Annotated in this window: 56 protein-coding genes (2 of these 56 running past the window's edge); 31 read left to right on the forward strand and 25 right to left on the reverse strand. The window is 60.8% G+C overall.

Annotated elements, in window-relative coordinates; genetic code table 11:
- The 9 genes from ACZYR5_RS20700 to ACZYR5_RS20740 form a co-directional block, all read left to right on the forward strand.
- A protein-coding gene (locus ACZYR5_RS20700; RefSeq protein ID WP_489091304.1) for a type VI secretion system Vgr family protein crosses the window boundary here: on the forward strand, positions 1–1,617 show its 3' portion. 765 nt of this gene lie to the left of the window's left edge; only the last 1,617 of its 2,382 coding nucleotides appear in the window; its start codon lies beyond the left edge, outside the window; its stop codon occupies positions 1,615–1,617.
- A 10-nt stretch (positions 1,618–1,627) separates the two neighbouring features.
- A complete protein-coding gene (gene tla1, locus ACZYR5_RS20705; protein WP_489091305.1) occupies positions 1,628–2,380 on the forward strand; it encodes a toxin Tle1 chaperone Tla1 in 753 nt (250 codons plus the stop codon).
- A gap of 68 nt (positions 2,381–2,448) precedes the next feature.
- The gene (locus ACZYR5_RS20710) at positions 2,449–2,736 is read left to right on the forward strand and encodes a hypothetical protein (protein ID WP_489091306.1); all 288 of its coding nucleotides are present in this window, start codon (positions 2,449–2,451) and stop codon (positions 2,734–2,736) included.
- An 82-nt stretch (positions 2,737–2,818) separates the two neighbouring features.
- Positions 2,819–3,343: a Tli1a family immunity protein gene (tli1a, locus tag ACZYR5_RS20715; RefSeq protein WP_489091307.1), complete on the forward strand. Its 525-nt coding sequence runs from the start codon at positions 2,819–2,821 to the stop codon at positions 3,341–3,343.
- Positions 3,331–5,664 carry a T6SS phospholipase effector Tle1-like catalytic domain-containing protein gene (locus tag ACZYR5_RS20720; RefSeq protein ID WP_489091308.1) on the forward strand — a complete coding sequence of 778 codons (2,334 nt, stop codon included), beginning with the start codon at positions 3,331–3,333 and terminating at the stop codon, positions 5,662–5,664. The genes tli1a and ACZYR5_RS20720 overlap by 13 nt, the downstream gene beginning before the upstream one ends.
- A complete protein-coding gene (locus tag ACZYR5_RS20725) occupies positions 5,664–5,927 on the forward strand; it encodes a PAAR domain-containing protein (RefSeq protein WP_489091309.1) in 264 nt (87 codons plus the stop codon). Before ACZYR5_RS20720 ends, ACZYR5_RS20725 begins: the two co-directional genes overlap by 1 nt.
- Positions 5,924–7,060 carry a hypothetical protein gene (locus ACZYR5_RS20730; RefSeq protein WP_489091310.1) on the forward strand — a complete coding sequence of 379 codons (1,137 nt, stop codon included), beginning with the start codon at positions 5,924–5,926 and terminating at the stop codon, positions 7,058–7,060. Before ACZYR5_RS20725 ends, ACZYR5_RS20730 begins: the two co-directional genes overlap by 4 nt.
- The gene (locus tag ACZYR5_RS20735; RefSeq protein WP_489091311.1) at positions 7,047–10,418 is read left to right on the forward strand and encodes an ImcF-related family protein; all 3,372 of its coding nucleotides are present in this window, start codon (positions 7,047–7,049) and stop codon (positions 10,416–10,418) included. The genes ACZYR5_RS20730 and ACZYR5_RS20735 overlap by 14 nt, the downstream gene beginning before the upstream one ends.
- A gap of 155 nt (positions 10,419–10,573) precedes the next feature.
- Positions 10,574–11,326: a hypothetical protein gene (locus ACZYR5_RS20740; RefSeq protein ID WP_489091312.1), complete on the forward strand. Its 753-nt coding sequence runs from the start codon at positions 10,574–10,576 to the stop codon at positions 11,324–11,326.
- A 9-nt stretch (positions 11,327–11,335) separates the two neighbouring features.
- On the opposite strand, the gene ACZYR5_RS20745 is transcribed toward ACZYR5_RS20740, so the two are convergent.
- The 3 genes from ACZYR5_RS20745 to ACZYR5_RS20755 form a co-directional block, all read right to left on the reverse strand.
- Entirely contained in the window at positions 11,336–12,631 is a 1,296-nt protein-coding gene (locus tag ACZYR5_RS20745) for an OprD family porin (protein WP_489091313.1), read from the reverse strand.
- Positions 12,632–12,743: 112 nt separating this feature from the next.
- A complete protein-coding gene (locus ACZYR5_RS20750; RefSeq protein ID WP_489091314.1) occupies positions 12,744–13,196 on the reverse strand; it encodes a type II 3-dehydroquinate dehydratase in 453 nt (150 codons plus the stop codon).
- A gap of 15 nt (positions 13,197–13,211) precedes the next feature.
- Positions 13,212–14,567 carry an MFS transporter gene (locus ACZYR5_RS20755; RefSeq protein WP_489091315.1) on the reverse strand — a complete coding sequence of 452 codons (1,356 nt, stop codon included), beginning with the start codon at positions 14,565–14,567 and terminating at the stop codon, positions 13,212–13,214.
- A 159-nt stretch (positions 14,568–14,726) separates the two neighbouring features.
- On the opposite strand from ACZYR5_RS20755, the gene ACZYR5_RS20760 reads away from it, so the two are divergent.
- Positions 14,727–15,611, forward strand: coding sequence for a LysR family transcriptional regulator (locus ACZYR5_RS20760; protein ID WP_489091316.1), 885 nt, complete (start codon positions 14,727–14,729; stop codon positions 15,609–15,611).
- Between the two features lie 45 nt (positions 15,612–15,656).
- On the opposite strand, the gene ACZYR5_RS20765 is transcribed toward ACZYR5_RS20760, so the two are convergent.
- Together ACZYR5_RS20765 and ACZYR5_RS20770 are read right to left on the reverse strand one after the other, a co-directional pair.
- The gene (locus tag ACZYR5_RS20765; protein ID WP_489091317.1) at positions 15,657–15,863 is read right to left on the reverse strand and encodes a hypothetical protein; all 207 of its coding nucleotides are present in this window, start codon (positions 15,861–15,863) and stop codon (positions 15,657–15,659) included.
- A 176-nt stretch (positions 15,864–16,039) separates the two neighbouring features.
- Entirely contained in the window at positions 16,040–16,162 is a 123-nt protein-coding gene (locus ACZYR5_RS20770; RefSeq protein WP_489091318.1) for a hypothetical protein, read from the reverse strand.
- 431 nt (positions 16,163–16,593) lie between these two features.
- Here ACZYR5_RS20770 and ACZYR5_RS20775 point away from each other — a divergent pair, with 431 nt between their 5' ends.
- Positions 16,594–16,911: a hypothetical protein gene (locus ACZYR5_RS20775; protein ID WP_489091573.1), complete on the forward strand. Its 318-nt coding sequence runs from the start codon at positions 16,594–16,596 to the stop codon at positions 16,909–16,911.
- 48 nt (positions 16,912–16,959) lie between these two features.
- Here ACZYR5_RS20775 and ACZYR5_RS20780 read toward each other — a convergent pair whose 3' ends face one another.
- Positions 16,960–17,418: a PA2171 family ribosome-binding persister protein gene (locus tag ACZYR5_RS20780; protein ID WP_489091319.1), complete on the reverse strand. Its 459-nt coding sequence runs from the start codon at positions 17,416–17,418 to the stop codon at positions 16,960–16,962.
- 285 nt (positions 17,419–17,703) lie between these two features.
- Between ACZYR5_RS20780 and ACZYR5_RS20785 the strand changes: the two genes are divergently transcribed.
- The 3 genes from ACZYR5_RS20785 to ACZYR5_RS20795 all read left to right on the forward strand — a co-directional run bounded on the left by ACZYR5_RS20785 (position 17,704) and on the right by ACZYR5_RS20795 (position 19,984).
- Positions 17,704–18,762, forward strand: a complete 1,059-nt coding sequence (locus tag ACZYR5_RS20785; RefSeq protein ID WP_489091320.1) for a sterol desaturase family protein — start codon at positions 17,704–17,706, stop codon at positions 18,760–18,762.
- Positions 18,763–18,931: 169 nt separating this feature from the next.
- Positions 18,932–19,237: a hypothetical protein gene (locus tag ACZYR5_RS20790; protein ID WP_489091321.1), complete on the forward strand. Its 306-nt coding sequence runs from the start codon at positions 18,932–18,934 to the stop codon at positions 19,235–19,237.
- 522 nt (positions 19,238–19,759) lie between these two features.
- Positions 19,760–19,984, forward strand: coding sequence for a hypothetical protein (locus tag ACZYR5_RS20795; protein ID WP_489091322.1), 225 nt, complete (start codon positions 19,760–19,762; stop codon positions 19,982–19,984).
- Between the two features lie 40 nt (positions 19,985–20,024).
- Here ACZYR5_RS20795 and ACZYR5_RS20800 read toward each other — a convergent pair whose 3' ends face one another.
- On the reverse strand, positions 20,025–20,789 hold the full coding sequence (locus ACZYR5_RS20800; RefSeq protein ID WP_489091574.1) for a carbonic anhydrase: 765 nt from the start codon (positions 20,787–20,789) through the stop codon (positions 20,025–20,027).
- A gap of 146 nt (positions 20,790–20,935) precedes the next feature.
- Between ACZYR5_RS20800 and ACZYR5_RS20805 the strand changes: the two genes are divergently transcribed.
- From ACZYR5_RS20805 to ACZYR5_RS20825, 5 genes are all read left to right on the forward strand, one after another.
- Positions 20,936–21,169, forward strand: a complete 234-nt coding sequence (locus tag ACZYR5_RS20805) for a hypothetical protein (protein ID WP_489091323.1) — start codon at positions 20,936–20,938, stop codon at positions 21,167–21,169.
- Between the two features lie 203 nt (positions 21,170–21,372).
- A complete protein-coding gene (locus tag ACZYR5_RS20810) occupies positions 21,373–24,204 on the forward strand; it encodes a xanthine dehydrogenase family protein molybdopterin-binding subunit (protein ID WP_489091324.1) in 2,832 nt (943 codons plus the stop codon).
- Positions 24,197–24,736 carry a (2Fe-2S)-binding protein gene (locus tag ACZYR5_RS20815; protein ID WP_489091325.1) on the forward strand — a complete coding sequence of 180 codons (540 nt, stop codon included), beginning with the start codon at positions 24,197–24,199 and terminating at the stop codon, positions 24,734–24,736. The genes ACZYR5_RS20810 and ACZYR5_RS20815 overlap by 8 nt, the downstream gene beginning before the upstream one ends.
- Before the next feature lie 2 nt (positions 24,737–24,738).
- Positions 24,739–25,986 carry a c-type cytochrome gene (locus tag ACZYR5_RS20820; RefSeq protein ID WP_489091326.1) on the forward strand — a complete coding sequence of 416 codons (1,248 nt, stop codon included), beginning with the start codon at positions 24,739–24,741 and terminating at the stop codon, positions 25,984–25,986.
- A 1-nt stretch (position 25,987) separates the two neighbouring features.
- Positions 25,988–26,959 carry an XdhC family protein gene (locus ACZYR5_RS20825; RefSeq protein WP_489091327.1) on the forward strand — a complete coding sequence of 324 codons (972 nt, stop codon included), beginning with the start codon at positions 25,988–25,990 and terminating at the stop codon, positions 26,957–26,959.
- A 49-nt stretch (positions 26,960–27,008) separates the two neighbouring features.
- On the opposite strand, the gene ACZYR5_RS20830 is transcribed toward ACZYR5_RS20825, so the two are convergent.
- From ACZYR5_RS20830 to ACZYR5_RS20860, 7 genes are all read right to left on the reverse strand, one after another.
- A complete protein-coding gene (locus ACZYR5_RS20830; protein ID WP_027618315.1) occupies positions 27,009–27,239 on the reverse strand; it encodes a hypothetical protein in 231 nt (76 codons plus the stop codon).
- A gap of 92 nt (positions 27,240–27,331) precedes the next feature.
- Complete coding sequence (locus ACZYR5_RS20835; protein ID WP_489091328.1) at positions 27,332–28,972, reverse strand: ABC-F family ATP-binding cassette domain-containing protein; 1,641 nt, start codon at positions 28,970–28,972, stop codon at positions 27,332–27,334.
- A 144-nt stretch (positions 28,973–29,116) separates the two neighbouring features.
- Positions 29,117–30,145, reverse strand: coding sequence for a DNA topoisomerase IB (locus ACZYR5_RS20840; protein ID WP_489091329.1), 1,029 nt, complete (start codon positions 30,143–30,145; stop codon positions 29,117–29,119).
- A 66-nt stretch (positions 30,146–30,211) separates the two neighbouring features.
- Entirely contained in the window at positions 30,212–31,300 is a 1,089-nt protein-coding gene (modC, locus tag ACZYR5_RS20845) for a molybdenum ABC transporter ATP-binding protein (protein WP_489091330.1), read from the reverse strand.
- A 3-nt stretch (positions 31,301–31,303) separates the two neighbouring features.
- Positions 31,304–31,984, reverse strand: coding sequence for a molybdate ABC transporter permease subunit (gene modB, locus ACZYR5_RS20850; protein ID WP_489091331.1), 681 nt, complete (start codon positions 31,982–31,984; stop codon positions 31,304–31,306).
- On the reverse strand, positions 31,985–32,743 hold the full coding sequence (gene modA / locus ACZYR5_RS20855; RefSeq protein WP_489091332.1) for a molybdate ABC transporter substrate-binding protein: 759 nt from the start codon (positions 32,741–32,743) through the stop codon (positions 31,985–31,987). It abuts the gene before it with no gap.
- A gap of 221 nt (positions 32,744–32,964) precedes the next feature.
- Positions 32,965–34,023 (reverse strand): NAD(P)H-dependent flavin oxidoreductase, encoded by a 1,059-nt coding sequence (locus tag ACZYR5_RS20860; protein ID WP_489091333.1) that lies wholly within the window; start codon positions 34,021–34,023, stop codon positions 32,965–32,967.
- Between the two features lie 179 nt (positions 34,024–34,202).
- On the opposite strand from ACZYR5_RS20860, the gene ACZYR5_RS20865 reads away from it, so the two are divergent.
- Positions 34,203–34,661, forward strand: coding sequence for a GyrI-like domain-containing protein (locus tag ACZYR5_RS20865; RefSeq protein ID WP_489091334.1), 459 nt, complete (start codon positions 34,203–34,205; stop codon positions 34,659–34,661).
- Here the strand turns inward: ACZYR5_RS20865 and ada are convergent.
- From ada to ACZYR5_RS20885, 4 genes are all read right to left on the reverse strand, one after another.
- Entirely contained in the window at positions 34,658–35,719 is a 1,062-nt protein-coding gene (gene ada, locus ACZYR5_RS20870; protein WP_489091335.1) for a bifunctional DNA-binding transcriptional regulator/O6-methylguanine-DNA methyltransferase Ada, read from the reverse strand. The genes ACZYR5_RS20865 and ada overlap by 4 nt on opposite strands.
- A gap of 84 nt (positions 35,720–35,803) precedes the next feature.
- Complete coding sequence (gene alkB / locus ACZYR5_RS20875) at positions 35,804–36,466, reverse strand: DNA oxidative demethylase AlkB (RefSeq protein ID WP_489091336.1); 663 nt, start codon at positions 36,464–36,466, stop codon at positions 35,804–35,806.
- Between the two features lie 9 nt (positions 36,467–36,475).
- The gene (locus tag ACZYR5_RS20880) at positions 36,476–36,652 is read right to left on the reverse strand and encodes a hypothetical protein (protein WP_489091337.1); all 177 of its coding nucleotides are present in this window, start codon (positions 36,650–36,652) and stop codon (positions 36,476–36,478) included.
- A 15-nt stretch (positions 36,653–36,667) separates the two neighbouring features.
- Positions 36,668–36,970 (reverse strand): DUF1883 domain-containing protein, encoded by a 303-nt coding sequence (locus ACZYR5_RS20885; protein ID WP_489091338.1) that lies wholly within the window; start codon positions 36,968–36,970, stop codon positions 36,668–36,670.
- Between the two features lie 197 nt (positions 36,971–37,167).
- Between ACZYR5_RS20885 and ACZYR5_RS20890 the strand changes: the two genes are divergently transcribed.
- The 4 genes from ACZYR5_RS20890 to ACZYR5_RS20905 all read left to right on the forward strand — a co-directional run bounded on the left by ACZYR5_RS20890 (position 37,168) and on the right by ACZYR5_RS20905 (position 39,645).
- Complete coding sequence (locus ACZYR5_RS20890; protein ID WP_489091339.1) at positions 37,168–37,518, forward strand: hypothetical protein; 351 nt, start codon at positions 37,168–37,170, stop codon at positions 37,516–37,518.
- Between the two features lie 159 nt (positions 37,519–37,677).
- A complete protein-coding gene (locus tag ACZYR5_RS20895; protein WP_489091340.1) occupies positions 37,678–38,325 on the forward strand; it encodes a c-type cytochrome in 648 nt (215 codons plus the stop codon).
- Positions 38,326–38,393: 68 nt separating this feature from the next.
- Entirely contained in the window at positions 38,394–39,242 is an 849-nt protein-coding gene (locus ACZYR5_RS20900) for a c-type cytochrome (protein WP_489091575.1), read from the forward strand.
- 172 nt (positions 39,243–39,414) lie between these two features.
- Positions 39,415–39,645: a hypothetical protein gene (locus ACZYR5_RS20905; RefSeq protein ID WP_489091341.1), complete on the forward strand. Its 231-nt coding sequence runs from the start codon at positions 39,415–39,417 to the stop codon at positions 39,643–39,645.
- A gap of 9 nt (positions 39,646–39,654) precedes the next feature.
- Here the strand turns inward: ACZYR5_RS20905 and ACZYR5_RS20910 are convergent, their stop codons facing one another.
- The gene (locus ACZYR5_RS20910; RefSeq protein ID WP_027618300.1) at positions 39,655–39,936 is read right to left on the reverse strand and encodes a putative periplasmic lipoprotein; all 282 of its coding nucleotides are present in this window, start codon (positions 39,934–39,936) and stop codon (positions 39,655–39,657) included.
- 137 nt (positions 39,937–40,073) lie between these two features.
- Positions 40,074–40,262: a hypothetical protein gene (locus tag ACZYR5_RS20915; RefSeq protein WP_027618299.1), complete on the reverse strand. Its 189-nt coding sequence runs from the start codon at positions 40,260–40,262 to the stop codon at positions 40,074–40,076.
- A gap of 212 nt (positions 40,263–40,474) precedes the next feature.
- Here ACZYR5_RS20915 and galU point away from each other — a divergent pair, with 212 nt between their 5' ends.
- Both galU and gorA read left to right on the forward strand, forming a co-directional pair.
- Positions 40,475–41,314: a UTP--glucose-1-phosphate uridylyltransferase GalU gene (galU, locus tag ACZYR5_RS20920; RefSeq protein WP_105755814.1), complete on the forward strand. Its 840-nt coding sequence runs from the start codon at positions 40,475–40,477 to the stop codon at positions 41,312–41,314.
- A 281-nt stretch (positions 41,315–41,595) separates the two neighbouring features.
- Positions 41,596–42,954 carry a glutathione-disulfide reductase gene (gene gorA / locus ACZYR5_RS20925; protein WP_489091342.1) on the forward strand — a complete coding sequence of 453 codons (1,359 nt, stop codon included), beginning with the start codon at positions 41,596–41,598 and terminating at the stop codon, positions 42,952–42,954.
- On the opposite strand, the gene ACZYR5_RS20930 is transcribed toward gorA, so the two are convergent.
- Entirely contained in the window at positions 42,951–43,973 is a 1,023-nt protein-coding gene (locus ACZYR5_RS20930; RefSeq protein WP_489091343.1) for a DNA-binding protein, read from the reverse strand. The genes gorA and ACZYR5_RS20930 overlap by 4 nt on opposite strands.
- Before the next feature lie 226 nt (positions 43,974–44,199).
- Between ACZYR5_RS20930 and ahpC the strand changes: the two genes are divergently transcribed.
- Positions 44,200–44,763 carry an alkyl hydroperoxide reductase subunit C gene (gene ahpC / locus ACZYR5_RS20935; RefSeq protein ID WP_489091344.1) on the forward strand — a complete coding sequence of 188 codons (564 nt, stop codon included), beginning with the start codon at positions 44,200–44,202 and terminating at the stop codon, positions 44,761–44,763.
- A 126-nt stretch (positions 44,764–44,889) separates the two neighbouring features.
- Entirely contained in the window at positions 44,890–46,452 is a 1,563-nt protein-coding gene (gene ahpF, locus ACZYR5_RS20940) for an alkyl hydroperoxide reductase subunit F (RefSeq protein WP_489091345.1), read from the forward strand.
- Between the two features lie 70 nt (positions 46,453–46,522).
- Here the strand turns inward: ahpF and gloA are convergent, their stop codons facing one another.
- Positions 46,523–47,044, reverse strand: coding sequence for a lactoylglutathione lyase (gene gloA, locus ACZYR5_RS20945; protein WP_489091346.1), 522 nt, complete (start codon positions 47,042–47,044; stop codon positions 46,523–46,525).
- 196 nt (positions 47,045–47,240) lie between these two features.
- On the opposite strand from gloA, the gene ACZYR5_RS20950 reads away from it, so the two are divergent.
- Entirely contained in the window at positions 47,241–47,765 is a 525-nt protein-coding gene (locus ACZYR5_RS20950) for a DUF4946 domain-containing protein (protein WP_489091347.1), read from the forward strand.
- Positions 47,766–47,956: 191 nt separating this feature from the next.
- Here ACZYR5_RS20950 and ACZYR5_RS20955 read toward each other — a convergent pair whose 3' ends face one another.
- Together ACZYR5_RS20955 and ACZYR5_RS20960 are read right to left on the reverse strand one after the other, a co-directional pair.
- Positions 47,957–48,319, reverse strand: a complete 363-nt coding sequence (locus ACZYR5_RS20955) for a histone-like nucleoid-structuring protein, MvaT/MvaU family (RefSeq protein WP_489091348.1) — start codon at positions 48,317–48,319, stop codon at positions 47,957–47,959.
- 247 nt (positions 48,320–48,566) lie between these two features.
- The gene (locus tag ACZYR5_RS20960; RefSeq protein ID WP_489091349.1) at positions 48,567–50,102 is read right to left on the reverse strand and encodes an EAL domain-containing protein; all 1,536 of its coding nucleotides are present in this window, start codon (positions 50,100–50,102) and stop codon (positions 48,567–48,569) included.
- Between the two features lie 417 nt (positions 50,103–50,519).
- On the opposite strand from ACZYR5_RS20960, the gene hppD reads away from it, so the two are divergent.
- Entirely contained in the window at positions 50,520–51,596 is a 1,077-nt protein-coding gene (gene hppD, locus ACZYR5_RS20965) for a 4-hydroxyphenylpyruvate dioxygenase (protein WP_489091350.1), read from the forward strand.
- 701 nt (positions 51,597–52,297) lie between these two features.
- Here the strand turns inward: hppD and rarD are convergent.
- Positions 52,298–53,182, reverse strand: a complete 885-nt coding sequence (rarD, locus tag ACZYR5_RS20970) for an EamA family transporter RarD (protein WP_489091351.1) — start codon at positions 53,180–53,182, stop codon at positions 52,298–52,300.
- Between the two features lie 218 nt (positions 53,183–53,400).
- On the opposite strand from rarD, the gene ACZYR5_RS20975 reads away from it, so the two are divergent.
- Positions 53,401–55,312, forward strand: partial view of an autotransporter outer membrane beta-barrel domain-containing protein gene (locus ACZYR5_RS20975; RefSeq protein WP_489091352.1) — the 5' portion only. The gene runs 416 nt beyond the window's last position; 1,912 of the gene's 2,328 nt are visible here — the first part of the coding sequence; it begins with the start codon at positions 53,401–53,403; the stop codon falls past the right edge of the window.

Here is a 55,312-nt window from a genome sequence, read left to right on the forward strand (position 1 = left end):
CTCGATGGCGATGTGAACCAGGTGCGCAACGACAAGACCACCTACGGCGAGGCCTTCAACTACGCCGAGCCCTACCGCGAACTCGGCAATACCCTCTACCAGTTCGAAAGTCTGGCCCGGGAAAGCGGTTACCACTTCGCCCGCCTGCGTCACGAACGCTACCTCAACCAGCGCACCCGCCTCGGCGGCACCAGCAACTGCCTGAGCCTGGCCCCCGGCCAAGTGCTGGAGACGTCCGAGCTCGCCCCGCAAGCCTTCAACAAACGCGTGGTGATCACCCACCTGCGCACCCACGCCGCCCGCAACAGCGCGTTTATCGCCCACTTCGACGCGATGCCCTACGACGCCTTCATCTGTTTCCGCCCCCCGATTCCGAGCAAACCGAAGATTGCCGGCACCATTCCCGCGCGCATCAGCAGCAACGTCGCCCGCGACACCTACGCGGAAATGGACCGTCACGGCTACTACCGGGTCAAATTCCTCTTCGACCGCGACACCTGGCCCCAGGGCCGCGAAAGCCGCTGGCTGCGCCTGGCCCGACCCTACGCCGGCGACACCTACGGCCTGCACCTGCCGCTGATCGACGGCACCGAAGTGGCGATCGCCTTCGAAGAGGGCGACCCGGATCGCCCGTACATCGCCCACGCCCTGCACGACAGCGAACGTCCCGATCTGGTTACCGACAGACGCCGGGATCACACCCGCAATGTCTTGCGTACGCCGGCGAACAACAAGCTACGCATGGAAGACAACCGCGGGCAGGAGCACGTCAAGCTCAGTACGGAGTATGGCGGCAAGAGCCAGCTGAATCTGGGGCATTTGGTGGATGCCAAGAAGCAGAAGCGCGGGGAGGGGGTTGAGCTCCGGACCGATGACTGGGGCGTCATTCGCGCAGGAAAAGGCGTGCTCATCAGCGCCGATAAACAGACCAAGGCCATCGGCGATGTGCTGAGCATGGCGCCGGCAACCGACGCGATCCAAAGCGCACGCCAGCAAATCGCCAACTGCCAGGAAGTCGCCCAGGCCCATCACAGTCAGCCGCCCGACATGGGCGGATTACAGCAACTGCAGACGGACGCCAAAGACCTGCACGGCGCGGCCATCCTGCTCAGCGCGCCCAAGGGCATCGGCGCGGTGACTCCGGCCAGCCTACTGTTGAAAAGCGGCGACGCGCTCTACGTGCAAAGCGCCGACGACATCAACCTCGCCGCCGCGCAACGCCTGTCGATCCACGCCAACCAGGGCATGTCGCTGTTGGCCCAGCAGGAGGGCATGCGCCTGGTATCGGGCAAGGGCCCGCTGCAAATCGAATCCCACGGCGACCTGCTGGACCTGATCGCCCAGCAGGACCTCACCCTGCAGTCGGCGCAGGGGCAGGTGCAGGTGACGGCGAAGAATGGGATCACGTTGGGGTGTGGCGGCGGATTCATTCGCATCACCCCCAGTGGCGCCATCGATATCCATAGCCCCGGCAAGCTCAATCTCAAGGGCCAGCACGTCTGGGAAATGCCCGCCGGGCAGAGTTTTGCGCTGCCGGAATTACCGAAGTCGGTGTGCAAGGAATGCCTGGAAGTGGCGCGGGCGCAGGCCGCCGGCGTGCTCAGGCGCGAAGGTTGATAAAGGAGCAATGCCAATGACCATCCCGACCCAGTGGCTACGACAGATCGAAGAGGTCTGTGCCATCGTCGATATCCAACATGTGGATCTGCTGCTCGATCAAACCGCATGGGACAACTGCGCCGTGCCGGCTCTGCGGCACATGCAACCCGAGGCTCCGTGGTTCTCCTTGTTCAGCGGCATGCCCGAGGAAAACCTGCTGGACCAGGCGCCGCTGCTGATGCGCCTCACGCTGACCCACTGGCAACACAAGGCCTGGCTGGAAGAACTGCTGGAACACTGTGCAACCGACGCCCGAATATTAGTGGTGATTTCGCCCCTTTCGTTCGAAGTATTGAGCCACGCCTTGCAAACCCTGTCGCAGGTGCAGTGGGGCGGACAAAGTTGTTTGTTGCGCTTTTACGACCCGCGCATCTTTCCAGTGTTAATGGGCTCGATCCTCAGCGATGAACAGCGTGCATGTTATCTGCAACTTGTCTCCTATTGGGGATGGCTTGATCGTGATCACCAGGCGCAGTGGTTGACCGGAACTTATCCGGCTGGGCAGGGCAATGGTTTGCCGACTGTGCAAGAACTTAACGATGAGCAGTGTGAGCTGATCGGATGTATTTCTAGCGCTCAGGAGCTACTGGAGAGTGACAGATTCGATGCGTTGGACGAGAACATCGAACGGCGATTTACGTTGTTGTATGAGTGGGTCGTACAAGCGAGTCGGGAAAATTACTTTGGTGATTTGAGTGAGTATATAAAGCGGATGTTGTGAGCGTTCTCGAGTGAGCCTCGGAGCGCTATTTGTCTCTGCGGTTCATTAAATAATAAAGGGAGATGAATATGCTTAAGCGTGTGATGATTTTTTTGCTTTTGGTTGGTTGTTTTAATTTGGTCGCTTGCGGGACGCTGAGTGAGCGAGTGGGTTTGTCTGAAGCACGTTACGGCGACGATAGATTTTATCCTGCCGTCAAATCTGACTGGCGCTTACTGACCTTGCAAACTAAAAAAGCTTACGACTATACCCCTGACATTTGTTATTTGACTATTATTTGTCCAGTTTTCGTGATTCTTAGCATTCCCGTGGATTTTGCTTTTGATACGCTGCTGCTATATGGCGATGCTTATTAGATTGCTTTGATCAATTGTTGTTTTTGAGAAGGTTACTTTTCGGTGGGGTTGTGTGTTTTTGATTGAGTGAAGGGAGTTGTTGATGAGTCTGAAGAATAGGAGTGGTCCGATATTTAAATGGTCGTTGGGGGGCGCGTTGTCAGCGTTGATTGGGTGTGGTACTGCGGATAATGGGATGGCGGGCGGGACTATTCAGGCAGTCAATCACACGGTTCATGCCATTAACTGGTTTTCTGTAAATGGATATAGAGCTCATGGTGGTGGTGGAAGCTCATGTTGCGTTGTGATGCCGGTTAAGTGGCGTCCCGGCTTGAAGGTAGATATTGAGTGGGAGGTTGACCCCGAACCCTTTGCAAAAATAAAGCGCAAATCCTCAGGTTTTGGGTTTGACGATGAGGCATGGGCAAAGCACGAGGCAAACTTTCAGCGCCATAGCAAGACAGTTGAAATTCCGGAATGGCAAGGGACTGAATCTTGCGGGTTGAAAGTGCATTTTTTAGTTTGCAACCAGATCAAAGTCACAACCTCTTGCTGGGGCTATGGATCGCCGCATAACCCTATCAAGGAACTTAGAAATATGGAGGAGCCATCTGTATGTCCGAAGTGAAAAGTAATTCTAACGATAAAGCTTGGGTGCCACCAGCATTTCCTGTCGCTGGACGATTGCCTAGAGAAGTTTCGACGGTTAGCATCAACTTTGAAAAGCAGGAGGCGGAACAGAGTCGCTTCAGGCAGGGTAAGAATTCTAGGGGGCAGACACAACGGCTTGATTGCTGTCACAGCTTGCACGTCAGTCTGTTTTTTGATGGGACCAACAACAATGAGCGTAACGATACTGATAAGCTTCATCCGAGTAATATCGCAAAGCTTTATCACGCATCGATTCAAGATGAAGCGGCCAAAGCTCGTGGTTATTTTTCCTATTACATGCCGGGAGTTGGCACTGCGTTTCCCGAGATTGGCGAGTTTGACTACAGCGAAGAAGGGTTGAGGTACGCCACGGGTGGCGAAGATCGTATTAATTGGGCATTGATCCAAGTAGCCAGCGCGTTGTCATTTTCACTAAACAATAAGATGGAAATCGATAGGCTCGTTGCTAAAGCAAAAGTCCAAGCCATGAGCACCTGGAAAGCACCCCTGATGAGCATGATGGGCGCCAGCAAACGCCGCAGCGTCATGATGGAACTGCTCAAACCCTTGCAAGCCCGCGTAGACCTCGCCAGACCCAGAGTGCTGGGCGTCAAACTGTTCGTCTACGGCTTCTCGCGCGGCGCCGCGCAAGCGCGCACTTTCGTCAACTGGCTAAGCCAATTATTCGAAACTCCTGCAGGCGCTGAAAGTCCTCAGCAGTCCTTGATCGGCTTGCCGATCAGTATCGAGTTCCTTGGCATTCTGGACACTGTGGCATCGGTAGGCATCGCCAACGTGGCGCCGTTTTTTGCCGGGCACATGGACTGGGCCGATGACACGCAACTGCTGCCGGACGCGAAAACCTATCCGGAATTCGTCAAATGCTGCCGACACTTTGTCGCCAGTTTTGAACAGCGTGCGTGTTTTCCCCTGGATTCGATTCGCGATGAAGACGGTCACTACCCACCGGATAGTTATGAAGTGGTGTACCCCGGCGTGCATTCCGATGTGGGCGGGGGTTATCCGCAAAATGATCAGGGCAAGGCGCGCGGCGGGACCAATGAGCTGCTGTCGCAGATTGTTCTGCACGATATGTACGCCGAGGCCTTTGCAGCAGGGGCACCGCTGCAAGTGCCTGAAGCTGTGCTGTCACAAAGACTGATGCTCGATAAAGCCTGGCGTGCCATGGGTCCTGCCACTGAAAGAGAGTTTGGACTGAGTGAAACGCTCATCGAACGCTTCAACGCCTGGCGCCACACCTTCCCCGGTATTTCCACCGAACCACCCACCACCCGCGCCTGGGAATACAAACCCCACCCCCTCAACACCACAGTCGAAGAAACCCTGGCCGATCAACTCGGCTGGATCACCGGCTGGCGCATTGGTCGTTACGCCAACGACAGCTACAAGCTTCAGCCGTTTTTCACCCAGGCCACGGAGGTGTCCAGTTACGACGGTGTCGAGGGCCAAAAGGCCTTCGAGAAGCAGAAAAAAATCGCCCTGGCCAGTCGCCTTAAAGCACCGGAGGCAGCAGTGGGCAGTCCTGGGCCGCCGATTTATGAACCGCAGATCGACAAGACCCAACTCAGCCAGGCCGCCGCCGAATTCAAACGCGACTACCTGGGCCTGGATCGCGAACAGACCAGTTGGAAAGCGACGATTACCGATGTGTTGTTGCGCGACACGATCTACCTGATCAATGCCAACGACGAGGCCAAAGATCACGCCAGCCTCAAGGCGGCAGGTGAACAACGGACCCGGATGTTGTTTCGCGATGATCGCGGCACACCGGTCAGAGATCCGAATCTGGCGTTGCTGGTGGGGTTGTTCGACGACCAGGTGCATGACTCACGCGCGTGGTTCATGCACGACGCGCTGAAATCGCGGGAGTTGTGGGCGGGTTATTTTTTCTACCGCATGACCTATTTCGGCAACGACAACAGTCGCGACCTGTCGCCCGTGGTGGTGGCCGGACGGGTTCTCGGCGTTGCCATGCTGGCCGGGGCCACGGTGTACGGCATCAAACGCGGAAACATGCTGGACGGGGTCGGCGGCATGGTGGCGGGTATCAGTGCGGCGACGATTGGCTACCGGGTCGTCGACAAGGCCAGCGGCGCGCTTTTGCCGTTCCTGCCGCAAGCCGAGCAACTGCTGCGCCCCACAAGCCACATTGGCGCGGTGGCCAGCGGCTTGAAACAGCAGATTGCCCTGGAGGACTACGCCCAGCGCATCGAACGCAGCAATGCCATGTTGCGTGCCGCTGGCAACCTGATCGAACTGCCCAAGGAGGTGGTCTGATGTTGCCTTTGGTGCGTGTGGGTGACTCGCTGGATCCGTTTGGCGGTGAAGTGCTCACGGGGCAGTTCGAGGCGTTCGGCAAACCGGTGGCCTGTGTTGGTGATCAAGTCCACTGCCTGTTGCACGGCAGGACCTACGTCAGCCAGGGGGCATCAATGTCCACCATGAATGGCAAGGCCGTGGCGTTGCACGGGCATCGCTGTGACTGTGGTTGCCGGTTGATCAGTTCGTTGGCGAGTTCGTTGATGGCGGTGACCCCATGAACCAGCCTCCGCCGTTTCTCGACCCTGATGATCCGGGCGAACCGCGTTGGCGCCGTTGGTGTCAGGCGCTGGTGTCGGCCTGGGCAGTGCAACTGGCGTTGCTTTGGCTATTCATGCCTGAAGGGCACTCATGGTTTGAGTTCGGCGTGTGGAGTGCGCTGCTGCCGTTGTGCCTGGCGCTGGTACTGGCGTTGCGGGTTTTGGTCTGGCAGATCGGCCTGTTGCAACGCGATGCTTACCGGCGCACCGCATACGCCGCCAGCCAGCGTTGGTGGGCGCAGCGCAGCCGAGGTTTACCCGTGCAGCAGGTGCTGTTGCTGGGGCCTGTGGGTGATACGCAAATTCATTATCAGGGCTTGATGCAGCAAACGCCGGAGCCCTCGGCAACCGCGCCCAAGGGCGCGACGCAGCCCATGTTGCGCTGTCCAGTTGCATTGGGTGCGCATGGACAACGTACCCAGGCGCTGGCCCGTCATCTGGCGCGCCTGGTGCTGACGTTGCCGCAGATGCGCGAACCGCGACCCATGGCGCGCGGTCTCGCCTGGCTGGGAGATGAAGGCGGGCAAACGGCCTTTATCGACGCTTTGTCCCAAGGAAACGTCAGCGTGGCAGACCCGCGTTTGCCGCTGCAGGACCTGGCTGATCTGGATCGCTTGATTGACGCCTTTCATCTTGACTGTCGCGAACCGGACGATTGGCTGCTTTGTGCCGGAGTGTTGTCGGTGGCTCAAGCGGCAGCACCACATTTACCCGGCGAAGCAGGTTTTGTCTGGCTGGTGAGTTGGCAGGGGCAGCAACGGCTGCACCGAGGCGAGTACCTGCCGAGCGGGGCTGAGGCTACACCGGTCGAACTATGTCAACAGATCCAGCGCTACGCCGGCCTCGATGCGCCGCCGGCAACCAGCCTGGCTATGGACCAGACCAGTCAGGCTGCCTTTGTCGAAGGAAAATGGGCAACTGGCGAGCATCAACTGTCAGGGCATTGGGGGGCGCTGGGTGCTGTCGCGCCGTTCATTGGTATGTCCCTGGCGCTGTTGCAGACACAAGAGAGCGGTCAGCCCTGCGGTTGGCTGAGCGGTGATGGAGAACAGCGATTGGCTATCGGAGTGGCAACGCCTCATGACAACAATTAAAGAAAATTCCCAAGGCTCCCTGCTGCGAGTTGCAGCGGGTTACCTGCTGATTGCGGCACTGCTGGCCCTGCTGGGTTGTCTGTTGTATGGCTTGTTCAGCGAGTATTTCGGCTGGTCATCACTGTCGCTCAAAGAGCTGGCGCAGTGGGGAGTGGGTGGCTGGTTTGCGCTGGGGTGGTTATGCCCGGTGATTGTCATTGCCTGGGATCGCCTGGCCCACAGACAGGCGGAACGTGCCGTGAAAGCGCTCGAGACAGCGACGTCACCGTTGACTCGGCGCGTGGCAGATAACTTGTGGCTGCCCAAGATGATCGAAGACCTGCGCTTCTACCACGGCCCCCGCTGGCGCCGAAAAATCCGCCTGTACCTGGTCATCGGCGAACCCGAGCAAATCCAGGCCATCGCCCCGCACCTGTCCCAGGACCACTGGCTGCATGGCGAGTACAACGTGCTGCTGTGGGGCGGCAGCGTACAAGTACCACTCACCCCCTCGGTCACCGAACTGTGCCAACAGCTAACCCGCCGGCGGGCTCTGGACGGGGTGATCTGGGCCCTGACACCCGCGCAAAGCCTGGAACAACAGACCCTCAGTCATGGCGTGGCGCGCTTGAGCGAGTTGGCTCACACGGTGGGCTGGTCGCTGCCGCTGCATATCTGGCAGGTCTGCGACAGTCTGCGCCCAAAACAATCGCCGCTGACCCAACCTGTGGGCTGTGCGCTGGCGGAAAAAACCAGCGCACAAGCCCTGGAAGATGCGTTGCAGCCCCTGATCCAGCCGTTGCGCCAGGAAGGCTGGATGGCGCTGGCCAAGGGTACTGATCACGACTTCCTCCTGCGCCTGTCGCGGGACTTGAAGGTCGAAGGCATTGCCCGTTGGCGCCAGGCCCTGGCGCCGTTGTTCGGCCGGTACGCCGCCAGCGTTTCGTTGCGCGGCTTGTGGTTCAGCCTGCCGCTGCCCGGCGGCAAGAAAACCGATGACAATCACTGGCCCCATGAGCCGGCCTGGTCCGGGGTTTTGGATGGGCAAAGACGGCGTAGTCGCCGTCTCGGTTGGCCAGCAACGCGGATGGCTTATCGGTTGGCCTTGGGGGTCGCGCTGGTCTGGGGCGTCGGCATGCTGCTCTCATTTACCAGCAACCGCACACAGATCGCCCACCTGCAAAACACCCTCGCGACCCTGCAAACGGCGGAGCAGGGCGACCCACAGCTTCGCGCCTTTTCCGAACTGACCCGCGAACTCGACCGCCTGGACTACCGCGCCACCCACGGCACACCCTGGTATCAGCGTTTCGGCCTGAACCAGAACGACGCCTTGCTCAACGCCCTCTGGCCGCGTTACGTCGAGGCCAATCAACGGCTGTTGCGCGACCCTGCAGCGGCCAATCTGCAAGCCGCGCTGAACCGCCTGATCAAACTACCGGCTGACAGCCCGTTACGCACCCAACTGTCGGCCCAGGCCTACGATCAGCTCAAGGCCTACCTGATGCTGGCGCGCCCGGACAAGGTCGACAGCGCCTTCCTCGCCAAAACCCTCAAAGAAACTGAAACCGAGCGCGAAGGAATCTCGACCGGCCTCTGGCAAGCACTCACCCCCGAGCTCTGGAAGTTCTACGCCGAACAACTGCCGAGTCACCCAGACTGGCGCATCGAAGCCGATCCGAAGCTGGTCGCTCAAACCCGGCAAGTGCTGCTCAGCCAACTCGGCCAGCGCAACGCCGAAGCCAGCCTCTATGAAAAAGTCCTGGCCGATGCCGCCACCCAGGCGCCGGCCCTGCGCCTGGCACAGATGGTCGGCGACACCGACGCTTCGGCGCTGTTCTCCAGCCGCGCGGAAGTGCCTGGGGTCTTCACCCGTCAGGCCTGGGAAGGTCAGGTGCGCCAGGCCATCGATAAGATCGCCGAGCAGCGCCGCGAGGAAATCGACTGGGTGCTCAGCGACCAGCATCACGAAATCGCCGCCGAGCTGACCCCCGAGCAACTGCGCCAGCGCCTCACCGAGCGCTATTTCCAGGACTACGCCAACGCCTGGCTGGACTTCCTCAACGGCCTGCGCTGGCGAGAAGTGAAAAGCCTGGGCGAGGTGATCGACCAGTTGGCGCTGATGAGCGACGCCCGCCAGTCGCCGCTGATTGCGTTGATGAACACCTTGGCCTATCAGGGCCAGGCCGGTGCCCGTGGTCCGGCGTTCAGTGAATCGCTGGTCAAGTCGGCGCAAAAACTCATCGCCCAGGATGCGGTGGCAGCCATCGATCAACAGCTACCCGGAGCGACCAGCCCCCTGGACAAAACCTTCGGCCCGTTGCTGGCCTTGATCGGCAAAGAAAGCGAAAACGCCGACCGCCTGAGCCTCGCCGCCTTCCTCAATCGCGTCACCCGGGTACGCCTGAAACTGCAGCAAGTCAGCAACGCGACCAACCCGCAGGAAATGACCCAGGTGCTGGCGCAAAGCGTGTTCCAGGGCCAGAACATCGACCTCACCGACACCCAGTCCTACGGCAGCCTCCTTGCCGCCAGCCTCGGCGCCGAGTGGGACGGCATCGGCCAGACCCTATTCGTGCAGCCGCTGGAACAAGCCTGGCAGCGAGTCCTGCAACCCTCGGCCGCCGGCCTCAACAGCCAGTGGCAACGCTCGATCGTCAACGAATGGCACGCCGCGTTCGCCGGTCGCTACCCGTTTGCCGCCACCACCAGCGACGCCTCGCTGCCGATGCTCGGGCAAATGATCCGCGCCGACTCCGGACGCCTCGAGCAATTTCTCCAACAACAGTTGGGCGGCGTGCTGCGCAAGGAAGGCCAGCGCTGGGTCGCCGACACCCGCCACAGCCAGGGCCTGCGTTTCAACCCGCAGTTTCTCACCGCGATCAACCAGCTCAGCCAACTCGCCGACGTGCTCTTCACCGACGGCGGCCTGGGCCTGAGTTTCGAGCTGCGCGGCAAAGGCGTGCGCGACATCGTCGACACCACCTTCATCCTCAACGGTGAAAAACACCACTACTTCAACCAGCGCGAACGCTGGCAGCGCTTCACCTGGCCCGGCACCAGCAGCCACCCCGGCAGCCGCCTGCTGTGGACCAGCGTCTACACCGGCGAACGCTTGTTCGCTGACTACGAAGGCACCTGGGGCCTGATCCGCCTGCTGGAGCATGCACGCATCACCCCGTTGAACGACAGCGACAGCCAGATGCGCGTGCAGATCAAAGCGCCCGACAACCTGGAGCTGACCTGGAATTTGCGCACCGAATTGGGGACCGGGCCGTTGGAGTTGCTCAAGTTGCGGGGCTTCACGTTGCCGACTGAGGTGTTTTTGCAGGAGGAGGCGAAGCCCAAACCAGTGGTCCGGAAAAAGAAGTCCGGTTGAGTGAGGAGGGGCCGGCATTGGCGCGGAATCTGCACCGAGGGGCTCGCGAGCGATGCCAAAAACGACGTGGTGTAGCGTACTGTGCAGCACCCGCAGAATTTGCAACTAGGCTAGGTACATTCGATCACACTTCTCTCCCGGACCCTGAGGTGAAGATGAGACCTGTGCTTACCCTGCTGGCCAGCTTGATTGCCGGTACCGCCGTGCCGGCATTGGCCGATACCTTCAGCGCTGCAGTCGGCCTCGATTATTCGAGCGGTGACTACGGCACCGGCACCACCTCCGAAATCTGGTACGTGCCCGTTATCGGCAAGTATGAAACCGGGCCGATGACTTACAAGGTCACGGTGCCCTGGCTGCGTATCACCAACCCTGAAGTCGGCCCCAATGGTGATCCATTGCCGGGCGGCTGTCACGACGTGGAAAGCGGCATGGGCGATACGGTCGCCAGCGCCGGTTACGCCTTGCTCGATGGCAGCGACGGCGGTGGCGTGTTGGTGGATCTGATCGGCAAGGTCAAGTTTCCTACCGCGGACGAAGATCAATGCCTGGGTACCGGGGAAACCGACTACAGCGCCCAGATCGACCTCGCCAAAGCCTTCGGTCCGGTCACCGGTTTCGCCACCCTCGGTTGGAAAAAGTTCGGTGATCCACCCGACACTGATTTCGACGACCCGTTCTACACCAGCATCGGCTTCGCCGTCCCCGTGGCCGCCCGCACCACGGCGGGCGCTTCCTACGATTGGCGACAGAAAGTCGTCTCCACCGGCTCGCAAATCCAGGAACTGACGCTGTTCGTTACCCACAAGCTCAACCAGGAATGGAAAATCCAGCTGTATGCGGTCAAGGGTTACTCCGACGCGAGCCCGGACGGCGAGGGCGGGATGGTGCTGTATCACACCTTTTGAGTGGACCCGTTACAGCAACGACATCGGGTAGCTGATGAACAGCCGGTTCTCGTCGAATTCGTTGCTGCTGAAGCTTTTGCGGATGCTCGAATTTCGCCATTTGACGCTGAGATTTTGCAGCGCGCCGGACTGCACCACGTAGGCCAGTTCCGATTCACGCCCCCACTCCTTGCCGTCGGTGATGGCGCCCGTGTGGACGTTATCGCCGCTCAGGTAGCGGTTCATCATGGTCAGGCCGGGAAGGCCGACCGCGACAAAATTGAAGTCATGCCGGACCTGCCAGGAGCGCTCCTGCGGGTTGTCGTAGCTGGAGTTGAAGCTGTCGTTGGCCAGGGTCCCGCCACTGGCCCCATTGACGCGCATCCAGGCGCTGTCGCCGGTGAGTTTTTGCAGGCCAACGTAGAAGGTGTTGCCGCCCAGTTTCGCCGAGAGCAGGCCGAACGCGGTCTTGTTGTCGAGGTCGCCGGCCAGGCTGGCACCGTTTTCCCTGCCGGTGAAAAAGCCGAGGTTGGCGCCCAGTGTCCAGTCGCCTGCCGGCTGGCTGTGGCTCAGGCTGAAATATTGCTGCTGATAGATGTCCTTGAGTTCGTCGTACCAGAGGCCCACGGTGGTGCGTTTGTCGTTGAAGCTGTATTCGCCACCGCCGAAGTTGAAGCGGTCGGAGGTGAAGGCCGCCTTGCCGTTCATCGACATGTCTTCCATGCTGGCATCGTTGCGCGGGCTGTTCTGGCGGATTTGCCCGCCGTACAGGGTCAGCCCGCCGATTTCCTGGGACGTCACCTGTGCGCCCCGGAAGGTCTGCGGCAACGAACGGCCGTCATCCGAGCGCAGGATTGGCAGGCTGCTGACCCACTCGCCGACCTTGACCACGGTGTTCGAGACCTTGACCTTGCCGGCCACCCCCAGCCGCCCGTAGTTGTCCGCCGGACGCCCGTCATCATGGATCGGCAGCAGTTGGGTGCCCGCCGTGCCTTTGCCGCCGTCGAGTTTCTGCGAGTAGAGCCCCAGCGCATCGACGCCAAAGCCTACCGTGCCGCCGGTGTAGCCGGAGCGGACATCAAGGATGAAGTTCTGCGTCCATTCCTCGGCCTCGTTCTGCGGCGCGGCGCTGTTGGGGTAGGCCGGGTTGACGAAGTTGCGATTGATATAGGCGTTGCGCAGATTAAGGTTGGCAGTCGTGCCCTGGATAAAACCGCTGTTCTCATCGGCCTGGGCAATGGTCGCCGAACCGGTGCTGATGGCCAGGGCCAGGCCGAGAAGGGCGTGCGGGGCAAGCGCAGGACGGTGCAATGCAGAGTGGCGCATGGTGATTCTCTCGTAGTGAATTCTTGTTTTTTTCGCGAGTTGTGCCGCCCCGCACCCGAATCTCGGGCGCAGGCGGTCCTGGCAACCGGTGCCGTAGACGTTGAACGAGGGGTCAGTTCAGCTGTTGGCGACGCAGCAAGTCATCGATGGCGCGGATTGCCAGGGGATAGCCATCGGCGCCCATGCCACAGATGACCGCGTTGACCACCCCGGACATGATCGAGTGGCGATGCAGTTCGTCGCGGGCATGGATGTTCGACAGGTGCAGTTCGATCAGCGGCGCATCGATCAATTTCAGCGCATCGAGCACCGGTATCGAGTGGAACGACAAACCGGCCGGGTTGATGATCACGGCGGCCCCCTGCTCGAACGCTTCCTGGAGCCAGTCGACCATCACGCCTTCGTGGTTGGTCTGGCGAAATTCGCAAGCCAGCCCCAGTTCATCGGCCAGCGCTTCGCTGCGCTGGCGAATCTGCTCAAGGGTGGTGTGCCCATAGATGTGTGGCTCACGGCGGCCGAGCAGGTTCAGGTTGGGGCCGTTGAGGATGAAGACGGTGCGGTTCATGGGGGTTCTGCCGGGTTATTTGGAATAGAGGGCGGTGGTGGAGGTGTCGACCGCGTCGGTGGCGGCGACGGCATTGAGATCGATGCCCTTGGTCTCCGGACCGATGACGATCATCGCCAGCGAGATCAGGTTGATCACGGCGCACAGGGTCACCAGTGGCCAGGGTGAGTTGCCCGATTGGCTCATCAGCCAGACCGCGATCATTGGCATTGGGCCGCCGATCACCAGGTTGGCGCCGGTGTAGGCCAGGGCCGAACCGGAGTAACGCACCTGGGTCGGAAATGCCTCGGCAAAGGCCACCGGCTGGATGCCGCTCTGGAATTGGGTGAAGCCAAGGAACAGCCCCATGATGGCCATGATCGCGGCAACGTTTTGTGTGTTGAGGATCGGGAAATAGACGAACAGGATCAGCAGCGTCATGCACGAACCCAGCGCCAGTGCTTTCTTGCGTCCCCAGCGATCCGACAGGTAACCGCCGGCCAATGCGCCGAAAATCGCGCAGACGTTGGCCACCATCAGCGACATGAAACCCATCGACTGGCTCATGCCCAGGTGCTTGGTCAGGTAGCTCAGGGAGAAGATCACGATCAGGTAGAACAGCGCTGCCGGCGAGCAGAAGAACAGCATCAAGCGCAGGATGGTCTTGTAATGCCCGCCGAGTGCGGATTTGAGCGGGCTTTTTTCCTGTTTGACCGGGGTCTTTTTCAGGGCCACGAAGGCGGGAGTTTCATCGACCTTGAGGCGTATGAAGATGGCAACCACGACCAGCACGAAACTCAGCACGAAGGGGATTCGCCAGCCGTAACTTTCGAATTGTTCGGTTGAGAGCGTCGCGGCGAGGCCCATCAGCACGGCGTTGGCCAATATCTGGCTAAGGGGCGAGCACAGGCCGAGCAAGCCTGAGTAACGTCCGCGACGTTCGGGCGATGCGTGCTCCAGGGCCATCAGTTGGGCGCCCGTCGATTCACCGCCCAGGGCAAAACCCTGGATGATCCGCAGCAGCACCAGCAGGATCGGTGCCCAGATGCCGATCTGCCCGTAGGTGGGCAGCAAGCCCATCATCACCGACGCCAGGCCCATCATGGTTACCGTGGCCAGCATCAGGTTGCGCCGTCCCAGTTTGTCGCCCAGGTAACCGCAGGTGATAGCGCCCAATGGCCGCGCCGCCAGGCCAACGCCGAAGGTTGCCAGCGAGGCGAGCAGGCCGGCTGTCGGTTCCATGGCCGGGAAAAACAACTTGGGCAGAATGGTCGCCGATACGGCGCCGTACAGGGTGAAGTCAAACCATTCCAGGGCCGTGCCGATGGTCGCGGCAGTCACGGCTTTGCGCGGCATACGCAAATCATGAGTCTCGTTACTGGTCGTGCTCATAGAGGTGCTCGTCGTTGTTTTTATGGTTGTTGATGACCCTTACGACCCCGCCCATTGGCAGGATCGTCGAAGTGGGTAGACGTTAACCGATACTGCTTGCAGAATAATTATCGAAATCCCGATAAATAGATAAGCCAGCCTTATGGGTCAGGAAGTGCCATGGAACTGCGTCACCTCAAAGCCTTCGTCATTGCCGCTGATCTGCAGCATTTCAGCCGGGCTGCCGAGCAGTTGGGCATCGCGCAGCCGGCCCTGAGCCAATTGATGCGCACCCTGGAATCCGAGCTGGGGTTGCCGCTGTTTCGCCGGGAGAACCGTGGGGTGGTACTGACCGCCGCCGGTGAGGCGTTCCTGCCGCACGCGCGGCAGGCCATCGAGTCCAGCGAACTGGCCATGGCCGCTGCCCGGCGTGCCCGGCGGGGTGAGGTGGGCGAGATCAACATCGGTTATCACTCGGCGTTGTTCGAGGCCAATTTGCCGCAACTGTTGCGGCATTACTTCAGCACGTTTCCCGAGGTCAAGGTGTCGCTGGTGGACGCCGGAATCCGTGCACAGTTCGACATGTTGCTCGAACATAAACTCGACCTGGCGTTCGCCAGGGTGTTCAAGGACCATTTGCCTGATCGCTTGCGCACCCATCATTTCAGCCAGTCCAGGATGGTCTTGCTGATCCCGGACAACCACGAGCTGGCACAGGGCTTCAACGGCGAGTTGGCGCAGCTGCGCCACGAAAAATTCGTGTTTCTCCAGGACACCGCAGGTATCGGCTTGACCTCACACACGCTGCAGGCGTGCCGCCAGAATCAATTGCACCCGAAGAACATCATGTACGTGCCGTCGCTGATGAGTATTCCCGGGCTGGTCGCAGCAGGCATCGGGCTGAGCATCGTGCCGGAAACCATGACCCGCCTGAGCATGCCCGGAATCCGCATTGTGCCGCTGGCGCAGGAAGAAATGGTCAGTGAGCTGTCGCTGATTTCGCGAATCGATGAGCGTTCCAGTGCGGTCTTGCACTTTATCGAAGAGGCACATGGCTGGGGCTGAGAAGGGGGCGCCGCATGGCAGGCGGCCATGCGGCGTTGAATCGGTTTACAGCGCGAAACCTGCCATGACGCCATGCTGGCTGTCCTGACCACCTGCGAGCAGGTGCATGGGCATCGGCTGCAGTTCGTCGATGGAGGAAATTTCGATATTGCCCACGACCTGCGGTTGTCGCTCACCCAGTCCGGTCGACTCTTGCTCCCTTGCCTTGGCCATTCTCGCGTGGTTCGCTGCGATTTCATGAAGAGTTGACACGATACATCTCCGGTGACTGACCAAGCTTGGCGCTGGTGTCCTTAACGTTAGTTTGATTTGCCGTGGCGCGTCAGAATTTCGTCGGCCGCGCAGGCCGGAGCGGGCCCGTGCAAAGGCTGAGCCAGAGGGTCGGGCGGGAAGGGGGTGGGCGACGAGCGGTGAGAAAATGTCGAGATTCAGATGCTGATGTGCGCGTCGCACGCCTCGTCATCGCTTTTCAGATGCTGGTTCCAACCGAAGAGTGACAGGCAGGAGAACACCACAAAGACCAGCGCACAACTGATGAGTAGGTAGTGCATACAGTCGCTCCGTATCAGCCATTTTTTTAATTGTTCTGATACAACGGAAAATCGGTGTCAGCGAGATTGATCCTAGTTGTAGTGGCAATTTGCGGTCAAGGCGGATTGATATTATCTGCCTGTCATTTCGGCCAAAACCACGCCTATCGGCACTATCGCCGTGCGCTGACCAGGAGCATGCCCGATTGTTGACGGCCGCCGGCCCGGCGTATCCTGCGCACGCGCCCTGATCAGCAGGCGCAACATTCAAACAAGGGATTGCTCATGCTCAGGTACTTCGATAATTCAGGATTGTTCAAAAGCACTTCGTCTCACTGCAACGGCTCGTCAGGCAGCGCCATCGTCGCCTGGGAGCTGAGAAATCTTGCTCTGAACACGAAGGAATTTTTGCTATGTCCAAAGAACTACTCGGAGTTTCTGCTTTAGGCCTGATGGTATTGGGCGAGTTTTGCGCCATTTACAGTGAAGTGGTCACCGCGCGCCTGGCGCACACTCCAGGGCAATCCTGGCAGGCGTTTGCGCTGCCGGTGGCGTTGATGTGCATCGCCGGGCTGTTTTTGCTGGGGGCGTACTGGCTGGGGTATCGGGCGGTCGGTGACATCTGGACGGTCACCGTGGTGTCGGTGATTTCCCTGCTGTTGCTTGAACCAATCGTGGTCTGGTGCCTGTTCCAGGAAGCACCGGGACGGGGCGCGTTGATCGGGTTCTGCCTGGGCGCGCTGGGAATGTTGTCCACGGTCTTGCTCTGACGATCAGTGCCGGCCCCGGGGCCAAGGGGCCGGCACAATTGCCGTCAATCAGGCGGCCTGTTTCTTGTGCTGCGCCTTCATGGCTTCCATTTGTGCTCCCAATTCTTCCAGTGCGGCTTTGCCCAGGAGTTTTTTCGCCTGGGGAAACATCTCGGTTTCCTCCTCTTCGATGTGGTGTTCCAGCAGTTCTTTCACCACCTTGGCACGCCCGGCGAATTCCGGTGTGGTCGGGTCGGTCAGCTTGAGGTCGGGCAGCACCAGGGAATCCACTGTGCGGTGTTCTTCCTTGGCCTCGTAGTACATTTCGTCCTGTTCCTTGCCGCCGGCTTGTTTGAAGGCCGGGTAAAGGATTTCTTCTTCAAGACGGGTGTGCAGGGCGATTTCCATTTCCAGTTTGGCCACCAACTCGGTGCGTTTCTTCACCGCGCGATCGGTGGATTCGCTGAGTTGGGTGAGCAGGGCTTTTACCCGTTCGTGGTCGGCTTTCAGCAGGTCAATGGCGTTCATGCAGGGCACCTCTTGGTCACGGGGATGGGCGCGGACCGGTCTTTGCCGATCGCGGTCAACACCGGATTGACCTTGCAGAGCCTGTGCCAGCCTTATATCTGCGAAAAATCATTTTGATTTCATGGGCTTATGCGTGACTTCAGCAGCGTTGGCCGTGCAGCTTGCACGGAGTGGCCGACAGCCAACTTGCAAATCACCTGATCCTTCGCCGCCGTCGAGCGGCGACGCTTCGGACACATAACGAAATGATTTACACTAGCAACCTTTTGCGGGAGGGGCAGTGGAGTGGACGTTCTTGAGCTTGTTGCTGACTTCCTGCAGCACTGGGTGATAACGCCTGTCAGCCAGCAATTGTTCAGTATGTTCGACCTCAATGGCCGCTTCGGCATGGCTTTCCTGCTGATTTCCTACAGCACTGCCTACAGCCTGTTTCGCTATCGCAAACACTGTGGCATGACCCAGGCGCGCTCGTTCTGGGCGTTTATCGGCGGCGCCAGGGTGCACTTGCACCGTTCGGCCTTGCTGGACATCCGTTACTACTTCGTACGCGGAATTCTCAAGGTGGCGCTGGTGTTGCCGATTGTCGGCCTGGTCGACCCCTACATCCTGCGCTCCGGCGACTACGGCACCTTCTTCACCCACCTCTGGGGCGCGCGAGTGGAGGTGGGCGAGCATGTGGGCTTGTCGCTGTTGTTTGGCCTGGGGGTGTTCCTGATCCAGGACTGTACCGATTACTGGCTGCATCGGGCCTTTCACAGTCGCTGGCTGTGGGCATTCCATAAAGTGCATCACTCGGCACCGGTGCTGACGCCGGCCACGGCCAGCCGCGTGCACTTTCTGGAAAAGGTCGCGGAAAAGCTGACCAATACCCTATGCCTTGGCGCTTATGCCGGGATCTTCTGGTACGCCTGTGGCGGCGAGGTCAGCCGCTACACGCTGTTTGGCGTGACCTACATGGTGCTGATCCTCAACAGCCTGGCGGCGAACTTGCGGCACAGTCATGTCTGGCTGTCTTTCGGCCCGGTCATCGAGCATGTACTCAACAGTCCAGCCCAGCACCAGATCCACCACAGTGACGCGCCTCGGCACTTCAACAAGAATTTCGGCACCAACCTGTCGTTGTGGGACTGGCTGTTCGGCACGCTCTATGTCACCCGCAGCACGCCCGAGGCCATTGGCTTTGGCACCGGGGAGGCGGATCAGCAGCGTTACTCGAGCCTCTATAGCCTGATTGTCCTGCCCTTTGTCGACACGGCACGCAAGATTCGCCTGGCGAGACGGCGGCGGATGCTGGCGTCCAGCGTCGCAAACATGCCCGCGGTGGCGTCCGGTCGAGCCCTTTAAGGCCTGGGGCGGTATAGCGCGAACTTCGTTGTTTGTTCAGTCTTCGATTCTCTACTTTCAGCCTTTGGCACTCTACTTTCTGAATAACTACCAAAGTGAACGGATGTCATCGTCTACGCGGCGGAGTTACTGTAGTCAAAGCGCTCGGGTTGAATAAGGGAATGATCAGATGCCAATAAGATCCAATGTGTATCACGTGTTCATGGAGCACTACCCGGATGCGCAATTTGTCACGGTTTATCACGAAAACGGCCGTATATCGCAGATCGCGTCCGGCAAGCGCCAGGGCAAGGTCGAGTTGGTGTTTGTCGGAACTTATGAGGCCAATGGCTGCCAGGTGATCGAAAGTTGCATCGGTGAGGACGGTTGCGGGCTGCCGGAAGTGCTCTGCAGTGAGGGGCCGATGCACTATTACCAGTTGGGGGCTGAGTTGGCGATGGATCATGCCAATAGTCCGATTTGCAGTAAGCCTTGAGTTTTCTGGGGCGACGGGTGTTTGTTGTTTTTTAAACTAATTGCAGGAGCTGGCTTGCCGGGATGCCGCATCGAAGCGATGGCGACTGCATGTTCAGCGGTGCATTCAATGGCCCATCGCGAGCAGGCTGGCTCCTACAGGTTTGATCGCTGATACGCCGCAGTTCTCTGTAGGAGCCAGCCTGCTGGCGATGAAGTAGACGCGGTGGTGCGCGTGCCCCATCACCGCCTGTCTGATTCCCGCCTTGGAAAACCCTTCCACGCAGAAAAAGTGTGGTTATTGAAGGACTTAGCCAGAAAAAATGTAATTTTCTTCATGTAAATATCTTGTTACAAGTGTTTTGGTCGGGTATTATCCGTCCCGCGTTCACCACCACGGTTTATGCATTTTTAAGCCCCAAGTTTCCATCAGCTACTTGGGCTTTTTTTTGCCTGAAATTTGACCTTCCCCCTCCTGAAATGCCTTTTCCAGCCCAGGCTGCCGCTAGAATGACGGCCATTTGGTCCGCTGGAGTGCCCGCTGATGCGCAGAGAAATCGGTTATTGGAATCGCGAAGGGCGCGAGCTGTTCTATTACCTGGAGTTCCTGCCGCACACGGCGGAGTTTTTCATCACCTGCGAACACCTGCCCAGGGACGGCGAGAAAAGTGTCAGGTCGGTGCCCTTGAGCGAAGCGCGGGGTGAGCGCTACTACGAGGATGCGCTGCTGATCATCAAGGAAGAGTTGTTCCGCGATTACCGCATCTGAACCCCCTGGCCGCAACGAGCGCAGCGGCCAGGGGCGAAGCTCAGGCGATCAGGTCGACCTTGCCGGTCGCCAGGCGGTAGATCCCGCCGACGATTTTCAATTTTCCAACACTGATGGCCTGGGACAGCACCGGTGACGCGCTCTTGAGGGTTTGCACCGTGTCCTTGACGTTCTGCACGGTGGCATTGAGCAGCAGGTCGCCGGGTTGCTTGAGGACTTTCTCGACCACCGGCTTCAAGGTCAGCGTCAATTTCTGAATCTGCCCTGGATAGACCGTGCTGTCCTTGGTGGTCTTGATCGCCGCGGCAAACGCGCCACAACTCTCGTGGCCCAATACCAGGATCAACGGCGCCCCCAGCGCCAGCACCGCGTACTCCAGGCTGGCGGTGCCTTCATCGGTGACAAAGTTGCCGGCCACCCGTACCGCAAACAGATCACCCCGGGCGGTGTCGAACGCGTACTCGGGGGCGATGCGTGAATCGGCGCAGCTCAAGACCGCGACGAACGGGTTCTGCCCCGACACCAGGGCCTCGCGCTCGTCCTTGAAGTCATGGGTTTTCGATTCGCCGTTGCTGTAACGCTGGTTACCTTCCAGCAGACGTTGCAGGGCCTGGTCGGGGGTGATCAGGTTCTGTGGTTTCGGCGCCGGGGCATCGGCTTCGGCAGCCTCGGAAGCGTTGGTCCATGGACCGGGCAGGGCGCCGGCCAGCAGCAGGGCGCCGGCACTCATGCCGGCGAGTCTGAGTAAGTTGCGGCGCGCAGCAGGTGGTTCAGAAAGGGCGGATAAATCAGGGGATTGGCGCATGGTGTGTGTACTCATAGGGTCATCTGTGATGACGGGTCATTGAGGGGCGAGTACATCCTTGAACCCCGGGGACGGCCATGCAGAAGTCTAGATGGTTTGCGAGCTGCTACAGTTTTTGCAGGACACACGAACCGGAGGCAATAGACATGCTGCTCAACAAACCGGAACAGGAACTGCGACGCGATCTGCAGGCGATAGCCTCGGATCTGCGCTGGTCGGCGGTGGACATGAAGGCCATCGCCCAGCGGCTCGATCAGGCGGGCAACCCTGCTGACGCTCAAACGCTGCTGCGCATGTGCGAGGTATTCGAGAAGACCGAGACACGGCTCGTCAGCTACGCCAATGAAGTCAAGGCGCACAAGATCAACCTCACGGTCTGAGTCGCGGCACGGCCGCAAAGCCCCTGCTTGAAACGTATATGAGGTTTGCCGAGGGCCGACAAATTCTATAAAGTTAACTACTAGGTCAACTTTTTAGGCTTGTCGGCCCTTCGCATCGCCAGGAAGGGTTTCTGAATGACCTGAGATTTCCCCGAATACCATAACGACATGGACGGATTTCATAACCGTCCAGAGGATGATCCATGTCCAACCGTGATATATCCCGACGCTCCTTCCTGCAGGGCGGGTTGATCGCTGGCGTCAGCGTCACGCTGACCCCCCTCAGCTCCCAGGCGCTGGCGGCCTTGATGGAAAACAGCGTGACCGTGCCGTCCGAGCAATGGCTGGGCAACAACGGCAAGGCGCGCATGCGTAACGACTCCCTGTCCAAGGTCTGCGGCAGCAAGGTATTTGCCCGCGACATCCGCGCCAAGGACATGCCGGGCTGGCCCCAGCAGCAGGGCCACGCGATGCTGCTCAAGACCATTCGCGCCGACCGCCTCTATGAAGGGTTCGACCTGAGCCTGCTCGGTGCCGACCTGCAGCCGGATCGTATCGTCACCGCCGAGGACCTGGACAAGGACGGCATCGTTTTCCCCGAAGATCACGCCCCCGATCCATTGCTGCCGACCGGCAAGGTGCCGATGTTCATCGGCCATCCGGTGGCGATCCTGATCTGGAACGACTTCGAGCGCTTTCGCAAGGCGAAGAACCTGCTCAAGTTCAACGACAAGGCCATCCGCTACGGCGCCCAGGCGCCGCTCTACACCCGCGACCCCTACGGCAGCTTCCGCTATGTGCGGGTCGGTGGCGCGACGTCGGCCGATGAAGACGAGTTCGCCAGCCTCAAGGACTCGATCCTGTTCCCGATGATTCGTGAGCGTCGTCCGGTGTGGAACGCCCAGCCCAACGTGCATGGCGACCTCACCGAGCGCGGGCTGTTTTACGCCGACCGCATGAAGCAGCAACTGGAGACCCCGCCGGAAGGCTGGATGGTCTTCGACCAGCGCTACAAGACTCCGTCCATCGAGCCGGCTGCCCTGGAGCCGGACAACGGCAACGGCTGGTTCGACCCGGCCACCGGCACCCTGCATTTTGTGGTGGCGACTCAGTGCCCGCTGGAAGCGGCGACGGAAACCGCGAAGATGATCGCGCCGTCGCGTTTCGGCCTGAAAAAACTCAACATGCACCCCGGCTATACCGTCGGTTACGGTTCCAAGGACCACAACATCTTCGTCTACTACGCAGCCCTGGCCGCGTTGTACGGCGCCGGTGTGCCGGTGCGCCTGGCCAACGACCGCTACGAGCAGTTCCAGAGCGGGATCAAGCGCCACCCGTTCGACATCCGCTACCAGCTGGCGGTGGATAAAAAGGATCACAGCTTCAAGATTTTCCGCGCCGACATGACCGTCGACGGCGGTGGCCGGATCAACTACAGCCCGTCCGTGGCGGCGGTAGGTGCCACGGCGGCGCAGTCGATCTACTACATGCCGCAGAACGACCTGCAGGTCACCGCGTATCACTCGCGGGGCGTCGAAGCCGGTTCGATGCGCGGCTACGGCACCCTGCAGAGCATGGCCGCCACTGAAATGATGGTCGACGAAATCGCCGATCAGTTGCAGGTCGATGCCATCGAACTGCGGCGCAAGAACGTCCTGCGTTCGGGGATGAAAAACACCCAGGGCGCGGTCCCGGCGGGTGCCTTGCGCCTGCATGAGATCCTCGACAAGGCCGCTGGTTTCGACCTGTGGAAGAACCGCCACGCGCTGAAACAACAGGAAGATGCCAAGGACCCGGACAACTGGTACGGCATCGGCTTCGCCATCTGCCAGAAAGACTTCGGCACGGGCTCCGAAGCACCGATGGCAAGCATCGCCTTCACCGCGGACGGGCACATCACTCTGCGCCACATCGGCATCGAGATCGGCACCGGCATGTCCACCTCCCAGGCCCTGGTAGTCGCCGACTTCCTCGGCAACCCGGCCAGCGAAGTGAAGACTGGCGAGACCGAGTGGGACGAGCTGCAACTGACCAGCAGCGGCAACCCGTACATCATGAGCCAGGCCGAGCAGGACACGGTTTTGCGCAACCCGCGCTGGGTCGGCAAGGTGGCGTCGGCTTCGTCGGCGACCAACTCGGCCTACTACTTCAGCCACGCCACCCGTGAAGCGGCCCGCGTGCTGTTCAACCACGGGCTGTGGCCGGCCGCCGTGGAAATCTGGCGTCAGGGTCCGTTTGGCGGCCAGGCCAACCCCTACGTGCTGCGCCGCGAAGACGCGCACTGGGTCGATGGCAAGCTGACCGCCAACGGCATGGAACCACTGCCGTTCGCCATGCTCGCCAAGCGTGCCCACGAGCGCGGCCTGGTGACCGGCGCCACGGTGCACGGTTTCAACCGCTGGAGTTGGGCCGAGGCCGAGTTCAGCATCAACGGCGTACGTGAACGCCTGCCCCTCGACGCCCTGGCCGTGCAGTACGGCGACGGTGCGCCGAAGGCGATCAAGGCGCAAATGGCCAGCGCCGGTTTCCACCTGCTGGATCGGCAGAACGTGGCCTACCCGGCTACACAGTTGAACAACGCTGCCGTGACTTACTACAGCCCGGTGGCGACCATCGTCGAGTTGAAGGTCAACAAGGGTTCGGGCGAGGTGCAGGTGCTCAATCACCACTCCTGGCTGGAATGCGGTCGGGTGTTGGTGCCGGAACTGGTCAAGGGCCAGATCGAGGGCGGTATCGCCATGGGCATCGGCCACGCGTTGCTGGAAGAAATGCCGCTGTACGAAGGTGGGCCAGGGGAGGGTGACTGGAACTTCAACCGTTACCGTCTGCCGCGGGCCAAGGACGTCGCGGTCTGGAAACAGACCTCGGAAATCCTCCCGCCGCTGTCACCCAGCGATCCGTCCAAGGGCATCGCCGAAGTGGTGATGATCCCGGTGGTGGGTGCCATCGCCAATGCCGTGGCCCATGCCATTGGCAAGCGGGTCCGTGACCTGCCTATTACTCCAGCGCGCATCAAGGAGGCCCTCAATGGCTAACCGTCCCCTGCAACTGACCCTCAATGGTCAATCCGTCGGTCCCGTCGAGATCCCTGATGATCTGCCGATGATCGACTACCTGCACGAATACCGTAACCTCACCGGCTCGCGCCTGGGCTGCGGCCAGGGCATCTGCCACGCCTGCGTGGTGATCGTCGACAATCCGGACGGCACCAGCGAAGAAGTGCGCACCTGCATCACCGGCGCGCATTACTTCGAAGGCAAGAAGATCCGCACCATCGAAGGCCACGCCAAGCGCGACGAGGCCGGCAAGGTCACCGAGCTGAATCCGATCCAGCAGCGTTTCGTCGATGAGTTCGCCTTCCAGTGCAGCTACTGCGCGCCAGGCTTCGTCAATGCGGCCACGGTGCTGGTGGAAAAACTGCAGCGCCAGCCGATCAAGAAAAGCCAGCTGGAAGCGGTGATCGAGGACAGCCTCGGTCACCACATCTGTCGTTGCACCGGCTACGTGCGCTACTACAGCGCGACGCGCAACGTGCTCACCGATCTTGGCCTGGTCAAGGAGGGTTGAGCATGAATCGACTACTCACCGGCCTTGCCGGCGCCGTGGGCCTGGCCGTGGCCTTCATGGCCAGCCAGCAGGTTCAGGCCGCCGATGCACAACAGGTCAAGCAAGGCGAGTACCTGGCGCGGGCGGCCGACTGCATGGCCTGCCACACCGCACCCGGTGGCGCGCCCTATGCCGGCGGCCTGCCGATCGTTTCGCCGTTCGGCACCATCTATGGCACCAACATCACCCCGGACAAGGAACACGGCATCGGCGAATACAGTGATGACGAGTTCTTCGCCGCGCTGACCGAAGGCAAGCGCCGTGACGGCGCCAACCTGTACCCGGCGATGCCGTACACCTCGTATCACCTGATGCCGCGTGCTGACTCCGATGCGATTCACGCGTACCTCAAGACCATCGCGCCGATCAACCGCGCCGCCCCGACCACCAGCCTGAGCTTTCCGTTCAACGTGCGTCCGGGCCTGATCGGCTGGAACATGCTCTACGGCAAAGACGTCAAGCTGCAAGCCGCGGACGGCAAGAGCGAAGCGTGGAAACGCGGGCAGTACATGGTCGACGTGCTCGGCCACTGCGGCGAATGCCACACCCCGCGTAACGTCACCGGGGCCATGGTCCAGGACAAGCGCATGACCGGCGGCCTGCTCAACGGCTACCTGGCGCCGAGCCTGCTGGCCACTGACCTGGCGGCTCGCGGCTGGAATCATCAGGACCTGAGCTCGTTCCTCAAGCACGGCATGAGTGCCCAGGGCAGCATGTTCAACGAGATGTTCCCGGTGTTCCACAACAGCACCCAGCACCTGACCGATCCCGACCTGGCGGCCATGGCCACCTTCCTCCTCGGCGACCAGCCGCCACAACCCAAGCTGCTGACCGAAGTCGCGCCGGACAAACTGACCGCCAGCGCCCAGCGCGGACGCCAGGATTACCTGAACGTCTGCGCCGGTTGCCACGGCAGCAACGGCGAAGGCAAACCGCACATCGCGGTGGCGATGCAGGGCAACACCACGCTGCGCCTGGAAGATCCGCGCAACCTGTTGCGGGTGATCGATGACGGGATTGGCGAGCAGCAGTTCGCAGGTTTCGAGCGCATGCAGCCGATGCCGGGCTTTGCCGACAAATTGAGCGCGCAGCAATCCACCGATCTGATCAACTACCTGCGTCAGGCCTGGGGTGGTCAACCGACTGACCTGGCGCAAAGTCAGATTGAACAACTCAAGGCAGAGGCTCCCGCGGAGCACAAGGCGCACTGACATGCAGCATCTTGACCTGCAAGTGATCCGCCGTGCGCTGGCCTGGTCCAGCGCCGGCGAGCGAGTCTGGCTGTGCAGCGTCCTCGGCACCTACGGCTCGGCGCCTCGCGCGCCGGGCTCGATGCTGGCGGTGAACGCCAGCGGTCACTGGATTGGTTCGCTGTCCGGTGGCTGCGTCGAGGATGACTTCCTCGAGCGCATGGCCGAGGGCTTGTTCAGCGAGGCGGTGAGCGTGGTGCGCTACGGCGAGACCGATGACCCGCGCTCGCGGGTCAAGCTGCCCTGTGGCGGCTTGCTCGACGTGCTGGTGGAAAAGCTCGAAGCGGACTGCGACACCCAGGCACATCTGCGCGAACTGGAATCAGCGTTGCTGGGCCAGCGTCGGCTGATCCGTGAAGTCGACCTGCAAACCGGCGCTCGCAGCCTGTTCGCCGACCGTGAACACGGGCCGCGCATCGAACGTGAGATCGATCGGGTGCGGATTCGGGTGGGTGCGGCGCAACGGCTGTTGCTCGCCGGCTACTCCAGCGTGGCGCAGGCCTGTGCCGAGTTTGGCGTGGGCCTGGGTTTCGAAGTGATCTTGTGCGATCCGCGTGACGAAGTGCTGGAAGGCGTGGTGCTGGACAACGTCGAGATTCGGCGCCAGTTACCCTCGGTGTTCATTGCCGACGGCGGCTGTCACAGCGACACGGCGGTGGTGGCGCTGACCCATGATCCGAAGATCGATGATCTGGCGATGATGGAAGCGGTGCGCACCGAGGCGTTTTATATCGGGGTGATGGGGTCGCTGCAGACCTCGCAAAAACGCTTCGAGCGTTTGCGCCGAATCGGTGGTCTGGGGGAGGCTGACTTGGCGCGGATCCACGCGCCCATCGGGCTGAACCTGGGCAGCAAGACACCGGCGGAAATCGCCTTGGCAGTGCTCGCCGATATCCTGCGCATCCGCAGCGGTATCGCCCGGGACCAGCTCTGAGTTTCCAGCGCTGAGCGGTTGCGGCCTGATACTTGAGGTCGCAACAGCGCTAGCGGAAGCGTGGCAGTGGTCGATCCAGCGGCTTGAGCGAAGTCAGCGCGTTCTGGATGGCCGGCGCGTCTTTCTCGATGTCTTGCAGACGATCGCGGATTTTCATCGCGGTGGGGTGGCCGTCGTGACGGTCGACCCAATCGGCGATTTCCTTGCAGGCGGCGGTCAGGCGAGTCTGGCGCGAGTCGAGCAAGGTCAACAAGGTGGTGATGGACTCTTTTTCGGACATGGAAAGCACCTCCATAAGTCATGAATGCCCCCATCAACTATAGATCCCGGGGCCAAACCTGCAAAAACACCGCATGCTGTTCGTCGCCTGATTCATGGGCGAGGCATTTCTGCGTCTTCCAGCAGCCAACCCTCGAGGGTCCAGCGCAGGTGATGGGTGGGGCGCAGCGCGTTGATAAAGGCCGGGTCATGGGAGGCGACGACTATTGCTCCGGCGAAACCCTGCAGCGCCAGTTCCAGCGCCTGCACCGAGGCCAGGTCGAGGTGGTTGGTCGGCTCGTCGAGCAGCAGCAATTGCGCCGGCACCCCGCGCCAGCAGGCCACGGCCAGGGCGGCCTTGAGCCGTTCGCCGCCGCTCAGTTGACCGGTCGGCAGCGCGACCCGGGTTGCGTCCAGTTGCAGCTGTGCAAGGCGGCTGCGCAGTGCGCCCTCGGACAACGGCGTACCCTGCAAATCCAGTAGCTCCAGCAGCGAACGCTCGGGGTCGAGTTGCGCCAATTGTTGGTCGAGGTAGGCGCTCGGCACCTGGGTCTGACAGTGCCCGGCCAACGGCGCGATCAAGCCTGCGAGCAGCTTCAGCAGTGTGGATTTGCCGCAACCGTTGGGACCGCTGAGCGCCACCCGAACGGGGCCGGTCAGTGCCAGATCCAGCGGGTTGGCGGCGGACATCCAAGGCAGGCGGACGTTCGTCAGCGTCACCAACTGGCGGTGGTTGGGCACGGCAGTGCCGGGCAGGGGGATCAGCACCGGCGCATCCGCCACGACCCGGGCGAAGGCTTCGCGCACCTGCTGGTCCAGCGCGTTTTTGTCAGCCTGATGGGCTTGGCGCACATGGCCCATGATCTCCGTGGCCCGACCCTTCATCGACGCACGCTCGATGCGCGAGACGTTGGCCGTGTCGGCATTTTTGCGTGAGCGTGCGGCGTGGCGCTGGACGCTGTCGTGCTCGCGCTGCTGGCGTTGCAGGTGGCGCCGGCGTTCGTTGCGACTGTGTTCCAGGGCGGACTGCGCCGCGGCCTGCTCGACGGCGCGCTGGGCGAGGTAAGCCGTGTAGGTGCCGGAAAAGACTTGGACCGCCGACGGCGTCAGTTCGACGATGCGTTCCATGCTGTCGAGCAGCACGCGATCATGGCTGACCACAATCAATCCACCGCGCCATTCATCGAGGCGCTGCAGTAACCAGCGCCGACCTTCGGCGTCGAGGTGATTGCTTGGCTCATCCAGCACCAAGCCATCTGCGCCGCTGAGAAACGCGCCGATCAGGGCGATGCGTGCGCGTTGTCCACCGCTGAGGCTGTCGACCCCGCGTTCGACTCGCAACCCAGCCAGACCGGCTTGCTCGAGTGCAGTCTGGAAGCGCTCGGCAAGGTCCCAGCGCTCACCAATGATCTCGAAATCGCCGTCGGTGGCACTGCCTGCCGCCAGGCGCGCGAGGGCGTCGAGGGTGGCGGCAAGCCCAGCGGCCTCGGCGATGCTCTGGCCGCAGGCGTCTGGCGGTTGTTGAGCGACATAGGCCACTTGGCCATGGCAGCTGAGGGTTCCGCCGCTGGGTTGCAGCTCGCCGGCCAGCAACCGGGCGAGCACCGATTTGCCGCAACCGTTGCGCCCGACAATCGCGGTACGTCGTTGGTCGAACTGCAGGTCAAGGGCGTCGAACAGGGTATCGCCGTTGGCGAATCGGAAGCTCAGCTGGTTGAGGCTGATGAGGGCAGGCGAATGCGTGACGTGAGTCATGGCACCTCCAGAAAATGTCGAAAAAGGCCAACAAGCGCCGGGGCGGCCTGTTGCGGTCACATTTTTTGAAAGGCTCAGTGGTTCACGGCGAACGATCATCCTGGGGTGCAAGAGGGTGGCCAGCCTAACGCAGAGGCGATGGCCTTACAAGTCCTGTGGTTTTTGCGCCAGGCTTTGCAGGAACATCATCAATCCCACTTCTTCCCGGCTCAGGCGCTTGCGCTGTCTTGGCCTGGGCAGTTCGGCCAGGGTGCCGAGGAGGAAGGCATCGACCACCGCCGGGTGTATGTAGCACTTGCGGCAGACGGCGGGGGTGTTGCCCAGTTCCCGGGCGATGGCCTTGACCATCTCGACCACGTGCTGCTTGGCCTCGCTGGCTGACTCCCACTTCAGCTCGCGTAATGCCGACAGCGCCAGGCTGCTGCCGGCCCAGGTGCGGTAGTCCTTGGCGGTAAAGCCGCCGGCCGTGAGGCTGTGCAGGTAGGCATTGATGTCGGAGGAACTGACGGTGTGCCGCTGCCCCTGATCGTCGAGGTACTGGAACAGGTCCTGGCCGGGGAGTTCCAGGCAGCGTTTGATGACCCGCGCCAGGCGTCGATCCTTGACGGTGATCTGGTGTTCGACCCCGCTCTTGCCGCGAAACTGAAAGGCGATCGCGCTGCCGTTGACCGCCACGTGCTTGTTGCGCAGGGTGGTCAGGCCGTAGGAGCGGTTTTCGCGGGCGTATTGGCTGTTGCCGATGCGGATCAGCGTGGTATCGAGCAGGCTGATGACCGTGGCCATGACCTTGTCGCGGCTGTGGCCCGGCAGCGCCAGTTGCGCCTCCAGGTGCTGGCGCAGCTTGGGCAGAGCCATGCCGAATGCCAGCAGCCGTGAATACTTGTCGCCATCGCGCACTTCGCGCCAGCGCGGGTGATAGCGGTACTGCTTACGGCCCCTCGCATCACGCCCAGTGGCCTGTAAGTGACCTTGCGGGTCGGCGCAGATCCACACGTCGCTGTAGGCCGGTGGCACGGCGAGGGCGTTGAGGCGTTTGATTTCATCGGCGTCTTTGATGCGCTGGCCGGCAGCATCGAAATAACTGAATTTGCCGCGCAGGCGTTTGCGGCGGATGCCCGGTTGAGTGTCGTCAACGTAATGCAGGTCCGGCGGAAGGGGGGTGACGTCGGGCATGGCGCAAGGTCCTGGGCAGGCTGTTATAGCCATTGACCGCAGGACCTCGCACAAGGTGCCGTGGATTCAGGCCAGTACCGCCACGGCCTTGATCTGCGCCCATAACGCCAGGCCAGGATGCAGTTGCAGCTGGTCACGCGAATAGCGGGTGATGCGCGCCAGCAACGGCGTGCCGGCGACGTCCAGGCGCACCAGGACATGGGCGGCGTTGTCGGCTGCTATTTCGCTGATCACGGTCACCGGCAGGCGATTGAGGATGCTGCTCTGGGCATCGGCTTGCAGGCTGAGGCTGACGTCCCGGGCCTGGACCTTGAAGCGCAAGGCCTGGCCCACGGCCAGCGGCAGATGGGCGACACGCACGCTCAATTGACTGTGGGGCAGTTGCAGGGTCAGCAACTGGTAGTCCGGGTCGTAGTGGGTAACCACCCCGTCAATCACCACCCCGGCATCGTCGCCGAGGGCCAGCGGCAGATCGAGGCGCGCCAACGTCTCGCCCACCGGCCCGCTGGCCAGGGCCTTGCCGGCGCTGAGCAGGACGATATGGTCGGCCAGCCGCGCGACTTCATCCTGGGAGTGGCTGACGTACAGCACCGGAATCTCCAGCTCGTCGTGCAGTCGTTCGAGGTACGGCAGGATTTCGCTCTTGCGCTGCGAGTCGAGCGCCGCCAGCGGCTCGTCCATCAGCAACAGCCGCGGACTGGTGAGCAGCGCCCGGGCAATGCCGACGCGCTGGCGTTCGCCGCCGGACAGGTGCTGCGGATGACGCTCGAGCAAATGGCCGATGCCCAGCAGGGAGGTGGCGTGGTCCATATCGACCCGGCGCTGCTGGCGGGGAATCCGCCGCAGGCCGAACTCGAGATTGGCCAGCACCGACAGGTGCGGGAACAGACTGGCCTCCTGAAACACGTAGCCCAGCGCGCGTTTGTGCGGCGGCACGAATACGCGGCGCTGGCTGTCCTGCCAGACCTCGTCGTTGATCTGGATAAACCCGTGCTCGGCCCGCTCCAGGCCGGCGATGCAGCGCAGGCAGGTGGTCTTGCCCGAACCCGAGTGGCCATAGAGCGCGGTAACGCCGCGTCCGGGCAGTTCGAGGTCGACGTCCAGGGAAAAGTCCGGGTACGTCAGTTGCAGGCGGGCGTGAATCGCAGCACTCATCAATCAGCTCCAGCCCGCTTTGTTCTGGCGGCTGGAATACAGCGCCAGCAGTACCAGGAACGAAAATACCAGCATCGCCCCGGCCAGCCAGTGGGCCTGGGCATACTCCATGGCTTCGACGTGATCGTAGATCTGCACCGAGACCACGCGGGTCTTGTCGGGAATATTGCCGCCGATCATCAGCACCACGCCGAACTCGCCGACGGTATGGGCAAAACCGAGGATCGCGGCGGTGATAAAGCCCGGACGGGCGAGGGGCAGGATCACGCTGAAAAAGGTATCCCAGGGATTGGCCCGCAGGGTCGCCGCCACTTCCAGCGGCCGGGTGCCGATGGCCGAGAAGGCGTTTTGCAGGGGCTGCACCACAAAGGGCATCGAGTAGATCACCGAGCCGATCACCAGCCCGGCGAAACTGAAGGTCAGGGTGCCCAGGCCCAGGGCCTGGGTCAACTGACCGAGAAAGCCGTTCGGCCCCAGGCTCAGCAGCAGGTAAAAACCGATCACGGTCGGCGGCAGCACCAGCGGCAATGCCACCACCGCGCCGACCGGCCCGCGCCACCAGGACCGTGTGCGCGACAGCCACAGGGCGATCGGCGTGCCGATGATCAGCAGGATCACCGTGGTCAGCGACGCCAGTTTCAGGGTCAGCCAAATGGCGGCGAGGTCGGCACTGGTCAGGGTCATTTAGAGTTGGTAACCGTAGGACTTGATCACGGTCGCGGCTTTTGGCCCCTTGAGGTAGTCAACCAGCGCCTTGGCGGCCGGGTTGTCCTTGCCCTTGTCGAGAATCACCGCGTCCTGCTTGATCGGGTCGTGCAGGTCGGCCGGGACAATCCAGGCCGATCCGCTGCTGACTTTGCCGTCTTTGTAGATCTGCGACAAGGCCACGAAGCCCAGTTCGGCGTTGCCGGTGGAGACGAACTGATAGGCCTGGGTGATGTTCTGGCCTTCGACGAGCTTGCCCTTGACCTGATCGGTCAGGCCCAGCTTGGCCAGCACTTGGGTGGCGGCGAGGCCGTAAGGAGCCGCTTTCGGGTTGGCGATCGACAGGTGCTGGTAGTGATTGCCCTTGAGTACCCGGCCCTCGGCGTCGACGTAGCCTGCCTTGGCCGACCATAGCGCCAGGGTGCCGATGGCGTAGGTGAAGCGCGAGCCCTTGACGGTGGCGCCTTCGCTTTCGAGTTTCTGCGGGGTGGTGTCGTCGGCCGAGAGGAACACTTCAAACGGCGCGCCGTTCTTGATCTGCGTGTAGAACTGGCCCGTCGCGCCGTAGGAAGCCACCAGCTTGTGCCCGGTGTCTTTCTCGAAATCGGCGGCAATCGCCTGGATCGGCGCACTGAAGTTGGCGGCGACGGCGACCTGGACTTCGTCGGCGTGGGCTGTGCCGAGGGTGAGCAGGGAGAGCAGGCAGAGGGGGGCGAGACGAGCGACACGATGGGTCATGAAACGGCTCCGGGGCAAGGGTGGGCGTAGCGCTATGTAGGTAAATATATAGCGAAAGGCCATGGAACGGAATGACTGGTTTGTCCGATCCACCTCAAATCCTTGTAGGAGCTGGCTTGCCAGCGAAGATCGTCAACGAAAACGGGGTCTGCCTGGAGATACTTTTCGCTGGCAAGCCGCAAGCGGGAGCCAGCTCCTACAGTCGGCGTTGGTCAATCGGGTCAGACCAACCGCCCCAACGCCTCATCCGCCAAACGCCGGGTCAACTCCGCGGTCGACAACTCAACCCCCAGATGCACCGCCTGTCCCGCCCACAAATTGCTGAAATCCGCTTCACCCTTGGCCCGCAACGGCATCAAAGCGCCGCCGGCCAGGGGGAAGGCCGGAGCGTGCGGACACATCGGGCCGAGCTCGCGCATCACTCGATTGATGATGCCGCGCGCCGGGCGGCCGGTGAAAATGTTGGTGACGGCCGTATCGCTGTCCCGGGCGCTGCGCAGGGCCTGACGATGGGAGGCACTGACCTTGGCCTCGGGGGTGAACAGGTAAGCGGTACCCAGTTGTACCGCCGACGCGCCCAGGGCCAAGGCCGCGGCGATCCCGCGTGCATCGCCAATCCCGCCGGCCGCGATCACCGGCACGCTGACGGCATCGACAATCTGCGGCACCAGGGCGAAGGTGCCGACCTGGCTGCTCAGGTCATCGCTCAGGAACATCCCGCGATGGCCACCCGCCTCATAGCCCATGGCGATGATTGCGTCACAGCCGTGCTGTTCCAGCCAGATCGCCTCGGCCACGGTGGTGGCGGAGGACAGCACCTTGGCGCCGGTGGCCTTGACCCGCTCGAGCAGGTTCTTTTCCGGCAGGCCGAAGTGAAAACTCACCACCTCGGGCCGAAATTCTTCCACCACCGCACAGGCGGCGGCATCGAAAGGCGCGCGGTTGGATACCGGGGTAGGCGCCTCGAAATCCACGCCCAGTTCGCGGTAGTAGGGTTCCAGCAGTTGCTTCCACTGCTGTGCCCGTTGCTCATCAGGTGCGGGCGGCTGATGGCAGAAGAAATTCACGTTCAACGGGCGCTGGCTGTGCTGGCGAATAGTGGTGAGCTCCGCGCGCAGTTGCTCGGTGCTGAGCATGGCGGCGGGCATCGAGCCCAGTGCGCCGGCGTTGCAGGCGGCAATCACCATGGCTGAGCCGGTCGCGCCGGCCATGGGTGCCTGGATGATCGGCAACTCGATGCCCAGCAGATCAAGAATTCGGGTGTCTGGCCATTGGCTCATCAGCGCGGTGCTCCTGCTGGAAAAAGGTCGGGGAATGGTTCGCTCAGTGGCCGACCAGCCACTGCCGAGGCGAAAAATCATAGACCGCTGGGCAGCCGTCGGTCATGGCTTTTTTCCCCCATGGCTGACAAGGTAGGGCTTGGGATTGATATCAGGACATCATCAAGGAGGGCTCTGCCATGAGCAGCAAACAGCTGGAAATAAAGCCATTTCGCGTCGCCGGCTTGCGCGTTCGTACCCTGAACAGTGCAGAACAGGACTCGTCGACAGCCAGAATCGGCCCGATGTGGCAGCGATTTTTCACCGAGGGCTTGTACGAAACCATCGCCAACAAGACCCCAGCTTCGAAGGTCTTTGGCGTGTACTCCAACTACGAGTCGGACGCCAGCGGCTCATTTGATGTCCTGGCCGGAGTCGCCGTCGATGCGCCGGCTGCTGACTATCCGAGCATTGAGGTGCAGGGTGGGCAATACCTGGTGTTTGATGCCCAGGGCGCGATGCCGGGCGCGGTGATCGAGGCGTGGGGCCGGGTCTGGGCGTTTTTTGCGGAGCATCCCCAGGTCAAGCGGCGTTTCGTGACCGATTTCGAGGTCTATACCGGGCCCGACAGCGTGGCGGTGCACATCGGGATTTTCTAGGACTGCTGTTCCCGCGCCAGCAACTGCCGCTTGCGCTCCACGCCCCAGCGATAGCCGGACAACTCGCCATCGCTGCGCACCACCCGGTGGCAGGGAATCGCCACGGCGAGGGTGTTGGCACCACAGGCCTGGGCCACGGCGCGAAAGGATTTCGGCGCACCAATGCGCTGGGCAATCTCGGCATAGCTGGCGGTGCTGCCCAGGGGAATGTCCCGCAGGGCGCTCCAGACCCGCTGCTGAAAGGCCGTGCCGCGCACATCCAGCGGCAGGTCGAGGCCCAGGGCAGGGGCTTCGATAAAGCCCACCACCTTGGCGATCAACTGTTCGAAATCCCGGTTGGCGCCGATCAGGTTGGCCGCGCCGAAACGGTCCTGCAGGTCTTCGACCAGCGCGTTCGGATCATCCCCCAGCAGTATTGCGCAGACCCCGCGTTGGCTTTGCGCCACCAGTATCGCGCCGAGCGAGCACTCGCCGACGGCAAAGTGAATGTCGGTGTTCTGGCCGCGGGCGCGGTAGTCACTGGGCTTCATGCCCAGCAACTGGTCGGCGGATTCGTAGAAACGACTGTTGGAGTTGAACCCTGCGTCGTACAGCGCATCGGTGACCGAGGCCGCGGATGCCAGGCGCTCGCGCACCCGGCGCGAACGCTGTGCGGTGGCATACCCCTTGGGTGTCAGGCCGGTCACCGCCTTGAACACCCGATGAAAGTGGAACGGGCTCATGCCGGCCGCGCGGGCCAGGTCGGCAAGCAGGGGCAGGCTGTCGGCGGCTTCGATCTGCCGACAGGCCGCTGCCACCAGGGTGGCGTGCTGCGCAGCGACCAGGCTCTGATCCGCCGCCGCCCGTTTGCTGGGACGAAAGCCGGCGGCGCGGGCCTGTTCCTCGGTGTCGAAGAACACCACGTTTTTCGGGTTCGGCAGGCGCGCCAGGCTGCTCGGGCGACAGTAGATGCCGGTGGTCTTGACCGCGTAGACAAACTGCCCGTCGGCGCGCGGATCGCGGCGCAGCACAGCGGACCAGCGGGGATCTTGCTCGACGGTGGTTTCGATGGAGGACATGCGCAGGCACCCGATGAACATAACCCTCAGACTAACCCTTGAGTCGGCACAAGGCACTCTGCTGCTTGCGGTCAAATTCGGCAGTCAGCCGGCCGTGCGCAGGGTGAAGTTGATGCGCTGGGCACCCAACTCGGGGTGCTGGCCGTCCTTGAGCGGCAACACCCCGTGGTAACGCAAGCGGTCGACCCCGCCCCAAACCACGACGTCACCATGGAACAGCGACACGCGTTGACTCTTGGCGCTGCGTTCCAGGCCACCAAACAGGAAGATTGCCGGCAGTCCGAGAGACACCGAAACCACGGGCCACTCGTAGGAACGTTCGTTTTTATCCTGATGTAATGACATCTTCGCCCCGGGCAAATAGCGATTGATCAGGCAGGCATCCGGCTCGAAACCGCGGAAGCCGGCCTCGCTCGCCGCCTGTTCTGCCAACTCGCGGAACGCTGCTGGCATTGCGGGCCAGAGTTGGCCGCTAACGGGGTCGAAGGGGGTGTAGCGATATCCGCTGCGATCGGTGGTCCAGCCCAGGCTTCCGCAACTGCTCAGGCCCACCGACATGGTGAAGCCACCGGGGGTGAGCATGTTGCGAAACGGCGCTGCCGCCAGCACTTCAGCCAGCGCCGGCAGCAGACGGGTCACCCAGGGCAGGGCGAAACCGCGCAGCACGAAGGCCTGCTCGCCGATCTGCTCGGTGCGCGCCGGTTGCGCGTCGGCGTCGGCGAACAGGTCCGGCGTGATCGGCTTCATGGGTTTTGCCTACAGCGCCTTGCTTACACGGATCTCGGTGATTTCTACAGGGCCTTCACCGTGAATGGCAACGAGCGCTGCCCTGGCTTCTTCTTCGGTGCCATTGGCCAGTTGGGCAAACTCGAAGCGGCGCTCGCCTTCGAGTTTGTACTTGATGACGTACTTGGTGGTTTGAGTCACGGGCATACCTGTCGGTCGTAATCAGCTGAGTTTGGTGCTGGAACGGCGGATAATCTTGATCGAATGGGTCAGCGTCGGTTTGCGCGTCACACTGATGGCGCGGCGGCTCACGGTGTCGATGGTGATGTTCCAGAAACCGGTGCTCGGCGCGGTGATCTTCGCCGGAAAGGTGTCGAACGCGCCGCCATGGTAGGTGTGGCGCCCGCCATTCTTGAAGCTGCGGAAGTTGGCGTCGCTCATCAGGCGGATGTTGCAGGTCTGCGAGCATTGAATGACGACGATGTCATCTTCGTTGAGGTGCTCGCGCTGGTGGATGAATTTCATGGGCGCCTCCAGAAGGGCTTTTGCTACAAAATCAAAACGATGGGCCAGTTTATCAGCCCGGGCGACGGAAAAGCCGACTGTTGCGCGCGGGTTTGACAATTAAAAACAGTTATCCGGGCTTTTTTGCGCGATAAAGCAACACGCCCCGGAGAAAAACCGGGTTTTCGCGGTCGGAAGGTCTTTATCGGAGGATTTGTATGAAGCGCGGCGTTTTGTTGTTGGCATTGGTGATGAGTGGTTGTGCGACAGTCTCGGACATCAATCAGACGCTGCCCACCATGAATGTGATTTCCGGGAAGAAACCCCAGGAATACGCCAACTGTGTCGCCGAGAAACTGGCCAAGAGTCGCGGCGCGGTCCAGATGGAACCGCACAAGGATGGTGTGCGGGTGATCGTACCGGGCAAACTCTCCGCCGATCCTGCTGCCGTTTTCGATATCGAAGAGCGTTCGGGCGGCAGCAGCATCAAGTTGCATGAAAGCATGTCCAACGTGCCAATGCGCCCTGGCGACGTTGGCAAGGCGGCCAATGAGTGCATTTCCGGCTAGGGGCCAAGGCCGGCAAACACCCGCCCGACTCGGTATTGATGGCCGGCTCGGGCTTTTTTGTGCCCGTTTGGCGGTTGTGATGGTCGTTGCATTCCCTTACTCTGGGTAGGCTTATACAAAATATGTCTAAGCTTATAACTAGAATAAGAGAGGTCTGAGATGGAGTTCAAACCGAGGCTGTTGGCCAGCCTGATGCTCGTCGCCGTGAGCGTTGCCCAGGCCGATGATGGCCAGAAGATCTACACCCAGGGTGGAGCGCAACCGGCAGCGACCGCCTGTTTCGCTTGCCACGGCGCTGACGGCATGGGTATGCCGGCCGCTGGCTTTCCGCGTCTGGCGGGGTTGTCGGCCGATTACCTGCGCAAGCAGCTGGAAGACTTTCGCCGCGGCTCGCGGGTCAACCCAGTGATGCAGCCGTTGGCCAAGGCCTTGAGCGAGGCCGAGATCCAGGCGGTGACCAGCACCCTGGCCGCCATGCCCGCGCCGAAAACCCCGCAGATCGGCCGGGAGCAGCTACCGAATGGCCCTGGCGCGCAGTTGGCCTTGCGCGGTGCCTGGGATCGGCAGATTCCCGAATGCGTGATGTGCCATGGTCCGGGTGGCGTGGGTGTGGGTTCGGCCTTCCCGCCATTGGCCGGGCAGTCGGCCGCCTACCTGAGCGCGCAGCTGAACGCCTGGCGAGAGGGCAGCCGGCACAACGATCCCAATGACTTGATGGGGCACATTGCCAAATCCCTGACCCCGGACGAAGTCGCGGCGGTCGCCGAGTACTTTGCGACATTGGGCAGCCAGGAGGCCAAGCCATGAAGATCCGTGCAATCGCTCCCTGGGTACTGGCCCTGTCGAGTCTCAACGCGTCCGCGGCACAGACCGCGATGGACGATCAGTCGGAACTGAAAACCCCGGCCGTCGCTGGCCCGGTGGATTACTTCCGGCCTCCCGCTGAACATGAGTTGCCCGACAACGCCTTCGGCAAGCTGGTGCGCGAGGGTCACAGTCTGTTTGTCGACACCAGGCGCCAGGCCCCGGCCTATGTCGGCAACGGCCTCAACTGCAGCAACTGCCACCTCGATCAGGGGCGCCTGGCCAACTCCGCGCCGCTGTGGGGCGCGTACCCGATGTACCCGGCTTATCGCAAGAAAAACGACAAGGTCAACACCTTCGCCGAACGCCTGCAAGGCTGTTTCGAATTCAGCATGAATGGCAAGCCACCCGCGGCGGATAGCCCGCAAATCAGCGCCTTGTCGGCTTACGCCTACTGGCTGGCCACCAAGGCTCCCACCGGCGTCGAACTGCCGGGTCGCGGTTATCCCGAGGTGGCAAAACCGGCCAAGGGCTACGACATTGCCCAAGGTGCGCAGGTGTACAAGGCGCAGTGCGCGGTGTGCCATGGCGACAGCGGCCAGGGGCAGAAAGTCGGCGAGGACTACGTGCTGCCACCGTTGTGGGGTAAAGACTCCTACAACTGGGGCGCGGGAATGCACCGGATCAACACTGCGGCGTCCTTCATCCAGTACAACATGCCCTTGGGCAAGGCGAAAACTCTCAGCGACCAACAGGCCTGGGACGTTGCAGCCTTCATCAACAGCCACGAGCGGCCCCAGGATCCGCGGCTGATCGACGGCTCCATCGAGAAGACCCGGGTCAAGTTCCACGCCAACGACGGGGTCAATCTGTATGGGCAAACCGTGGATGGCGTGCTGATCGGGCAGGGCATCCGGTAAACTGCGGTCCGTCAAACCAATGCTGCCTCAGTGGTAGGAGCGAGCCTGCTCGCGAAAAACGTCAACGATGACGCGGGCATCCTGAATGCTCGCGGGGTCCGAAGCCTCTTCGCGAGCAAGCTCGCTCCTACAGAAAGTCCACCGGCAGCATTGTCATTTCATGGAGCAGTCAATGAAACGCGAGCAAGTCAGAGAGCGCCACGCCGCTGGGCACATCTGTGCCACACACGTGATTCAGAATCCGGCGAATTCGGGGGAATGGATCGTGTTTTTCAAGAAGAGTGCAGGGCGCAGTTTCTTCCTGGTGGATGACAGCGACGAAGTCGAGTCCTTTGCCCGCCTCGATGACCTGATCGAAACGGTGCGGGGCCTGGGGATCAAGTTCGCCGAAATCCACATGTAACGCCATACGCTATTTGCAGATCACCACCAGGCTGCGGCTCTTGAAGTTGCCGACATCGACGCCCAGGGTTTTCTCGCTTTCCTTGAGCGACGGTGTGCCATCGGTGCCGACGATCCGGTAACCGGTGCCGGCGCAGGAGGCATCGGCTTTTTCGTAGCACTTGGCCCACGAGTTGACCTCACCTGAACAGTCGATCTCCAGCCCCTGTTGCCCATCGTCAAGATAAGTCTTGGAGGCAGTGGCACAGCCACTCAGAAGCAGCACTGCGATAAGCGCCAGGTAGTTTTTCATCGGGGTCTCTGCCATGAGAGGGAAGGTGGTGAAGGCCTTGGCAAAGGTTATAGCGATTTGCCATTTCGGTACAGCCAAACACAAAAAAGCCCCGCACCGGCAATGATTGCAGGGCAGGGCTGTTTCAACCTGTGCGGTTACTCGGGCTTGGCGCCGCGACGTTTCGGCGCAGGGCGCGTGTCTTCGAACACCGACGCCACTTCGATCGCCATGGCTTCGGTGGGCAGCGGGCCGGCGACGGTTTCGCCATCCGTGCGGTCGATATTCCATTGACCGTCTTTGGTCTTGTTGATCAGGTAACCGTTGACACTTTTTGCTTCCGACATCTATCTGTCTCGTTGGCGGGTTCAATTGCGCCATGATAGCTGGAAAAGTGCCGCAGTAGCGTCCTCTGGTCTAAAGTGAGAGCGTTGCGGAACTATCACGACGAATATTTCTCTATGATGGCATCGGTTAGCCAGTGCGGGGCATTGTAAGGTGCTCGCCGCCTGATTAGACTGCGCCGAAACTCGTACACACAGCCCTTTCAAGGACTTATATGATCAAGAAATGCTTGTTCCCAGCAGCCGGTTACGGTACTCGCTTCCTGCCAGCGACGAAGGCCATGCCTAAAGAAATGCTGCCGGTGGTGAACAAGCCACTGATCCAGTACGGCGTCGAAGAAGCCCTGGATGCAGGCCTGACTGAAATCTCCATCGTCACCGGTCGCGGCAAACGCGCCCTGGAAGACCACTTCGACATCAGCTACGAGCTGGAAAACCAGATCAAGGGCACTGACAAAGAGAAGTACCTGGTCGGTATCCGCAAGCTGCTCGACGAGTGCTCGTTCTCCTACACCCGCCAGACCGAAATGAAAGGCCTGGGCCACGCGATTCTGACCGGCCGTCCGCTGATCGGCGACGAACCCTTTGCCGTGGTGCTGGCGGACGACCTGTGCGTCAACCTGGAAGGCGACGGCGTGCTGACCCAGATGGTCAAGCTGTACAAACAGTACCGCTGCACCATCGTCGCGATCCAGGAAGTCGATCCGCAGGAAACCCAGAAGTATGGCGTGATCGCTGGCGACCTGATCGGCGACGACCTGTACCGCGTACGTAACATGGTTGAAAAACCGAAGCCGGAAGATGCCCCGTCGAACCTGGCGATCATCGGCCGTTACATCCTGACCCCGGACATCTTCAAGCTGATCGAAGACACCGAGCCAGGCAAGGGCGGCGAAATCCAGATCACCGACGCCTTGATGAAACAAGCCCAGGACGGTTGCGTGATTGCCTACAAGTTCAAGGGTCAGCGTTTCGACTGCGGTGGCGCTGAAGGCTACATCGAAGCGACCAACTTCTGCTTCGAACACTTCTACAAGACTGGCAAGGCTTACTGATAGCGCTGGTTTGCTGAAGTAGATAAAACGCCCCGACTGGTTCGGGGCGTTTTTTTTGTGCGGGCTGTGGGAGCTGGCTTGCCAGCGAATGGAGCAACTCGGTGCTTCAGGTGCACCGCATTCGCCGGCAAGCCGGCTCCTACAGGGTCGTGTCGTACAAAAATCCAACCTGTGCCGCGGAATTGTAGGAGCGGGCTTGTCGGGTCGCCGCATCGTAGCGAAGGCGGAGTGTCAGACACCGGTGATGGCGCGTATGCTGTGCGCCTGCCGAGGAGATTGAAATGGCTTACGATTTTGACCTGTATGTGATTGGCGCCGGTTCCGGCGGTGTACGTGCGGCGCGCTTTGCCGCCGGTTTTGGCGCGAAAGTCGGCGTCGCCGAGAGCCGTTACCTGGGTGGCACCTGTGTCAACGTCGGCTGTGTGCCGAAGAAGTTGCTGGTCTACGGCGCGCACTTTGCCGAAGACTTCGAGCAGTCGGCTGGCTTCGGCTGGTCGCTGGGGGAAGCGAACTTCGACTGGGCGACCCTGATCGCCAACAAGGATCGCGAGATCAACCGTCTCAATGGCATCTACCGCAACCTGCTGGTCAACAGCGGCGTGACCCTGCACGAGGGTCACGCGAAGATCGTCGACCCGCACACGGTGGAGATCAACGGTGAGCGCCACAGCGCAAAAAACATCCTGATTGCCACCGGCGGCTGGCCGCAGATTCCGCAGATTCCCGGGCACGAACACGCCATCAGCTCCAACCAGGCATTCTTCCTCAAGGAACTGCCCAAGCGCGTGCTGGTGGTCGGTGGCGGCTACATCGCCGTCGAATTCGCCGGGATCTTCCACGGCCTGGGCGCCGAGACCAGCCTGCTGTATCGCGGCGACCTGTTCCTGCGCGGTTTTGATGGTGCGGTGCGCAAGCATCTGCAGGAAGAACTGAGCAAGCGCGGGATGGATCTGCAATTCAATGCCGACATCCAGCGTATCGACAAGCAAGCCGATGGCAGCCTGCAGGTGACCCTCAAGGACGGTCGCACCCTGGACACCGACTGCGTGTTCTACGCCACCGGTCGGCGGCCGATGCTCGACAACCTGGGCCTGGAAAACACCTCGGTCAAACTCGACGACAAGGGTTTCGTCGAAGTCGACGAGCTGTACCAGACCGCCGAACCCTCGGTGCTGGCGATCGGCGACGTGATCGGCCGAGTGCAGTTGACCCCGGTGGCCCTGGCCGAAGGCATGGCGGTTGCACGGCGCCTGTTCAAGCCCGAGCAATACCGGCCGGTGGATTACCGGATGATCCCGACCGCCGTGTTCAGTCTGCCGAACATCGGCACCGTCGGCCTGAGCGAGGAGCAGGCGCGGGAAGCCGGGCATGAGGTGCAGATTTTCGAAAGCCGTTTCCGGCCAATGAAGCTGACCCTGACCGACTGCCAGGAACGCACGCTGATGAAGCTGGTGGTGGATGCCAGGACCGACAAGGTCCTGGGTTGCCACATGGTCGGCCCGGACGCCGGCGAAATCGTCCAGGGCCTGGCGATTGCGCTGAAGGCCGGCGCGACCAAGCGTGACTTCGACGAAACCATCGGCGTGCACCCGACGGCCGCCGAAGAATTCGTCACCATGCGTACGCCGGTCGGCGCTTAAGGGGTTTCGGCCTCGACGGGCTGTGGCTCAGGCTCTGCCTTGCTGGCCACCGCCAGTTGCAGGGCCTGCAGGCTGGCCTCGGCGCTGGCGGCGCGCAGGGCCAGCTCGCTGTTGGCTTGCAGTTGCTCGGTCGCGGTTTGTCGGGCCTGGCTGCTTTCCAGCACGGCAATGCGCAGGCGCTCCTGCAGCAAGGTGCATTCGGCGTCGCGGGCGCGCAGTTGTTCCTGCAGCTGTGCGTAACGGCTCTCGCCCTGTTTGAGTTGATCCTGTACCAGGTTCAGCTCACGCACGGTGCCGCGGTTCTCGGTCAGCAAGCGTTCGTTGTCGCGGTTGAGCTGGGTGATTTCATCCTGGCGGACCATGGCGCTTTGCTGGGCCTGGCGCAGCTCCATCTGGATCTGCTGCACCTGGCCTTCATGGCGGCGTTGCTCCTGGTCGCGCTGCTCCTTGATCGCCTCGCGATAATGCTCGAGGGCTTCCCGGGCATGCAGGTGTTTTTCTTCCAGTGAGCGAATCTGCTCGTCCTTGTCGTTCAGGCGCAATTCAAAATCGCTCAAGGCCTGGCTCAAGCCGGCGTTGCGGGTTTGCTCGCTTTGCAACAGGCCGCGGGTACTGTTCAGCGCCTCGGACTCGCTGGCCAGGCTCGCGGCCTGCGCCTGCAATTGCTGTTGCTGTTGCGCCTGAACCTGCATCGCCTCGGCCAATTGGGCTTCCAGCCCCTGGCGAGCCTGTTCGAAGCTGGCCAATGCCAGGTCGATGCGTTCCTGACCCTGCTCGCGCAGACGCTGGGCGAGACGCTGGACCAGTGCGGTCAATTCCTCATCCATGGGTTCCTGAGTCTCGGCGGCAGTCGCCGAAACCTCTTCATCCAGCTCCTTGAGGTAGCGGTGGATGGTGGTTTTCGAACCGGTATTGCCCAGCTCGATCCGGATGGCGTCAATGCTGGGGTTATCGCCACGTGCCAGGATCGCCAGACGTGCCGCCTGCACGACAACCTTGTTTATACCGCCCCGAGCCATGTGATCTCCTGCCAATGCGTAGTACGTATTTCGTAGCGGCGCAGTGTACCACCGCACCCGCTGTCGGACCCGGCAGTCAGGCAAGGCTGAGACGCTTTGCTTCTATTAAGTACGCTGGCTAATAGCGAAAACCAATGAGCAGCATCAGGTTTGCCAATGAGCCATCTGCCGATCCCTTGGGTAGGATTCACTCCATCAACTTTTCAACCCTGACGGAGTGTCAACGATGCCTATCATCAACAGCCAAGTTAAACCCTTCACCGCTACCGCTTACAAAAATGGCGATTTCGTACAAGTGTCCGACGCTGACCTGAAAGGCAAATGGTCGGTCGTGTTCTTCTACCCAGCCGACTTCACCTTCGTTTGCCCAACCGAGCTGGAAGACCTGGCCGACAACTACGCCGAATTCCAGAAGCTGGGCGTGGAAATCTACAGCGTTTCCACCGACACCCACTTCGCCCATGCGGCCTGGCACAACACTTCGCCAGCCATCGGCAAGATCCAATACACCATGATCGGCGACCCGACCCACGTGATCTCCCGCAACTTCGACGTGCTGATCGAAGAAGCTGGCCTGGCGGACCGTGGCACCTTCGTGATCAACCCTGAAGGCCAGGTCAAGATCGTCGAGCTGAACGACGGCGGTGTTGGCCGCGACGCCAGCGAATTGCTGCGCAAGATCAAGGCTGCCCAGTACGTGGCTGCTCACCCGGGCCAGGTCTGCCCAGCCAAGTGGAAAGAAGGCGAAGCCACTCTGGCGCCGTCCCTGGACCTGGTTGGCAAGATCTGAACCGATGAGTCGATCGAGGGCGCCGAGCGCTTAGATCAGTAAGCCGCACCGCCCTCAAAAACGCCCGGGCGAGATTCGCTCGGGCGTTGTTTTTTCTACCTTTCAAAAAACATGGAGATCGCCCGTATGTTGGACGCCAATCTTAAAGCCCAGTTGAAGTCATACCTGGAACGGGTCACCCAGCCGATCGAGATCGTTGCTTCCCTCGACGACGGTGCGAAATCCCGGGAAATGCTCGAACTGTTGAAAGACGTTGCCAGCCTTTCCACCCAGATTACCTTGCTCGACAACGGTGACGATGCCCGCACGCCGTCGTTCTCGATCAACCGCCCGGGTGCCGATATCAGCCTGCGTTTTGCCGGCATCCCGATGGGTCATGAATTCACTTCCCTGGTACTGGCGCTGCTGCAAGTCGGCGGCCATCCATCGAAAGCCAGCGCCGAAGTGATCGAACAGATTCGCTCGCTCAAGGGCGAGTTCAAGTTCGAAACCTACTTCTCGTTGTCCTGCCAGAACTGCCCGGACGTGGTCCAGGCGCTGAACCTGATGGCGGTGCTCAACCCCAACATCCACCACGTTGCCATAGACGGCGCGCTGTTCCAGGCCGAGGTCGACGAGCGCCAGATCATGGCCGTGCCCAGTGTCTACCTCAACGGTGTGAACTTCGGCCAGGGGCGCATGGGCCTGGAAGAAATCCTCGCCAAAATCGACACCAGCGGTCTTGAGCGCCAGGCCGAGAAGATCAGTGCCAAAGACGCGTTCGACGTGTTGGTGGTCGGCGGTGGTCCGGCTGGCGCTTCGGCGGCCATTTATGCTGCACGCAAAGGCATTCGCACCGGCGTTGCTGCCGAGCGCTTTGGCGGTCAGGTGCTCGACACCATGGCCATCGAAAACTTCATTTCGGTACAGGAAACCGAAGGGCCGAAGCTGGCCGTGGCGCTGGAAGAACACGTCAAGCAGTACGACGTCGACATCATGAACCTGCAACGGGCCGACAAATTGGTGCCCGGCAAGCCTGGCGAACTGCACCAGATTCACTTCGCCAGCGGCGCATCGCTCAGCGCCAGAACGGTGATTCTGGCAACCGGTGCGCGCTGGCGGGAAATGAACGTCCCTGGCGAACAGCAATACCGCAACAAAGGGGTTGCCTACTGCCCGCACTGCGACGGCCCGCTGTTCAAGGGCAAGCGCGTGGCGGTGATTGGCGGCGGTAACTCCGGCGTCGAAGCGGCGATTGACCTGGCCGGGATCGTGGCCCACGTGACCCTGCTGGAGTTCGACGTGCAGTTGCGTGCCGATGCGGTGTTGCAGCGCAAGTTGCACAGCCTGCCGAACGTGACCGTGATCACCCGTGCGCAAACCACTGAAGTCACCGGCGACGGGCAGAAGGTCAACGGCTTGCGCTACAAGGATCGTCAGACTGACGAGCTGCGCACAGTGGAACTGGAAGGGATCTTCGTGCAGATCGGCCTGCTGCCCAACACCGACTGGCTCAAGGGCACGGTTGAGTTGTCGGCGCGCGGTGAGATCATCGTCGACAACCGCGGCGAGACCTCGATTCCCGGTGTGTTCGCCGCCGGTGACGTGACCACCGTGCCGTACAAGCAGATCGTGATTGCGGTGGGCGAGGGCGCCAAGGCGTCGCTGAGTGCCTTCGATCACCTGATCCGCACCTCGGCGCCGGCGTAACAGGCAGCGGAAATAAAAAACCCCATGAATGATCTTCATGGGGTTTTTTGTGGCTGGCAGTTTTACCGGTTTACAGCGGTGCCGGCTGGATGATTTCGACCCAGTAGCCGTCCGGGTCCTTGATGAAGGCCAGGCTTTTCATGCGGCCGTCATTCAGGCGCTTCTGGAAATCGCAGCCCAAAGCTTCGAAGCGCTCGCAGGCGGCGACAATGTCCGGCACCGAAATGCAGATATGACCGAAACCACGCGGGTCGGTGTTGCCGTTGTGGTAGGCGAAATCCGCGTCGTTCTCGGTGCCGTGGTTGTGGGTCAGCTCGAGGATGCCGGGGATCGACTTCATCCACTCGGTGCGCGCAGCGGCGTCGGCCGGGATCTGGTCTTTCTCGACCAGGGCCAGGAAGTACAGGCTGAATTCGGCTTCCGGGAAGTCGCGTTTTTCCACCAGGCTGAAGCCCAGGACACGCGTGTAGAAGTCCAGCGAACGGGTGATGTCCTTGACCCGCAGCATGGTGTGGTTGAAGACGAATTTGTGGGTGGCGGTATCGGGTTGGGCGGTGACGCCGGGGAAGGTGTTCAGTTCTTGCAGGCTCATGGGCCCTCCGGAAAATAAGTGGGGCAAACGACGCTCCGCGCTGGGAGCTGTCCTTGGGCTTGCGTGGTCGAGGCTTCCGTGCAGTGGTGCAATGATACGCAAGGGCGGCGGGTGGGCCAATGCAAATCCCTGGGCTATTGCCTGGCCGGCTGGCGCAGGGCAGACTTTGCCGTTCGCCCCGCCAGTGCCTTGCCTGATGATTCGACACTACAGATGTCTATTGGTTTTGCCTTTATTGTTCGCCACTTTCGCTCATGCAGAGGTCAAGCTGCCTGACATTGCCTGGCCCGGCGACTGGCAAGTCCAGCCATTGGCGCAGGACAGTCAAACGGCAAAAGTGTCCCGCCAGCGCGCAGTCAAAAATAATGAGAGCGGTGAGCCGGTGCTGGTGGCCGAACTAACGGTGAGTCAGGTCGACGCCGGGCATGAGGTCAACTTGCGCGGTGTGCTCCTGGAAATGCGCAAGTCGATCCAGAAGGACTTCTTTCAAGGTGGTTATCAGAGTGTGTGCAACAGCATTCATGCCGCGACACTAAGCCGACTGCCGGCCGAGGAAACCACCTGCACCATTACTGAAAATGGGCGCCATGTGTTGTCGCAAACATTAGTCGGCGCGGTGGACGGTGATAAGGTTTATGTTTTTTCCTACGCTGGGCAGGCTGAGGCTTATGCGCGTAGTCAGCAGGAAATACAAGGCGTGCGCGATAGTTTGAAACTTTAGTGCCAGATGGGGATGTGCTATTGGCCGAAGGGACTAACTAGAAAGTTGGGGGGGAGGCGGCTGCGCAGCGAATTGCTTTTTAATTGCAGGAGCTAGCTTGCTGGCGAAAAACTTGTGGACGCCGCAGACATTCAGGATGTACGCGTTATCGTTGACGTTTTTCGCGAGCAGAGCTCGCTCCTACAGAGGTGTTACCCGCGCAGCCAGGAATCAACGGTGCTGGCGCCGTACTCTTCCTTCCAGGCTTTCAAGCCGCGATGGTTGCCGCCCTTGGTCTCGATCAGTTCGCCGGTGTGCGGGTTCTGATAAACCTTGACCACGCGTGCACGGCGGGTTTTTGGTGCGGCGGCCTGCTGCAGGTTGGATTTCGGGTTTGGATCGAGAATGGCGATCACATCCCGCAGGCTCTTGCCGTAGGTTTTCATCAGCCCCTGGAGCTTGGATTCGAATTCGATTTCTTTCTTCAGCCCGGCATCATTCTTCAGCGATTCCAGCTGCGCGAGCTGCTCCTGAAGGGCCTTTTCAGCTGCACGAAATTCAGCGAGTCTGGACAATATCTTTACTCCAATAGTGTATTTGGCTGATACCCACCGCCAACAAAGCCAACAGTCTGGAGCCTTGCAGCGAATCGGTGAGAGTGACCCACCTGCCCAAATTGCTCAGGCAGGAAAAATTGTAGTAGTTAATTGTCGCGGAGTAAATCAAGTCTTTTTCATCATGTAACAAATGTCAGGAAGCTGATGCATTTTGGTGCATCAGTTTGATTGCATGTGAATTTTTTCGGGTAACCGGCACGATCGTCTAATGTTTGTGTAACTCGACTATGAATTGTGCTGCCGGCATCGGTCGACCATACAGATAACCCTGCAAAAAGTTCACTTTGTGCTGCGCCAGATAATCACTTTGTTCTTGTGTTTCTACGCCTTCGGCGACTATTCCCAGATCGAGTTTGCCGGACAGTTCGATGATGCTGTCCAGAATATGCCGTGACAGTGCATCGGCACCGATCATTGCCACGAAACTCTGATCGATTTTCAGGAAGTCGACATTGAACTGGCGCAAATAACCCAGGCTGGAGTGACCGGTACCGAAATCATCGATGGCGATCATCACCCCCAGTTCATGTAACTGTTCGAACAATTGAAGGGTGATGGCCGTGGGCTCGATCAGTTCGCGCTCGGTCAACTCCAGCACCAGGGCGATTTTCCCGGGGGGGAAGGCCGCCAGCAGTTCGCGACAGTCCTCGACCAGTTGCAAATCGTGGCAATGACTGGCGGTGATGTTGATGCCCAGATGAAAGTGTTCGTCGTCGTCAGCAATGTGTGGACCGAGCAAAGCTGCCGTCTGCTGCATCAGCGAGCGGGTCATCGGCACGATCAGCCCCGAGTGCTCGGCAAAGGGAATGAACAGGTCGGGGCGCACCAGCCCATCCTTGGGATGGTTCCAGCGCATCAGCACCTCGGCGCCGGCCCAGCGCTTGCTGTCGCCGTGCACCACCGGTTGGAAGTAGGGGATGAACTCGCCGGCTTCCAGTGCGCGCTGCAGTTCATGGCTCGGGGATGTCGAGCGCCGCTGCGTCCAGTGGGCGAGGGTGCCGGCAATCATCCCGAAAAACATCAGCAAGCTGAATACCGGCGGGTATTCGCTGAGCATGTAGCGCCAGGCTTCGCCCTCGGGGAAGCCGGCCTGCACGCTGAAGGCGTACCTGGCGGAGGCCAGGGTATTGCTGGCGACCGGGAAGGTCGGCAGCGGGCCGTTGTGCACCTGCAGGTCGGCGGACAGCCAGTTGTCGCCGACCTGCAGCAGCAACAGGGTCTGGCGGCCGATCATGCGCAGGACATTGCTCAGGTGGTAGCCATCGAGGGTGGTCAGCGCGCCGCCCCGGCCTTCGCTGAGGCGGTACACCAGCAGGGCCGAGTTGGGCGTGACCGGGTTGCCATTCATCAGCCACAATTTTCCGTGGGTGTAATCGCCCGGGTCGACCTTTTCCTCGAAATCGCCGAACAGCGAACTGCAATAGAGGTTGTTATCCCACACCAGATTGGTCGAACGCACGAAAGGCCGGCGGGTGACTTGTTCACGCAGGGCCAGTTGCGCCTCGGCGCAGGGTTTGCCAGCCAGGGGCAGCAGCAGTTGGGCGGCGTGGGAGGTGTTGTCGAGCATCAGGTCGAACTGGCGCACCGCCTCTTCGGCGGTCTGATGACTGCTTTGCATCAACCGGCGCTCGGCCTGTACGTAGAGGATCGACGCCCCCAGCAGTATCGGGACCAACGCCACGAGCAGGGTCAGGGTGTTGCGGATCACCGGCTTGCGACGGCGTCTGAGATTCAGCGGCATTTGACGAACCTGGGACAAGGGATTGGGGCTCTCAAATGCAGGTGTGGCAACGGCATGCCTTCCAATGAAGAGATCGGACACCGGGATGATAGATGGCCTTGACCGATTGTGCCGCGCATTTGTGTCTGCAACAAATCCTTTGCAGGCGTGGGAAAAAGGCGGATTTTAGAGAGAAGGCGGACAAAACTGTTTACGCTGTGTAGAATCGATTTACGCATATAAGAATAAGCGCTTCTGTCTACAGAAGACGTACCCGCAAAGCCTTGGGTCGACAATGAAGATATTTGGGTTCCAATTGATCTACGGTGATTTTCTCGCCCGAAGTGTGCGAGGCATCTCCTGTGCGCCACCGGCTGTCCTCAGCAGTGCTTGTTACTGACCAATCGTTGATTACAACAGCATGATGAGGCAACAACCATGGCAGATTTATACGAAAACCCAATGGGCCTGATGGGCTTCGAGTTCATCGAATTCGCATCGCCAACCCCGAACACCCTGGAGCCGATCTTCGAGATCATGGGCTTCACCAAGGTCGCGACCCACCGTTCGAAAAACGTGCACCTGTATCGCCAGGGCGCGATCAACCTGATCCTCAACAACGAACCCCATAGCGTCGCCTCGTACTTTGCCGCCGAGCACGGTCCGTCAGTGTGTGGCATGGCGTTCCGCGTCAAGGACTCGCAAAAGGCCTACAACCGCGCCCTGGAACTCGGCGCCCAGCCGATCCACGTCGAGACCGGTCCGATGGAGCTGAACCTGCCGGCCATCAAGGGCATCGGCGGTGCGCCGCTGTACCTGATCGACCGTTTCGGCGAAGGCAGCTCGATCTACGACATCGACTTCGTGTTCATCGAAGGCGTCGACCGCAACCCAGTGGGCGCGGGCCTGAAAATCATCGACCACCTGACCCACAACGTCTACCGCGGGCGCATGGCCTACTGGGCGAACTTCTACGAGAAGCTGTTCAACTTCCGCGAAATTCGTTACTTCGACATCAAGGGCGAGTACACCGGCCTGACCTCCAAGGCCATGACTGCGCCGGATGGCATGATCCGTATCCCGTTGAACGAAGAATCGTCCAAGGGCGCCGGGCAGATCGAAGAGTTCCTGATGCAGTTCAACGGCGAAGGCATCCAGCACGTGGCGTTCCTGTCCGATGACCTGGTCAAGACCTGGGATCACCTGAAAAGCATCGGCATGCGCTTCATGACCGCACCGCCGGAGACCTACTACGAAATGCTCGAAGGCCGCCTGCCGAACCACGGCGAGCCAGTGGGCGAGTTGCAGGCCCGCGGCATTCTGCTCGACGGTTCCTCCGAAGCTGGCGACAAGCGCCTGCTGCTGCAGATCTTCTCGGAAACCCTGATGGGCCCGGTGTTCTTCGAATTCATCCAGCGCAAGGGCGACGATGGCTTCGGCGAGGGCAACTTCAAGGCGCTGTTCGAATCGATCGAGCGAGACCAGGTGCGTCGTGGGGTGTTGACCACCGAGTAACACGAGGTGCTGTAGGAGCTGGCTTGTCGGGTCGCCGCATCGCAGCGAAAAACCCGAGACCGCCGCGCGGCATCAGGTTCACCGCGTCATCGTTGGCGACCTTCGCCAGCAAGCTGGCTCCTACAGGGTCTGCGGCCATCCACACATGCCGCGACCACCACAAACCTTGTAGACGCTGGCTTGTCGGGTCGCCGCATCGCAGCGAAAAACCCGAGACCGCCGCGCGGCATCAGGTTCACCGCGTCATCGTTGACGACCTTCGCCAGCAAGCTGGCTCCTACAGGGGCTGCGGCCATCCACACATACCGCGACCACCCCAAAACCTCGTAGGAGCTGGCTTGCCAGCGAAAAACCCGAGACCGCCGCGCGGCATCAGGTTCACCGCGTCATCGTTGACGACCTTCGCCAGCAAGCTGGCTCCTACAGGGGCTGCGGCCATCCACACATACCGCGACCACCCCAAAACCTCGTAGGAGCTGGCTTGCCAGCGAAAAAACCGAGACCGCCGCGCGGCATCAGGTTCACCGCGTCATCGTTGGCGACCTTCGCCAGCAAGCTGGCTCCTACAGGGTCTGCGGCCATCCACACATGCCGCGACCACCACAAACCTTGTAGACGCTGGCTTGCCAGCGAAGGCTGCCCCAAGCATTGCATCGCCGGAACCGACGCCTTCGCCGGCAAGCCGGCTCCTACAGTTAGTCCTACACAGCCCTGCGCTGTCGCGCCAGATGCTTGGCCCCTTCGAACACCAGCACCACTACCGCCAGCCAGATCGGCAGGTAGGTCAGCCATTCCCCGGCCTTTATGCTCTCACCCAGCAGCAGGGCCACCCCCAGCAACAACACCGGCTCGACATAGCTGAGCAGCCCGAACAGGCTGAACGGCAGCAGGCGGCTGGCAATGATGTAGACCACCAGCGCCGAAGCGCTGATCAGGCCCAGCACCGGGATCAGCAGTGACAGCCACGGGTGCTGCTGGAACACGCCAAAGCCTTGCACCCCGGTCTGTACCACCCAGAATGCCACCGGCAGCAACAGTGCCATGTCCAGCCACAGGCCACCCAAATTATCCGCCGCCAGGCGCCGACGCAGGACGAAGTAGGTCGGGTAGCCGATCGCAACCAGCAGGGTCGCCCAGGAAAAACTGCCGACCTGGTACAACTCGTTGATCACCCCCAACGTTGCCAGGCAGGCCGCGACTTTCTGCAAATACGACAGGCGCTCGCCGTAAACAATGCGTCCGGTCAGGACCATGGTCAGCGGCAGCAGGAAATACCCCAGTGACACATCCAGGCTATGCCCGTTCAGCGGCGCCCACATGAACAGCCACAGCTGCACCCCGAGCAGTGCCGACGACAGTAGCAAGCCCAGCATCAAAAGCGGTTTGCCGGCGACTCGGCGCAGCAGCTCGACCACCCGTTTCCATTCCCCGGACACCAGCATGAACACCGTCATGCACGGCACCGTCAGCAGCATGCGCCAGCCGAAAATCTCCACGCCATCGAGCGGCGCCAGCAGCGACGTGTAGAAATACATGACGGCAAACAGCACCGAGGCAAACACCGATAGAGCAATACCTTTAGACACGCGTTCCTCGCGACAGGTGGGGCAGCCAGTGGGAGACGCAGAGAATAGCGCATCCGGCGCCGTGATTGCGCCCGGGGCATTTAGCGCACGGCGGATCCGATTTCCTGGTGTTCATGGGCAAGGAAGGCGACTAAGTATTCGGACTAGTCCTACATACTGGTGTAACGGCTGTACGTAGGCTTTCTCGCCTCATTGTTATTTTTGGCGAATACACCTACATGGATAACTGTAAAAGTCTTGCTCTGCACCCATTGACCTACGCTCTGAGGCTGATGTCGGTAAGCCCGCTCCTGTTAGTGGGCGAAATGGTGCATGCATCGAACATTGCGCCGGGACAAACCCTGAACATCGATAGCTCATATGCTCGTGCTTTCTATCAATTGAATCTGGGATCGACCTTGAACGCCGATGGTGCCCAGACTCTGGGAATTACCAATAGGGGCGGCACCGTGAACCTCAATGGTTCGGATGTACGCCCTTCGGGTGGCAGCAGTGATGGCATTGTCATGACGGGAGGTGATGCCAACGTCAACTCAAGCGTGATAACCAGCAACGCTTTCGGCATGAGCCTGAGGCTCGATAGTGCTTCAGGCAGAACCTCTACCGCTACGCTGACGGACTCTACAATCAATGCCGGCTTCACCGCGATTGCGGTGCAGAACAACAGTCATGTCACGTTGCTGCGATCCGCGATCAATGGCACTGCTGCGTTATCAGGCTACGGGTTGCAATTGCTCGCGGGGAGTGCCACGGCCATCGACAGTACGATTACCGGGCATAAAGCGGGTGTCTGGATTCGTGCTGATGCAGCTGACGATACGCCAGGCAGGTTGATCTTGAACAATTCCCATGTGACAGCTTTCGATGGTCCGGCGATTCTCATCGGCACCGTCGGTAGTGGCGTGCTCGAAGCTGAGATCTCCGTCAATAACGGCTCAACGCTTTCTGCAAGTAACGGCATTTTGATGGATGTACGTGAAGGCGGCGAAGCCAATTTGCGCGTCAATAACAGCACGTTGGTCGGTGACATTGTGGCCGATAGCGTTAGCACTGCAACGGTTTCGCTGGAGAACTTTGCCGCGTTGACCGGCAACTTGCATAACGTTCAGAGCTTGCATGTGAATAACAGCCAGATGATCGGCGACGTGGTTGCCAATGGTAGTGGTACGGCAAACGTGATGTTGGAAAACTTCGCTTCGCTCACCGGTAACCTGGAAAGCGTGAAGGACTTGGGCATCGCGAGTAATGCCCGTTGGGTCATGGTAGGTGATGCTCAGGTTGAAAACCTGAAGATCAATGGCGGGACTGTCCAGTTCGGTAACCCTGGCGAATTCTTCCAACTGAAGCTGGAGACCTTGGCTGGCACCGGGGGCACTTTTGCCATGCACGGCAATTTTCACACCGGGCAGATCAACACCTTGACCGTTGTCGGCGCCGCCACTGGCAGTCACCTCATCGCGCTGGATGCCAGCGGCAGCGAACCGCAGTCGGCGAGCTCGATCCCTGTGGTTTCGATCGGCAGCGGTGATGCGAATTTCGCCCTGGCTGGTGGCGCGGTCGAACTTGGGGCCTACTCCTATGACTTGATCAAGGTCGGTGGCAATGAATGGTTCCTCAACAGCGAGTCGCGAGTGATCAGTCCGGGCACACAGTCGGTGCTTGCACTGTCGAATGCCGCACCTTCGGCTTGGTACGGCGAACTCAGTAGTCTGCGCAGTCGCATGGGGGAAGTCCGCATGGACCAAGGCAAGGCCGGTGGGTGGGTGCGCACCTACGGCAACAAGTTCAATGTCGATGCCGGCGCAGGTACGGCTTATCAGCAAGTCCAGCAGGGCCTGGCGCTCGGTGTGGATACACCCTTGCCGATAGACGACGGTCAGTGGCTGGTGGGGCTGATGGGCGGTTACGGTAAGTCTGACCTGAACCTGAGTCGGGGCACCAGCGGCACAATCGACAGCTATTACTTCGGTGCCTACAGCACTTGGCTGGATGAGCCGAGTGGTTATTACTTCGATGGTGTGCTCAAGTTCAACCGTTTCCAGAACGAGTCGGATGTGCGCTTGAGCGACGGCAAGAAAACCAAAGGTAAGTATTCGAGCAATGGGGTTGGCGCGTCACTGGAATTCGGGC

Source organism: Pseudomonas sp. F007 (assembly GCF_057814275.1).

What these genes read in the sequence shown, in the direction of transcription:
- modA (WP_489091332.1), bottom strand. Translation starts at nt 32,743, where the DNA reads ATGACCCATCGTGTCGCTCGTCTCGCCCCCCTCTGCCTGCTCTCCCTG.
- ACZYR5_RS20725 (WP_489091309.1), top strand. Translation starts at nt 5,664, where the DNA reads ATGTTGCCTTTGGTGCGTGTGGGTGACTCGCTGGATCCGTTTGGCGGT.
- ACZYR5_RS20820 (WP_489091326.1), top strand. Translation starts at nt 24,739, where the DNA reads ATGAATCGACTACTCACCGGCCTTGCCGGCGCCGTGGGCCTGGCCGTG.
- alkB (WP_489091336.1), bottom strand. Translation starts at nt 36,466, where the DNA reads ATGAAGCCGATCACGCCGGACCTGTTCGCCGACGCCGACGCGCAACCG.
- ACZYR5_RS20895 (WP_489091340.1), top strand. Translation starts at nt 37,678, where the DNA reads ATGGAGTTCAAACCGAGGCTGTTGGCCAGCCTGATGCTCGTCGCCGTG.
- ACZYR5_RS20890 (WP_489091339.1), top strand. Translation starts at nt 37,168, where the DNA reads ATGAAGCGCGGCGTTTTGTTGTTGGCATTGGTGATGAGTGGTTGTGCG.
- modB (WP_489091331.1), bottom strand. Translation starts at nt 31,984, where the DNA reads ATGACCCTGACCAGTGCCGACCTCGCCGCCATTTGGCTGACCCTGAAA.
- ACZYR5_RS20805 (WP_489091323.1), top strand. Translation starts at nt 20,936, where the DNA reads ATGCTGCTCAACAAACCGGAACAGGAACTGCGACGCGATCTGCAGGCG.
- ahpC (WP_489091344.1), top strand. Translation starts at nt 44,200, where the DNA reads ATGCCTATCATCAACAGCCAAGTTAAACCCTTCACCGCTACCGCTTAC.
- ACZYR5_RS20960 (WP_489091349.1), bottom strand. Translation starts at nt 50,102, where the DNA reads ATGCCGCTGAATCTCAGACGCCGTCGCAAGCCGGTGATCCGCAACACC.
- gorA (WP_489091342.1), top strand. Translation starts at nt 41,596, where the DNA reads ATGGCTTACGATTTTGACCTGTATGTGATTGGCGCCGGTTCCGGCGGT.
- modC (WP_489091330.1), bottom strand. Translation starts at nt 31,300, where the DNA reads ATGAGTGCTGCGATTCACGCCCGCCTGCAACTGACGTACCCGGACTTT.
- ACZYR5_RS20775 (WP_489091573.1), top strand. Translation starts at nt 16,594, where the DNA reads ATGGTATTGGGCGAGTTTTGCGCCATTTACAGTGAAGTGGTCACCGCG.
- ACZYR5_RS20770 (WP_489091318.1), bottom strand. Translation starts at nt 16,162, where the DNA reads ATGCACTACCTACTCATCAGTTGTGCGCTGGTCTTTGTGGTGTTCTCC.
- ACZYR5_RS20710 (WP_489091306.1), top strand. Translation starts at nt 2,449, where the DNA reads ATGCTTAAGCGTGTGATGATTTTTTTGCTTTTGGTTGGTTGTTTTAAT.
- ACZYR5_RS20915 (WP_027618299.1), bottom strand. Translation starts at nt 40,262, where the DNA reads ATGTCGGAAGCAAAAAGTGTCAACGGTTACCTGATCAACAAGACCAAA.
- ACZYR5_RS20755 (WP_489091315.1), bottom strand. Translation starts at nt 14,567, where the DNA reads ATGAGCACGACCAGTAACGAGACTCATGATTTGCGTATGCCGCGCAAA.
- ACZYR5_RS20730 (WP_489091310.1), top strand. Translation starts at nt 5,924, where the DNA reads ATGAACCAGCCTCCGCCGTTTCTCGACCCTGATGATCCGGGCGAACCG.
- ACZYR5_RS20795 (WP_489091322.1), top strand. Translation starts at nt 19,760, where the DNA reads ATGCGCAGAGAAATCGGTTATTGGAATCGCGAAGGGCGCGAGCTGTTC.
- ACZYR5_RS20880 (WP_489091337.1), bottom strand. Translation starts at nt 36,652, where the DNA reads ATGCCCGTGACTCAAACCACCAAGTACGTCATCAAGTACAAACTCGAA.
- gloA (WP_489091346.1), bottom strand. Translation starts at nt 47,044, where the DNA reads ATGAGCCTGCAAGAACTGAACACCTTCCCCGGCGTCACCGCCCAACCC.
- galU (WP_105755814.1), top strand. Translation starts at nt 40,475, where the DNA reads ATGATCAAGAAATGCTTGTTCCCAGCAGCCGGTTACGGTACTCGCTTC.
- ACZYR5_RS20905 (WP_489091341.1), top strand. Translation starts at nt 39,415, where the DNA reads ATGAAACGCGAGCAAGTCAGAGAGCGCCACGCCGCTGGGCACATCTGT.
- ACZYR5_RS20950 (WP_489091347.1), top strand. Translation starts at nt 47,241, where the DNA reads ATGATTCGACACTACAGATGTCTATTGGTTTTGCCTTTATTGTTCGCC.
- ACZYR5_RS20810 (WP_489091324.1), top strand. Translation starts at nt 21,373, where the DNA reads ATGTCCAACCGTGATATATCCCGACGCTCCTTCCTGCAGGGCGGGTTG.
- ACZYR5_RS20740 (WP_489091312.1), top strand. Translation starts at nt 10,574, where the DNA reads ATGAGACCTGTGCTTACCCTGCTGGCCAGCTTGATTGCCGGTACCGCC.
- ACZYR5_RS20900 (WP_489091575.1), top strand. Translation starts at nt 38,394, where the DNA reads ATGGACGATCAGTCGGAACTGAAAACCCCGGCCGTCGCTGGCCCGGTG.
- ACZYR5_RS20745 (WP_489091313.1), bottom strand. Translation starts at nt 12,631, where the DNA reads ATGCGCCACTCTGCATTGCACCGTCCTGCGCTTGCCCCGCACGCCCTT.
- ACZYR5_RS20860 (WP_489091333.1), bottom strand. Translation starts at nt 34,023, where the DNA reads ATGAGCCAATGGCCAGACACCCGAATTCTTGATCTGCTGGGCATCGAG.
- tla1 (WP_489091305.1), top strand. Translation starts at nt 1,628, where the DNA reads ATGCCAATGACCATCCCGACCCAGTGGCTACGACAGATCGAAGAGGTC.
- ACZYR5_RS20815 (WP_489091325.1), top strand. Translation starts at nt 24,197, where the DNA reads ATGGCTAACCGTCCCCTGCAACTGACCCTCAATGGTCAATCCGTCGGT.
- tli1a (WP_489091307.1), top strand. Translation starts at nt 2,819, where the DNA reads ATGAGTCTGAAGAATAGGAGTGGTCCGATATTTAAATGGTCGTTGGGG.
- hppD (WP_489091350.1), top strand. Translation starts at nt 50,520, where the DNA reads ATGGCAGATTTATACGAAAACCCAATGGGCCTGATGGGCTTCGAGTTC.
- ACZYR5_RS20750 (WP_489091314.1), bottom strand. Translation starts at nt 13,196, where the DNA reads ATGAACCGCACCGTCTTCATCCTCAACGGCCCCAACCTGAACCTGCTC.
- ACZYR5_RS20780 (WP_489091319.1), bottom strand. Translation starts at nt 17,418, where the DNA reads ATGAACGCCATTGACCTGCTGAAAGCCGACCACGAACGGGTAAAAGCC.
- ACZYR5_RS20735 (WP_489091311.1), top strand. Translation starts at nt 7,047, where the DNA reads ATGACAACAATTAAAGAAAATTCCCAAGGCTCCCTGCTGCGAGTTGCA.
- ACZYR5_RS20865 (WP_489091334.1), top strand. Translation starts at nt 34,203, where the DNA reads ATGAGCAGCAAACAGCTGGAAATAAAGCCATTTCGCGTCGCCGGCTTG.
- ACZYR5_RS20885 (WP_489091338.1), bottom strand. Translation starts at nt 36,970, where the DNA reads ATGAAATTCATCCACCAGCGCGAGCACCTCAACGAAGATGACATCGTC.
- ACZYR5_RS20790 (WP_489091321.1), top strand. Translation starts at nt 18,932, where the DNA reads ATGCCAATAAGATCCAATGTGTATCACGTGTTCATGGAGCACTACCCG.
- ada (WP_489091335.1), bottom strand. Translation starts at nt 35,719, where the DNA reads ATGTCCTCCATCGAAACCACCGTCGAGCAAGATCCCCGCTGGTCCGCT.
- ACZYR5_RS20910 (WP_027618300.1), bottom strand. Translation starts at nt 39,936, where the DNA reads ATGAAAAACTACCTGGCGCTTATCGCAGTGCTGCTTCTGAGTGGCTGT.
- ahpF (WP_489091345.1), top strand. Translation starts at nt 44,890, where the DNA reads ATGTTGGACGCCAATCTTAAAGCCCAGTTGAAGTCATACCTGGAACGG.
- ACZYR5_RS20720 (WP_489091308.1), top strand. Translation starts at nt 3,331, where the DNA reads ATGTCCGAAGTGAAAAGTAATTCTAACGATAAAGCTTGGGTGCCACCA.
- ACZYR5_RS20800 (WP_489091574.1), bottom strand. Translation starts at nt 20,789, where the DNA reads ATGCGCCAATCCCCTGATTTATCCGCCCTTTCTGAACCACCTGCTGCG.
- ACZYR5_RS20930 (WP_489091343.1), bottom strand. Translation starts at nt 43,973, where the DNA reads ATGGCTCGGGGCGGTATAAACAAGGTTGTCGTGCAGGCGGCACGTCTG.
- ACZYR5_RS20840 (WP_489091329.1), bottom strand. Translation starts at nt 30,145, where the DNA reads ATGCCCGACGTCACCCCCCTTCCGCCGGACCTGCATTACGTTGACGAC.
- ACZYR5_RS20835 (WP_489091328.1), bottom strand. Translation starts at nt 28,972, where the DNA reads ATGACTCACGTCACGCATTCGCCTGCCCTCATCAGCCTCAACCAGCTG.
- ACZYR5_RS20760 (WP_489091316.1), top strand. Translation starts at nt 14,727, where the DNA reads ATGGAACTGCGTCACCTCAAAGCCTTCGTCATTGCCGCTGATCTGCAG.
- ACZYR5_RS20825 (WP_489091327.1), top strand. Translation starts at nt 25,988, where the DNA reads ATGCAGCATCTTGACCTGCAAGTGATCCGCCGTGCGCTGGCCTGGTCC.
- ACZYR5_RS20830 (WP_027618315.1), bottom strand. Translation starts at nt 27,239, where the DNA reads ATGTCCGAAAAAGAGTCCATCACCACCTTGTTGACCTTGCTCGACTCG.